At 72.3% G+C, this 48,532-nt stretch carries 38 protein-coding genes and 1 pseudogene; 18 read left to right on the top strand and 21 right to left on the bottom strand.

Going from position 1 to position 48,532, the window contains the following annotated elements; translation table 11 throughout:
- Positions 1–1,147 (bottom strand): molecular chaperone DnaK (gene dnaK / locus DQ392_RS32800; protein ID WP_114019339.1); only part of this gene is annotated, 1,147 nt, incomplete at its 3' end.
- Positions 1,148–1,213: 66 nt separating this feature from the next.
- A complete protein-coding gene (locus DQ392_RS32795; RefSeq protein WP_425470681.1) occupies positions 1,214–2,323 on the bottom strand; it encodes a ferritin-like domain-containing protein in 1,110 nt (369 codons plus the stop codon).
- Between the two features lie 216 nt (positions 2,324–2,539).
- Between DQ392_RS32795 and DQ392_RS32790 the strand changes: the two genes are divergently transcribed.
- The 6 genes from DQ392_RS32790 to DQ392_RS32765 all read left to right on the top strand — a co-directional run bounded on the left by DQ392_RS32790 (position 2,540) and on the right by DQ392_RS32765 (position 8,100).
- Complete coding sequence (locus DQ392_RS32790) at positions 2,540–3,487, top strand: AurF N-oxygenase family protein (protein ID WP_114019337.1); 948 nt, start codon at positions 2,540–2,542, stop codon at positions 3,485–3,487.
- A gap of 105 nt (positions 3,488–3,592) precedes the next feature.
- Positions 3,593–4,330, top strand: coding sequence for a TetR/AcrR family transcriptional regulator (locus tag DQ392_RS32785; protein ID WP_114019336.1), 738 nt, complete (start codon positions 3,593–3,595; stop codon positions 4,328–4,330).
- 214 nt (positions 4,331–4,544) lie between these two features.
- Positions 4,545–5,093, top strand: coding sequence for a redox-sensitive transcriptional activator SoxR (soxR, locus tag DQ392_RS32780; protein ID WP_245982272.1), 549 nt, complete (start codon positions 4,545–4,547; stop codon positions 5,091–5,093).
- A 3-nt stretch (positions 5,094–5,096) separates the two neighbouring features.
- On the top strand, positions 5,097–5,372 hold the full coding sequence (locus DQ392_RS32775) for a hypothetical protein (RefSeq protein ID WP_114019335.1): 276 nt from the start codon (positions 5,097–5,099) through the stop codon (positions 5,370–5,372).
- A 145-nt stretch (positions 5,373–5,517) separates the two neighbouring features.
- Positions 5,518–6,420 carry a serine/threonine-protein kinase gene (locus tag DQ392_RS32770; RefSeq protein WP_114019334.1) on the top strand — a complete coding sequence of 301 codons (903 nt, stop codon included), beginning with the start codon at positions 5,518–5,520 and terminating at the stop codon, positions 6,418–6,420.
- Between the two features lie 558 nt (positions 6,421–6,978).
- Positions 6,979–8,100 (top strand): C40 family peptidase, encoded by a 1,122-nt coding sequence (locus DQ392_RS32765; protein ID WP_114019333.1) that lies wholly within the window; start codon positions 6,979–6,981, stop codon positions 8,098–8,100.
- Between the two features lie 47 nt (positions 8,101–8,147).
- Here DQ392_RS32765 and DQ392_RS32760 read toward each other — a convergent pair whose 3' ends face one another.
- Positions 8,148–8,975 carry a protein phosphatase 2C domain-containing protein gene (locus tag DQ392_RS32760; RefSeq protein ID WP_114019332.1) on the bottom strand — a complete coding sequence of 276 codons (828 nt, stop codon included), beginning with the start codon at positions 8,973–8,975 and terminating at the stop codon, positions 8,148–8,150.
- Between the two features lie 302 nt (positions 8,976–9,277).
- On the opposite strand from DQ392_RS32760, the gene DQ392_RS32755 reads away from it, so the two are divergent.
- Entirely contained in the window at positions 9,278–12,625 is a 3,348-nt protein-coding gene (locus tag DQ392_RS32755) for a sensor histidine kinase (RefSeq protein ID WP_147266617.1), read from the top strand.
- Positions 12,622–13,260, top strand: coding sequence for a roadblock/LC7 domain-containing protein (locus DQ392_RS34700; protein ID WP_181856671.1), 639 nt, complete (start codon positions 12,622–12,624; stop codon positions 13,258–13,260). The genes DQ392_RS32755 and DQ392_RS34700 overlap by 4 nt, the downstream gene beginning before the upstream one ends.
- Positions 13,261–13,321: 61 nt before the next feature.
- Here the strand turns inward: DQ392_RS34700 and DQ392_RS32740 are convergent, their stop codons facing one another.
- Complete coding sequence (locus DQ392_RS32740; protein WP_245982270.1) at positions 13,322–13,858, bottom strand: MarR family winged helix-turn-helix transcriptional regulator; 537 nt, start codon at positions 13,856–13,858, stop codon at positions 13,322–13,324.
- Positions 13,859–14,096: 238 nt separating this feature from the next.
- On the opposite strand from DQ392_RS32740, the gene DQ392_RS32735 reads away from it, so the two are divergent.
- Positions 14,097–15,032 (top strand): lysozyme, encoded by a 936-nt coding sequence (locus DQ392_RS32735; RefSeq protein WP_181856670.1) that lies wholly within the window; start codon positions 14,097–14,099, stop codon positions 15,030–15,032.
- 76 nt (positions 15,033–15,108) lie between these two features.
- Here the strand turns inward: DQ392_RS32735 and lon are convergent, their stop codons facing one another.
- Entirely contained in the window at positions 15,109–17,580 is a 2,472-nt protein-coding gene (gene lon, locus DQ392_RS32730) for an endopeptidase La (RefSeq protein ID WP_114019330.1), read from the bottom strand.
- Positions 17,581–17,784: 204 nt separating this feature from the next.
- Between lon and DQ392_RS32725 the strand changes: the two genes are divergently transcribed.
- From DQ392_RS32725 to DQ392_RS32700, 5 genes are all read left to right on the top strand, one after another.
- Positions 17,785–18,540: a class I SAM-dependent methyltransferase gene (locus DQ392_RS32725; RefSeq protein WP_114019344.1), complete on the top strand. Its 756-nt coding sequence runs from the start codon at positions 17,785–17,787 to the stop codon at positions 18,538–18,540.
- Positions 18,541–18,597: 57 nt separating this feature from the next.
- Positions 18,598–19,311 carry a spermidine synthase family protein gene (locus tag DQ392_RS32720; RefSeq protein WP_114019329.1) on the top strand — a complete coding sequence of 238 codons (714 nt, stop codon included), beginning with the start codon at positions 18,598–18,600 and terminating at the stop codon, positions 19,309–19,311.
- Between the two features lie 69 nt (positions 19,312–19,380).
- Positions 19,381–20,175: a response regulator transcription factor gene (locus tag DQ392_RS32715; RefSeq protein ID WP_114019328.1), complete on the top strand. Its 795-nt coding sequence runs from the start codon at positions 19,381–19,383 to the stop codon at positions 20,173–20,175.
- 188 nt (positions 20,176–20,363) lie between these two features.
- Complete coding sequence (locus tag DQ392_RS32705) at positions 20,364–21,500, top strand: sensor histidine kinase (protein ID WP_114019343.1); 1,137 nt, start codon at positions 20,364–20,366, stop codon at positions 21,498–21,500.
- Between the two features lie 226 nt (positions 21,501–21,726).
- Complete coding sequence (locus tag DQ392_RS32700) at positions 21,727–25,611, top strand: multifunctional oxoglutarate decarboxylase/oxoglutarate dehydrogenase thiamine pyrophosphate-binding subunit/dihydrolipoyllysine-residue succinyltransferase subunit (RefSeq protein ID WP_114019327.1); 3,885 nt, start codon at positions 21,727–21,729, stop codon at positions 25,609–25,611.
- 121 nt (positions 25,612–25,732) lie between these two features.
- Here the strand turns inward: DQ392_RS32700 and fxsT are convergent, their stop codons facing one another.
- The 10 genes from fxsT to DQ392_RS32650 form a co-directional block, all read right to left on the bottom strand.
- The gene (gene fxsT / locus DQ392_RS32695; RefSeq protein WP_114019326.1) at positions 25,733–28,750 is read right to left on the bottom strand and encodes an FxSxx-COOH system tetratricopeptide repeat protein; all 3,018 of its coding nucleotides are present in this window, start codon (positions 28,748–28,750) and stop codon (positions 25,733–25,735) included.
- A 60-nt stretch (positions 28,751–28,810) separates the two neighbouring features.
- Positions 28,811–30,124, bottom strand: a complete 1,314-nt coding sequence (locus DQ392_RS32690) for an aKG-HExxH-type peptide beta-hydroxylase (protein ID WP_245982268.1) — start codon at positions 30,122–30,124, stop codon at positions 28,811–28,813.
- A 515-nt stretch (positions 30,125–30,639) separates the two neighbouring features.
- Positions 30,640–33,969 carry an SAV_2336 N-terminal domain-related protein gene (locus DQ392_RS32685; protein ID WP_245982267.1) on the bottom strand — a complete coding sequence of 1,110 codons (3,330 nt, stop codon included), beginning with the start codon at positions 33,967–33,969 and terminating at the stop codon, positions 30,640–30,642.
- Positions 33,970–33,976: 7 nt separating this feature from the next.
- The gene (locus tag DQ392_RS32680) at positions 33,977–35,035 is read right to left on the bottom strand and encodes an AAA family ATPase (protein ID WP_114019325.1); all 1,059 of its coding nucleotides are present in this window, start codon (positions 35,033–35,035) and stop codon (positions 33,977–33,979) included.
- The gene (locus DQ392_RS32675; RefSeq protein ID WP_114019341.1) at positions 35,032–37,323 is read right to left on the bottom strand and encodes a VMAP-C domain-containing protein; all 2,292 of its coding nucleotides are present in this window, start codon (positions 37,321–37,323) and stop codon (positions 35,032–35,034) included. The genes DQ392_RS32680 and DQ392_RS32675 overlap by 4 nt, the downstream gene beginning before the upstream one ends.
- A gap of 545 nt (positions 37,324–37,868) precedes the next feature.
- Positions 37,869–38,306 (bottom strand): CU044_2847 family protein, encoded by a 438-nt coding sequence (locus tag DQ392_RS32670; RefSeq protein ID WP_220182687.1) that lies wholly within the window; start codon positions 38,304–38,306, stop codon positions 37,869–37,871.
- Positions 38,307–38,404: 98 nt separating this feature from the next.
- The gene (locus DQ392_RS32665) at positions 38,405–39,541 is read right to left on the bottom strand and encodes a PadR family transcriptional regulator (protein WP_114019324.1); all 1,137 of its coding nucleotides are present in this window, start codon (positions 39,539–39,541) and stop codon (positions 38,405–38,407) included.
- A 1-nt stretch (position 39,542) separates the two neighbouring features.
- Positions 39,543–40,511, bottom strand: coding sequence for a DUF4097 family beta strand repeat-containing protein (locus DQ392_RS32660; protein WP_114019323.1), 969 nt, complete (start codon positions 40,509–40,511; stop codon positions 39,543–39,545).
- Between the two features lie 315 nt (positions 40,512–40,826).
- Positions 40,827–41,015 (bottom strand): DUF6104 family protein, encoded by a 189-nt coding sequence (locus DQ392_RS32655; protein ID WP_114019322.1) that lies wholly within the window; start codon positions 41,013–41,015, stop codon positions 40,827–40,829.
- Positions 41,016–41,110: 95 nt separating this feature from the next.
- Positions 41,111–41,320, bottom strand: coding sequence for a hypothetical protein (locus tag DQ392_RS32650; RefSeq protein ID WP_114019321.1), 210 nt, complete (start codon positions 41,318–41,320; stop codon positions 41,111–41,113).
- 201 nt (positions 41,321–41,521) lie between these two features.
- Between DQ392_RS32650 and DQ392_RS32645 the strand changes: the two genes are divergently transcribed.
- The gene (locus tag DQ392_RS32645; RefSeq protein WP_114019320.1) at positions 41,522–42,826 is read left to right on the top strand and encodes a sensor histidine kinase; all 1,305 of its coding nucleotides are present in this window, start codon (positions 41,522–41,524) and stop codon (positions 42,824–42,826) included.
- A 51-nt stretch (positions 42,827–42,877) separates the two neighbouring features.
- Here DQ392_RS32645 and DQ392_RS32640 read toward each other — a convergent pair.
- Both DQ392_RS32640 and DQ392_RS32635 read right to left on the bottom strand, forming a co-directional pair.
- Positions 42,878–43,039 (bottom strand): annotated as a pseudogene (locus DQ392_RS32640) (FAD-binding protein); the annotation flags it as partial.
- A 222-nt stretch (positions 43,040–43,261) separates the two neighbouring features.
- Positions 43,262–43,984, bottom strand: coding sequence for an AMP-binding protein (locus DQ392_RS32635; protein ID WP_425470676.1), 723 nt, complete (start codon positions 43,982–43,984; stop codon positions 43,262–43,264).
- Between DQ392_RS32635 and DQ392_RS36360 the strand changes: the two genes are divergently transcribed.
- Positions 43,944–44,066: a flavin reductase family protein gene (locus DQ392_RS36360; RefSeq protein ID WP_425470683.1), complete on the top strand. Its 123-nt coding sequence runs from the start codon at positions 43,944–43,946 to the stop codon at positions 44,064–44,066. The two genes, DQ392_RS32635 and DQ392_RS36360, sit on opposite strands and share 41 nt — an antisense overlap.
- 53 nt (positions 44,067–44,119) lie before the next feature.
- A complete protein-coding gene (locus DQ392_RS32625; protein WP_147266616.1) occupies positions 44,120–44,710 on the top strand; it encodes a hypothetical protein in 591 nt (196 codons plus the stop codon).
- 179 nt (positions 44,711–44,889) lie between these two features.
- Here the strand turns inward: DQ392_RS32625 and DQ392_RS32620 are convergent, their stop codons facing one another.
- Entirely contained in the window at positions 44,890–45,486 is a 597-nt protein-coding gene (locus tag DQ392_RS32620) for a TetR/AcrR family transcriptional regulator (protein ID WP_114019318.1), read from the bottom strand.
- A 138-nt stretch (positions 45,487–45,624) separates the two neighbouring features.
- On the opposite strand from DQ392_RS32620, the gene DQ392_RS32615 reads away from it, so the two are divergent.
- Positions 45,625–46,209: a dihydrofolate reductase family protein gene (locus DQ392_RS32615; protein ID WP_114019317.1), complete on the top strand. Its 585-nt coding sequence runs from the start codon at positions 45,625–45,627 to the stop codon at positions 46,207–46,209.
- A 57-nt stretch (positions 46,210–46,266) separates the two neighbouring features.
- Here the strand turns inward: DQ392_RS32615 and DQ392_RS32610 are convergent, their stop codons facing one another.
- The 3 genes from DQ392_RS32610 to DQ392_RS32605 all read right to left on the bottom strand — a co-directional run bounded on the left by DQ392_RS32610 (position 46,267) and on the right by DQ392_RS32605 (position 48,392).
- Positions 46,267–46,914, bottom strand: coding sequence for a PadR family transcriptional regulator (locus tag DQ392_RS32610; protein ID WP_245982266.1), 648 nt, complete (start codon positions 46,912–46,914; stop codon positions 46,267–46,269).
- 89 nt (positions 46,915–47,003) lie between these two features.
- Entirely contained in the window at positions 47,004–47,459 is a 456-nt protein-coding gene (locus DQ392_RS36355; RefSeq protein WP_425470674.1) for a hypothetical protein, read from the bottom strand.
- A gap of 12 nt (positions 47,460–47,471) precedes the next feature.
- Positions 47,472–48,392, bottom strand: a complete 921-nt coding sequence (locus DQ392_RS32605) for an MFS transporter (protein ID WP_220182685.1) — start codon at positions 48,390–48,392, stop codon at positions 47,472–47,474.
- Positions 48,393–48,532 lie beyond the last annotated feature (140 nt).

The raw sequence follows: 48,532 nt of genomic DNA, 5'->3' as shown, positions 1-48,532 counted from the left end.
TGCCGCCCTTGGTCTCGATACCGAGCGACAGCGGCGTCACGTCCAGCAGCAGGACGTCCTTGACCTCACCCTTGAGCACACCCGCCTGGAGGCTGGCACCGATGGCCACGACCTCGTCCGGATTCACACCCTTGTGCGGTTCGCGGCCGGTCAGCTCCTTGACCAGCTCCGCGACGGCCGGCATCCGGGTCGAGCCGCCGACCAGGATGACGTGCTCGACATCGGACAGCTGGATGCCCGCGTCCTCCACCGCCTGGTGGAAGGGGCCCCTGCAACGCTCCAGCAGATCCTCGGTCAGCTGCTGGAACCGCGTACGCGTCAGCTTCTCTTCCAGGTGCAGCGGCCCTTCGGCGGTCGCCGTGATGTACGGCAGGTTGATCGTGGTCTCGGTGGACGAGGACAGCTCGATCTTCGCCCGCTCCGCGGCCTCCCGCAGCCGCTGCACAGCCATCTTGTCCTTGGACAGGTCGATGCCGTGCTCGTCCTTGAACTTCTTGACCAGGTGGTCGACGAGACGCTGGTCCCAGTCGTCACCGCCCAGAGCGGTGTCGCCCGCGGTCGCCTTGACCTCCAGGACGCCTTCCCCGATCTCCAGCAGGGAGACGTCGAACGTACCGCCACCGAGGTCGAAGACGAGGACCGTGTGCTCCTCCTCCTTGTCGAGCCCGTAGGCGAGGGCGGCGGCGGTCGGCTCGTTGACGATCCGCAGCACGTCCAGACCGGCGATCTCACCGGCCTCCTTGGTGGCCTGACGCTCCGCGTCGTTGAAGTACGCCGGCACGGTGATGACCGCGTCCGTCACCTCCTGGCCCAGGTAGTTCCCCGCGTCCCTTTTGAGCTTCTGCAAGACACGGGCGGAGATCTCCTGAGGGGTGAAGGACTTGCCGTCGAGCGTTCCGGAGGACGGAAAGCGCCAGTCCGTCTCTCCGATGTGACGCTTGACGGAGCGAACGGTGCGCTCGATGTTGGTGACGGCCTGCCGTTTGGCGACCTCACCCGTCAGCACCTCGCCGCCCTTGCCGAACGCCACCACGGAGGGTGTCGTTCTGGCTCCCTCGGCGTTGGCGACCACGGTGGGCTCGCCGCCCTCCAGGACGCTGACGACCGAGTTCGTCGTACCGAGATCGATCCCGACAGCGCGTGCCATGACCGTCCTCCTTCGCCGGCTGCCGTGCGGGCCCCTGCCGGCCCGCATCCGCGGGGCACCGGCCGGCTACGGAAGAGTCTTGCCCTCCTCGATGGCTTCGGCCACCTCTGCGGTCCGTTCGGCCTCCTCCGCGGCGAACCGTTCGGCGTCCAGCTTCTCGGCGAGCTGCTCGTCCTGGGCCATCAGCAGGTCGAGGTTCTGGTTTCCCATCTCAAAGACGCCCATGTCGAGGTAGGCGCGTTGCAGGCGCTCGCCCCACAGCCCGATGTCGCGCACGCAGGGCACGATGCGGCTGAAGAGGAGCTTGCGGAAGAGCTGGAGGTACTCGGACTGCTCACTGAAGACGTCCGCCTCGGCGCGCGGTATACCGAAGTTCTCCAGCACCTCCGCGCCCTTGAGGCGGTCGCGCATCAGGTAGCAGCCCTCGATGACGAACTCCTCGCGCTCGCGCAGCTCGGCGTCGGTGAGCTGCTTGTAGTAGTCGCGCAGCGCCATCCTGCCGAAGGCGACGTGCCGGGCCTCGTCCTGCATGACGTAGGCGAGGATCTGTTTGGGCAGCGGCTTGTCGGTGGTGTCGCGGATCATGCCGAAGGCGGCCAGCGCCAGGCCCTCGATCAGCACCTGCATACCCAGGTACGGCATGTCCCAGCGGGAGTCGCGCAGGGTGTCGCCGAGGAGGGACTGGAGGTTGTCGTTGATCGGGTAGAGCATCCCGACCTTCTCGTGGAGGAACCGGCCGTAGATCTCCGCGTGCCGGGCCTCGTCCATGGTCTGCGTCGCGGAGTAGAACTTCGCGTCCATGTCGGGTACCGACTCCACGATCCGCGCCGCGCACACCATGGCGCCCTGCTCCCCGTGGAGGAACTGGCTGAACTGCCAGGAGGCGTAGTGCCGGCGCAGCTCGCCGCGCTCCGCCTCGTTCATCTTGTCCCAGTAGGGGGTGCCGTAAAGGGTCATCGCCTCGTCGGGGGTGCCCAGCGGATCGTACGGGTCGACCTCCAGCTCCCAGTCGATGCGGCGCTGTCCGTCCCACTGCTTGTCCTTGCCCTTCTGGTAGAGGGCGAGAAGGCGGTCCCGTCCGTCGTCGTACTCCCAGGAAAAGCGGGCAGAGCCGGAAGCGGGGACCTGCCAGAGAGGGGCGTCGGTTGCGTGCACATAGAGATCGTGTGTGGACACGGACATCTCCTTCGGTCACGGACTGCCCGGTACGCATGGGTTGTTGGCAGAGTCACACGCGTGTTACCGCGCGGTCAACAAGTGGTGCGCGGGGGATTGACGTCCTTACTGACAAGCAGTCTCATAAGAGTCGACAGTAGACGTGACCGCCGGTAACCCTCGCGAGTAGGCAGCCCTTCGCGAGCCGGTGACACCCCGACGAAGAGGTGCCCCAGCATGACGACAGCGCCTGACATCGCCGCGACGGAACGCGAGGCGCTCAGGGACGCCCTCGGACTGCTCAAAGACCGCGAGCAGGTCGCCGAGCGCCTCCTCGAGTCCTCCAGGAAGCACTCCTTCGACCCGGACACCGAACTGGACTGGGACGCACCGTTCGAGGACGACAAGTGGTTCTGGCCGCCGGAGCTCGTCTCCCTCTACGACACGCCCCTGTGGCGGCGCATGTCGGAGGGACAGCGCAAGGACCTGGCCAGGCACGAGGCCGCCTCGCTCGCCTCACTGGGCATCTGGTTCGAGGTCATACTGATGCAGTTGCTGGTGCGGCACATCTACGACAAGCCGCTCACCAGCAACCACGTGCGCTACGCCCTGACGGAGATCGCGGACGAGTGCCGGCACTCCATGATGTTCGCGCGCATGATCAAGCAGGGCGGAGCACCCGCCTACCCCGTCTCCCGGCTGCACCACAATCTGGCACGCGTCCTCAAGACGATCTCCACCACGCCGGGGTCGTTCACCGCGACGCTGCTGGGCGAGGAGATCCTGGACTGGATGCAGCGGCTGACGTTCCCGGACGAGCGCGTGCAGCAACTCGTGCGCGGCGTGACCCGTATCCACGTCATCGAAGAAGCCCGTCACGTGCGCTACGCGCGCGAGGAACTGCGCCGCCAGATGGTCACGTGCCCCCGCTGGGAAGCCGAACTGACGCGGATCAGCTCCGGCGAGGCCGCGCGCGTCTTCTCCATCTCCTTCGTCAACCCGCAGGTCTACGAGAACGTCGGACTCGACAAGCGGGAGGCGGTCGCCCAGGTGAAGGCCAGCGGCCACCGCAGGGAGGTCATGCAGACCGGCGCCAAGCGGCTGACCGACTTCCTGGACGAGATCGGTGTCCTGCGCGGCGCCGGCCGCAAGCTGTGGGTGAGCTCGGGGCTGCTGGCCAAGTGACACTTTGCGCGGTGAGGGACGCGTGAAGCTCTCGTGGAAGAGAGTGGAAGAGAACCGCGGAACCAGGGAACCTCCGAGCGTGCCGGGGCGGTTACGCTGCACTGCATGAGCAGCAGTGGCACCGCCCCGGCGTATCGCAGGCTCAGTGTGGACGAGCGGCGCAGCCAACTGCTCCACCACGCGCTCGGCCTGTTCGCGCACAAATCACCGGAGGACGTCTCCTTGGATGACGTCGCGGTCTCGGCCGGCGTCTCGCGGCCACTCGTCTACCGCTACTTCCCCGGCGGCAAACAACAGCTCTACGAGGCAGCGTTGCGCAGTGCGGCCAACCGGCTGGAACAGTGCTTCGCCGAGCCACCCGCTGGGCCACTCACCACCCGGCTCGCCCGGGCGCTCGACCGGTACCTGGCGTTCGTCGACGAGCACGACGCGGGGTTCATGGCCCTGCTCCAGGGCGGCAGCGTGGTGGAGACCTCCCGCACCAGCGCGATCGTCGACGAGGTACGCAGGGACGCGGCCGAACAGATCCTCACGCATCTCCAAGCGGAAGCGGGGCCCGGTTCGGCCCGGCTGCGGATGGCCGTCCGCACCTGGATAGCCGCCGTCGAGGCCGCCTCCCTCATCTGGCTGGACGAAGGCAAACGGCCGCCTGTGTCCGAGTTGCGCGACTGGCTGGTCGATCACTTCATCGCCGTACTGACGGCCACCGCAGCCTCCGATGAGGCAACCGCCGCCGTGACCCGGAGGGCGCTCGCCATGGAGAAGAGTGACGGACGGGTTGCCCATCTGGTGACCAGAGCGCTTCCTGTGGTCGCCGACGCGGGGCACCTGCTCGGTCCGTGACCCCTGTGACCGCCCTTGTTGTGCCGTTGCCTTCGCGCTGTCGGGTCGCTTGGGTCGCCCCTCGCGCCGTTGAGCCGCCCCTCCCACCGTTGGGTCGTCAGCTTTGTGTCCGCGGAGTCGTGTGACTGCGGTTCGTGTGCCAGTGCATGGCGTCACAGGGGTTCCCCGTCACACAGACTTAAAGAATGCTTGAGGGTCGGGCTAGGCTGGTCCCATGGCGACTCACCTGTCATGGAAGGCCAAGGAAGCCACCGTCGGAGAGTTGGCGGACCGGGCCGGCGTAGCCACCTCCGCACTGCGCTTCTACGAGCGCGAAGGGCTGATCCGCAGCCGCCGCACCACAGGTAACCAGCGGCGCTACAGTCGCGACACACTCCGCCGAGTCGCCTTCATCAGGGCATCCCAGCGGCTCGGCATCCCTCTCGCCGCCATCCGTGACGCCCTCGCACTGCTCCCGGAGGGACGCACACCGACCCGTGACGACTGGGCGGCCGTCTCCGAGTGCTGGCGCGAGGACCTCAACCAGCGGATCGCGCTCATGGAACAACTCCGCGACCACCTCACCGACTGCATCGGCTGCGGCTGCCTGTCCATGACCACCTGCGCGTTGGTCAACCCACGCGACCGTCTCGGGGACGAGGGTCCGGGAGCCCGCCAACTCGCTCAGCCGTGCGGGCCCGGCCCGACCCGGGCGGACGGCGCTTCCGCGTGTGCAGGCGATTCCGGATGTCAGCCCAGTGCTGCCGCCGGTGAGGCGGTCTGATCCGTGCGTAGTGAACAGACCGCCTTCCGCGGCGGACCGCTGGACGGCCGCACACTCGCGGTTCCCCTCGGCCCCACCGGCAGACCGCCGCGCAACTACGAGGTGCCCGTCCCCGCTCCGGACGGCGGCCCCACGACGGTCCACGTCTACCGGCTGGAACCCGCCGCCGTGAACCGGCTCGGACTGCCGCGCGGCTGGGCGTACGTCTACGAACCTGAGGGCACCCCCGAGAAAGGGCCGTGGGCGCGGCTGCCGTGGCGACGGGGGCGCACCGACTGAGGGAGGCGCAGCGGGGGCGCCGGGTGAGGAGGACGCCCGGGGTGCACTCCTGCCCGTGGAACATCGACGGGGCGTCCTGTTTCCGCCACCGGCCTGTCACTGCCGGACCTGGACAGACGGAGAACGGCGGGGTTTTCTGCTGGACGTGATCGACGGAATCGCACAGCTGCCCGAAACCGGCCCGCAGCGGCTCGGCCCCTTTCGACTGTTCGGCGTCCTGGGCAGCGGCCGGACGGGCACCGTGTACCTCGGCAGAGGCGCCGCGCGGCGCGGAGGCCGCAGGCGGATCGCGGCGGTACGCGCGGTGCGGCCCGGGCTCCTGCGTGACCGGCAGCTGCGGGCCCTGCTACGGCAGGAGACGAATCGGGTGGCCGACGCGGTGGACAGTCCGTTCGTCGCCGAAGCGCTCGGCTGCGAGCTGGACAGTGAGCAGCCGTGGCTCGCCGGCGCGTTCGCTCCGGGTCTGCCGCTGTCGGCGCTGGTGACGTCGTACGGACCGCTGCCCGAGATGTCCGTCCGCGCCCTCGGTGGCGGGCTCGCCCGCGCCCTGACGGCGCTGCACGCGGCGGGCACAGCCCATGGCGACCTCCACGCCGGCAACGTGGTGCTGACCCTCGACGGGCCCCGCGTGGTGGACCAGGGCGCGGCCCTCGGACCGCACGCCGCGTTCCCCGACGGCGCCGGCCACGGCGAAAGCGCCGTGGCCGGACCGCTGACACGGCGGGCCGAGGACGTCTTCTCACTGGCCACGGTGCTGGTCCTGGCGGCAAGCGCACGGCACCCGTTCTCCGGGAACGCGCTGCCCACCGTCCGTGAGAGCCCGGACCTGACGGGAGTACCCGACGCCCTCCGTGCACTGCTGCTCGCCTGCCTGCACAAGACCCCCGAGTCCCGCCCCCATCCGGAAGCCCTGGTCCGCGCGCTGGACCTGTCCGGTGCTGCGGGCCGCCCGGCGAGGGAGTGGCTTCCTGACGCCTACCTCCACGAGATCCACGGCCGCGCCGACGAGGCAAGGAAGCTGGTGGGCAGAGGGCCGTGGCGCCGATGAGCCCGGGGCCGCCTCAGCTCCGGCTCAGCCCCTGCTGTCACCCGTGCGAGTGAAGACGGCCGTGATTCACGTACTGGACTGGACGCGGTACCGGGGGTAGGGAGGCGCGTTTTCGTCGGTTCCGGGCGAGGGTGGCGCCCCGTCAGCTGTCCCCGCTTTCCTCTGCGGTGGGTCGGACCAGCACGAAGTCGTCGCGAAGGGCCGCCTGCCGTCCTCGGACCACAGTCACCTGCCGCCGTTCTTCGTGGCACCTCGCCACGGGCTGCCGTATCCGCACCGGACCCCGGAGTCATCCCGATCGGGTGAGAGACGTCCGCTCTCCCGCTCAGCTCGTCCATGGCCGACGCCCCCAGCCGTGCCACGATCGCGGCGGAGCGGCCTGAAACGGGGAAATGCCGCTCGGAAGCGAGGTGCGCGGTGTTGTTGAGGGCACGAAGGACGCGAGTGGTCCGCGGGCACGGAAGGAACCGGGCCGCCAAGCGCGACGGTACGACGCATGTCAGTACTGGGCACGACGGTACTGGGCGCGGCGGTGCGGCTCGCGGCGGTGCGACGCCGATGTCGGCGTTGGCGTCGGCGCTGGCCTCATCGGCGGTGGTGGTGCCGGTGCTGGTTGCCCTGGGGCTGGTGGCCCCGCCGGTCTTCGGAGCGGTGCCGGAGGCAGGCGTAAGGGTGCCGGGCACGCCGGCGCCCGGGCCCGAGCCGGGTCCGCCGGGGGCTGGGCGGAAATCGGTGGGCGAGCTGCTGGGCGAGTTGAGTGTGCTGTACCAGCGGACGGAAGAGGCCTCGGAGGCTTACAACCAGACGGCCGAGAAGCTCAAGAAGCAGCGCGCGTCATCCCGGAAGGCGCAGTCACGGCTGGCCCGTGCCCGGACGGCGCTGGAGCGGGAGAGGGCCCGCGCGGGCGAGCTGGCCCGTCAGCAGTACCGGGGTGAGAGCGTCGGGCTGCCGCCCGCCGTCGAGATGTTGTTGAGTTCGGATCCGGAGCGGTTGCTGGAGCACGGCCACTTCCTGCGGCGGGCGGCGGGTACGCAGGCGGAGACGGTACGCAGGGTGACCGATGGCCGGCAGCGGCACGCCGCCGCGGCGCAACGGGCTGGTGCCGCGGTGAAACGGCAGGAGGGGTTGACGGAGCGTAAGAAGAAGCAGCGCGACGAGGTGCGCAAGCGGCTGCGGAGCGTCGAGAAGCTGCTCTCCTCGCTCACCGGGGATCAGCTCACCCAGCTGCACGCGTTGGAGCGTGACCGTACGGACGCGGCACAGCAGCAGCTGGTGTCGTCCGGCGCACTCGACCCGAGCGGCGCTGTGCGGCACTCCTCGGACCAGGGGCGCAGGGCACTTGACTGGGCGATGGACCAGGTCGGCAAGCCGTACGTCTGGGGTGCCGAGGGTCCGAAGTCCTTCGACTGCTCGGGGCTCACCTCGCAGGCGTGGCGGCATGCCGGCCGGACGATCCCCCGCACCAGTCAGGAACAGTGGCGGCGGCTGCCCCGGGTGCCACTGGACGAGCTGCGCCCTGGCGATCTGGTCATCTACCACCGCGGGGCGACCCACGTGGGCATGTACGCGGGTGCCGGGCGTGTCGTGCAGGCCCCTCGTCCCGGTGCCGACGTGCAGGTGACACCCCTGGCCACGGACCCTCCGCTGGGCGCCGTGCGACCGGACAAGCGCCGGACATGAGCGGGCCGCCGGCCCACGGGAGGGTCGCGTCGGCCAAGCCCGCCGCGTCAGTCCAGTTCGGCCAGCAGGACCGTCGCGTCGTCGTGCTGCTTGCCCCGCGCGGGGACCGACTCGGCCTCCGCGGTGCGGACCCGGCCGACGAGAGCGCCGGAGCCTTCTTTGCGCACGAGGGCGAAGAGGCCCGCCCAGTCCCCGAGGTGGAAGGTCTCGGTCCAGCGTGTGGCACCGTCCGTGAGCGCCAGAAGAGCACGGACGTCGGCGCGGGGCCGGGTTCCGGTCACCGCCCGGGCAGCGACCTCGGGGTCTGCGGCGGCTGTGTAAAACCCGCTGCCATCGGGAGCGTTGCGCAGCCCTTCCACTGCGCGCACGTAGGCCGCGCGGTCCGCTTCCGCGCCGGTACGGCGGACCCGGTCACGGAGCGCGCGCACGGCCTCGGGCAGTTCGGTCAGGCGGCGGTCGAGCAGGGGCTCGACCGTGCCGTCGGCGGCCTCCACGAGCAGTGCGGAGTCGGAGAGCACCAGGTGTTCGACCTGCTCCTGGTCCCACCGGGCCACGACCACGGTTGCCTGAGGTGTACGGGGGTGAGAAAGATCACACGTTTCGCGGTGTGTGTCCGCTGTGCGGGCCAACGCGGCCGCAAGACATCCGGACAGTGTCATGTCCCGGCGAGCGCCCGCCAGTTCGACGAGAGCACCACCCAACCGGGCCACGAACCAGGGCACGCCGTGGCGGCAGCCGTCGTCCCCCTCGGGCGGGGTGACCCCGTCCAGGACCACGAGCACGCCACCCGCGCCGGCCGCCGGCACCGCGGCCGACGCGTAGTCCTCATTGGGACGTTGGGGATCTCCCGGCTCGGTGACCATGTCGATACGCATGGCAGCAGTGTGCAGGATCGGGGATCTTGGAGCGGCGGCCGGCAACCGTGGCGGCACCCTCTCTCCCGGTGTGGCGGGGAAAGGGGTGGCGGGAGCGGTGCGGCCCCACGGGAGTACCGGCCCACGGTCGGGACGCGCGAGGGATTCCCGCACGGGGATGACCGGAATGAGACCTTCCGAAAAACTGGGCCCGGCATCCTGCCAGGCGGCAGGAAGGATTTCCAACCAGGGTCCGAATCGCCGACCACGCCCGGCTCGGGCCGAGTTGTTCCGCCGCCGAGGAGTGATGTTCACTCCTTCGGGTGGCCCAGCAGGGGATCCTCACCCGCCTCAAGAGCGCACTGCAATGGTCGGTCGTCGAGTCGGGGCATCCCGGGCCTTCCGGGAGAGGCGGGACGAGATTGCGAGTGCGGGTGCGGAAGAAGCAGCGTCGGACAGCGGGCGTTCCCCAGGCCACACCGGCCGACGACGGTGACGCGGCGTCAGCGTCCCCCGCGGAGGCCCAGGATGTGGCGGCCGCCCCCCGCCGGCGGGCTCGCGTGCGCAACCGGCTGCTGGTGTCGGTCGCGGTGTGCGCCGTCGCTGTCGTCGCCGCCGGTGCACCGACCCTGGTCGCCGGTTCCAGCGACACTGCGGCCGCACAGGAACTCGTGGACCTCGCCCGGCTCAACCAGCAGGCCATCGCCCTCTCCCACTCCCTGGAGGACGAGCGGGACGGCATGGTCGAACGCGTCGCCGCAGGGCGTGGCAGCCGAAAGGACACGGGAGCAGGCGAGGCCCAGCGTGCCCGGGTGGACCGGCAGGCACGAGAGGTCCGCTCAGTCGCCTCGTCCGCGCCCACCGGCGACGCGGTGCTGTCCGGCTCCCCCACGGCGGTCGCCGAGGCCCTCCAAAAGCTGCCGGCCGTCCGACAGCAGGCCATGACGGGCAAGAACGGGGCACTGGAGTCGTACGAGGACTACTCCCGCATCATCCAGACGCTCCGTCACCTCGCTCGCGACGTGGCCGGGGGGCTGCCGGCGCGAGCACAGGACCGCACGGCCGTCGCGCTGCCCGACCTCGCGCGCGCCGTCGACCAGGCCTCGGCCACCCGGGGCCTGCTGGAGGCCGCGCTGGCGGGCCAGGGCACCCAGCGCCAGGTGATGACCGAAGCCGGGCAGGCGCGACTGCGGGAGAAGGCGGCGCTCGCCGACTTCGAGGAGACAGCCGGCACGAAGGCCTGGGAGCGGTACAGCACGACCGTCAACGGCCCCGACGTCTCCACGGCCGAGCGCTACCTGAACACCCTCACGGCGCGCCCCTACCTCACCGCCGGCGCGCGGTCCGTGAACGCGGAACGGTTCGACACCTCCGTCTCGGCGCGCCTCGCGCACATGCGTGGTGTGCAGTCCGCGTTCGCCGCGGCCGAAGTCAAGCGGTTGGAGGGCCTCCGTGACGACGACGTGACGGCGCTTCAGCTGCGGGCCGGGCTCGTGGGCTTCTGCCTGCTGCTCGCCGTCGCCCTGAGCGTGGCGACCGCGCGCTCGCTCACGCGGCCGCTCTCCGTACTCAGGCGCGGCTCCGAGCGCCTGGCGAAGGATCCGGTCGGCGAGGAGCCGATCACCTTCCGCGGCCGAAACGACGAGTTCGCCGATGTCGTCAGTGCGCTCAACGCGCTGCGGGCCACCACCGCGGAGCTGCGGCGCCGCTCGACGTGCGCCGAACGCGAACAGGATCAACTGGCCGTGGAGAAGGCCCAGCTGACCGAGAAGTACCAGTTGCTGGCCGAGGACTTCGCCGGCCTCCGGGCCGAGTTGGAAGAGAGCAGGGACCGGTCGGGCGCGTCGGTGGCGCACGGCGGGGGCCTGAGCGGTGCGGGTGGCGCCGGGTACGGGGGCGTGGCTGCTCCGTCCGCGACGGCCCCGTCGCAAACGGCCCCGTCGGGCAGGGTCTCCTCGGGCACGGTACCGCCGCAAGCGACCCCCTCGGACACTGCCCCCTCGGACACGGTCTCGTCGGCCACTGAACAGGAGGCGGTCGCGGACCTGGCGACGCGCAGTCTCACCCTGGTCGAGCGGCAGCTGGGCATCATCGAGGGGCTGGAGGAGAAGGAGGCCGACCCGGACCGGCTCGACACGCTCTTCAAGCTCGACCACCTGGCCACCCGTATGCGGCGGCACAGCGAGAATCTGCTGCTTCTCGCGGACTCCCGGCGCACGGAGCGTCAGGACGCCGCGGAGCAGGTGCCGGCACCGCTGCTGGATGTGCTGCGTGCCGCTGTCAGCGAGATAGCGCAGTACGAGCGTGTGGCCCTCGGCGACGTGCCGCAGGACGTCCACGTGGAGGGCGTCGCGGCGGACGATCTGAGCCACCTGATCGCCGAACTCCTCGACAACGCGGCTGCCTTCTCCCCCGCCGGATCCGAGGTGCGGCTCACCGCCCTGACGACCGAGGGCGGTGACGCACTGGTGTCCGTGGAGGACGAGGGCACCGGGATGGAGGAGTCCGTACTCGCCCAGGTGAACGCGCGGCTGGCCGAGCCGGGGACCGCGTCGGCGCCCCGGTCGGCGGACGCGGGGGCGCCCTCCGCCGCCTGGGGCCTGGGGCTGCACGTCGTCGCCAAACTGGCCGCGAGACACGGGGTACGCGTGCGGCTGAGCGTCCTCGAGCAGGGCGGCACGGCGGCACAGGTGACGGTGGCGAGCAGGCTCCTGCTCTCCGGGACGCCCGACGGCGCCAGTGTGACCGGTGGCAGCGCGCCGGCCGGCGAAACGACAGGCGACCTCGCAACCGGTGACAACGAGGGCGACGGCGACTTCGCTGACGGCACGCCCGCCCTCACCGACTCCGCCGACAGCGACCCCGCCGACCCTGCCGACAGTGGCCTCCGTGACCACGACGCCGCATACGGCGGCCTCCGTGACCATGAGGCGGGAGACGGTGGTCTCCGTGAAGGTGACGCGGGCGACGGTGGCGCCGGGAAGGGAAAGGCGGGTGGCAGCGACGCGCCAGCCGGCGGTGACGGGACCAGCCGCTCGGCCGAGGGGGGCGACGCCGACGAGGGCCAGCACACGAGGGCTGCCGACCAGGCGCCGACGCCGGCCGAGGACACGGCCCCGTCCGCCCAGGACGACGACGGTGTTCGAGCCGGCGGGTGGACACAGAGCGAGGACAACGACGGGGACCGGAGCGCAGGTGTGCCCGGACCTCCCGCGGTGGCCTCTGTGGAGGTGTCCCCCGCGGGTGTACCGGAGCAGAGCCTGCCGACGAGCGCGGGTGCCGGCGCTCTCGCCGACTTTGCTGGCGCCCCCGCCGACGCGGCGGAATCGGACGGGTCCGTCACGCACACAGGGCTGCCCAAGCGGGTCCGTGGTGCGACAGCAGAGGACGCGGCGGAGGAGGCGACAGTCCCGCGCCGGCGTTCGGGGGGCACCGACCCCGAGCAGCTGCGGCGCAGGCTCGACGGGTTCCAGCAGGGTGCTCGCAAGGGTCTGCGCGAAGCTGCCGCCCGCGTCGCCGCGGAGGACGCCGGCAACACGGCGCGCAGCGGGGGGCCGGAGGATGACCGAGAGCGCAGGGGGGACGGGCACGAGCGTCCCGTCGGCAGCGCGGTGACGGAGCCGGCGCGGCCGCAGGCTGACGGAGGTACCGCCGAGGAGGCCCGCAAGTGAGTGTGCCCACCACGCGTACGTCCGGCAGCGCGGAGGCACGAAACCTGCGCTGGCTGCTGGACGGCCTGGTCGCCGAGGTACCGGGCATCCGGTCCGTGGCGGTCGTCTCGTCCGACGGGCTGCTGCTGCTCGCCTCGGATCCCGCGCTGGGCCCCGAGCACGGACGGTTGGGTCGGGGCGCGGCCCCCTCCACGGAGGAGGACGCGGACAGTGGCGCGGAGAAGGAGAGCGCGGACGGGGTGGGCGTGGGAGCGGAGGCGCGGCAGGGCGGCGACTCGTCCGACGAGCCCCGTGTCCCGCCGATGCGGCGGCGGGGTGAGGCAGGCCGGCGCCGCGGACCCCGGGGCTCCAGCGGCGACCTGGCGACCATCGTGTCCGGGGTCGCCTCGCTGACGACGGCGGCGTCGAGGCTGACGGACGGTGGTGCCGTGCGGCAGACCATGGTGGCCATGGACGAGGGCGCCCTGATGGTGATGGCGATCGGGGACGGGTCGCTGCTCGGGGTGCACGCGGTGGCGGACTGCGACATGGGTGCGGTCGGCTACCAGATGGGGCTCTTCGTCGGCCGTGCGGGGCACGTGCTGACGCCTGAGCTGCGCAGTGAGCTGCGTGGGGCGATGAGCGCGCGCTGGTAGCTCGTCCGTGTGAGCGGACAGCCTCTCCGGGAGACCGGTGGGGGCTGCTCACGGGGGCTGCTCACTCCTCCTGGTCCGCCAGGGAGTTCAGGCGGTGGAGGAGGCGGGCCAGCTCGGCGATCTCGTCACGGTCCCAGGCGGCGAGCTTGCGGGCGTAGGAGAGCCGGCGCGCGTCCCGCACCTGGGTGAACCGCCTGCGCCCCTCCTCGGTGAGGAGTACCAGCGAGGCTCGGCGGTCCTTCGGGTCGGGCCGGCGCTCGACGAGGCCGAGGGCCTCCAGCGCGTGCAGTTGGCGGCTTATCGTCGCCTTGCCGACTCCGAAGTAGCCGGCCAGTTCCGTCGCCCGCTGCTCGCCGGCGTCCTCGAGGCGGACGAGGAGACCGTATGCGGCGGGTTCCAGGTCGGGGTGCACCTGGCGTGCCATCTCCCCCGAGGAGGCGCGGGCGCGCCGCAGGAAGACCGCCAATTCGCGTTCCACGTCGAGGCATTCCGGGCCGAACAGTTCGGCGGGGTCCGCGGGGGCCGTAGCGGGCGTGGCGTCCGCGGGGGTGTTTTGGGGCGTGCCAGCGGCGGGTGCGGTGTCTCCGGCGTTTTCCATGAAGAAACTTATCTCCAGCGAGCGCGATAGTCCCAGCTCCGCCAGTATTTCGCAGGATTAGACCAACGGCGGACGGTGGGGCGTCTTCCGCCCGGTCGGTCTACGCGCGTACCTTCACATATGACATGCCCATTCCAGTGGAGCGACTGTCACTCCGCGCGTCGCAGCGCAAAACCCCCCACATCGGTAAATACTACGCACGTACCAGACCCCCACCACCGAGGCTCCGGAGGCAGAGATGCCCAGCTTCAGATCCGGTACGGCCCGTCACAGACGCGGACTCGCGGCTGTCATCGGGATGTTCGTCTCCCTGCTCGCGCTCGTCTTGGCTCTTCCGGGCGCGGCGTCGGCGGCCCCCGGCGACGGGGAAGCAGACACGAAGGCGGCCAGGTCCCACCAGGCCGCCACGGACGTGGAAGGACTGCGCGGCAACCCCAAGGCACCCGCCGAGCGCGGTGACGCCTGGATGGGCGCCGGTGTGCGGATGCACGAGTCGGACAACACCGACGGCACTCCGCCGGACAGGGCGCGTGCGGGTCTGGCCGCGACGGTCCACGGCGTCGACGTCAGCAGCCACCAGGGCAACGTCGCGTGGTCGACGCTGTGGAACAGCGGTGTCCGCTTCGCCTACGTCAAGGCCACCGAGTCCACCAACTACAAGAACCCGTACTTCACGCAGCAGTACAACGGTTCCTACAACGTGGGCATGATCCGCGGGGCCTACCACTTCGCGACGCCCAACACCTCCAGCGGCGCCACCCAGGCCAACTACTTCGCCGGCAACGGCGGCGGCTGGAGCAAGGACGGCAAGACGCTGCCCGGCGTGCTCGACATCGAGTACAACCCGTACGGCGCGACCTGCTACGGCCTGAGCAACAGCGCGATGGTGAACTGGATCAAGGACTTCACCAGCACGTACAAGGCGCGCACCGGGCGGGACGCGGTCATCTACACGACCACCAACTGGTGGACGCAGTGCACCGGCAACAGCAGCGCCTTCGGCAACTCCAACCCCCTGTGGGTCGCCCGCTACGCCTCCTCCCCCGGCACCCTCCCGGCCGGCTGGGGCTTCTACACCTTCTGGCAGTACACCTCCAGCGGCCCGACCGTTGGCGATCACGACTACTTCAATGGGTCGATGGACCGGTTGAAGGTGTTGGCCAACAACGGCTGACGACCGCACCTCCCCCGGCTGGGGGCGTGTGGCCCCCGCCCGGAGGCGGGGGCCACTCTTGTGCCGGTCGCGTCCGTCACGCCGCGACCGGGGTCTGCCGGGCGGGGCTCTGTGCGGGCGTCAGGGCCAGCTCCAGAACCTGGCGGACGTCGGAGACGGGGTGGACGTCGAGGCCGTCGAGCACCTCCTCGGGCACGTCGTCCAGGTCGGGCTCGTTCCGCTTGGGGATGATCACGGTGGTCACCCCGGCGCGGTGGGCCGCCAGGAGCTTCTGCTTGACGCCGCCGATGGGCAGCACCCGGCCCGTCAGCGAGACCTCTCCCGTCATGGCGACCTCGGGCCGTACCTGGCGTCCGCTCAGCAGCGAGGCCAGGGCCGTCGTCATGGTGACGCCCGCGCTGGGTCCGTCCTTGGGCACGGCGCCGGCGGGCACGTGCAGGTGGATGCCGCGTTCCTTGAGGTCGCCGACGGGCAGCTCCAGCTCCGCGCCGCGCGAGCGCAGGTAGGAGAGGGCGATGTGCGCGGACTCCTTCATCACGTCGCCCAGCTGTCCGGTCAGGGTCAGCCCGGAGGCGCCCGTCTCGGGGTCGGCCAGGGACGCCTCGACGAAGAGCACGTCACCACCTGAGCCGGTGACGGCCAGACCGGTCGCGACGCCGGGGACGGCGGTGCGACGCTCGGCCGGGTCCTGGGCGGCCTCGGGCGTGTGCCGGGGCCGGCCGATGAGCGTACGCAGCTCGTCCACGCCGACGGTGTACGGCAGCTCGGCCCGGCCCAGCTGCTGCTTGGCCGCGACCTTGCGCAGCACCCGCTGGACGGCCCGTTCCAGGGAGCGCACGCCCGCCTCGCGGGTGTACTCGGCGGCCAGCTTGCGCAGCGCCGGCTCCTCCAGCGTGACCTCGCCCTCGGCGAGTCCGGCGCGCTCCAGTTGCCGGGGCAGCAGGTGGTCGCGGGCGATGGTGACCTTCTCATCCTCGGTGTAGCCGTCGAGCTCGACGACCTCCATGCGGTCGAGCAGGGGCTGCGGGATGGCTTCCAGCACGTTGGCCGTCGCCAGGAAGACGACGTCCGAGAGGTCGAGCTCGACCTCCAGGTAGTGGTCGCGGAAGGTGTGGTTCTGTGCCGGGTCGAGCACCTCCAGCAGCGCCGCCGCCGGGTCGCCGCGGAAGTCGGAGCCGACCTTGTCGACCTCGTCCAGCAGGACGACCGGGTTCATCGACCCCGCCTCCTTGATGGCGCGGACGACGCGTCCCGGCTGGGCGCCGACGTACGTGCGGCGGTGGCCGCGCACCTCGGCCTCGTCGCGGACGCCGCCCAGCGCCACGCGGACGAACTTCCGTCCCATCGCGCGCGCCACGGATTGGCCCAGCGAGGTCTTGCCGACACCGGGCGGGCCTGTCAGCGCCAGCACCGCTCCCCCGCGCCGCCCGCCGACGACGCCGAGGCCGCGCTCGGTGCGCCGCTTGCGTACGGCGAGGTACTCGGTGATGCGTTCCTTCACGTCTTGCAGCCCGGCGTGGTCGGCGTCGAGGACGGCCTGGGCGCCGGTGATGTCGTAGGCGTCCTCGGTGCGGACGTTCCACGGCATCTCCAGGACCGTGTCCAGCCAGGTGCGGATCCAGCTCCCCTCGGGCGACTGGTCGCTGGAGCGCTCCAGCTTGTCGACCTCCGTGAGGGCGGCCTTCCTGACCTCCTCGGGCAGGTCGGCGGCCTCGACGCGGGCACGGTAGTCCTCACCCTCGTCCTCCGGGTCACCGTTGAGTTCGGCCAGCTCCTTGCGGACGGCTTCCAGCTGGCGGCGGAGGAGGAACTCCCGCTGCTGCGCCTCGACGCCCTCCTGGACGTCCTTGGCGATGGACTCGGCCACGTCCTGTTCGGCCAGGTGGTCGCGGAGTGCGGCGGTGGCGAGCCGCAGCCGTTCGACGGGGTCGGTGGTCTCGAGCAGCTTCAGCTTCTGCTCGGTGGTCAGGAACGGGGAGTAGCCGGCGTTGTCGGCGAGCTGGCCCACGTCGTCGATCTGCTGCACCCGGTCCACGACCTGCCAGGCACCGCGCTTGCGCAGCCAGTCGGTGATGAGGGCCTTGTACTCCTTCATCTGTTCGACGACCTGTCCCGGCAGGGGGTCCGGCACCGGTTCGGCGACGGGCGTTCCCTGCACCCACAGGGCGGCGCCGGGGCCGCTCGTGCCCGTCCCCACCCGGACGCGGCGCAGGGCGCGGATGAGGGCGCCGGGGTCGCCGTCGGCGAGGCGTCCGGTCTGCTCCACGCGCCCTTCGACGCCGATGCCGGTGTACGTGCCCTCGACCCGCGGGACGAGCAGCACGCGCGGCTTGTCCGGGGCCGCGCCCTCGGACCCGGCCGACGCGCTCTCGGAAGCGGACGCCGTGGACGCCGCCGACTTCGCGGCGTCGACGGCCGCCCGCACATCGCTGTCCGAGAGCTCCAGCGGCACCACCATTCCCGGCAGTACGACGCCGTCCTCGGCGTCGATCGGCAGCACGGGCAGGGCGAGCGGTGTGGACTGGGACTCGGTGGACTCAGCAGCCATGATCTCTCCCTAGGCAGGCAAGTTGAGTAATACCCACTCAATGCTTTTGCTGCCTCAGATGTTCCCCCAGCCCCCCGAGGAGCCGTTCGCTCTCAGCGATCACTGTCCTTCGGTGCTGACCTCTTTGCCTCGCGGCGCGACTCTCCGTCCGGACCCGGCGGAAATGACCTGCCAGAGGCAGCAGTGGCCGCCTATCTTCGCCACATGGCTGACGAGGCTTTCCGGCACCCACGGCTGGCCAGGCTCTACGACCCGCTCACCCGAGAGCGCAGCGACCTGCGCGCCTACCTCGCCCTCGTGCACGAGCTCAAAGCACAACGCGTCCTGGACATCGGCTGCGGCACAGGCGCCTTCGCCCTTCTCCTGGCAGACCGCGGCATCACCGTCGTCGGCCTCGACCCCGCCCGGGCATCCATCGAGGTGGCCATATCCAAGCCGGGAAGCGCACGCGTGCAGTGGATCTGCGGAGACGCGAGCGCCCTCCCTGCGCTCCACGTCGACCTCGCGACCATGACCGCGAACGTCGCGCAGGAGATCACCGATCCCGAGGCATGGCGAGTCACCTTGCACGGCGCCTACGAAGCCCTGCGGCCGGGCGGGTACCTGGTGTTCGAGACACGGGACCCGGCGCAACGCGCTTGGGAGACCTGGAACCGTGAGGCGTCCCATCAGGTGACCGAGCTGCCCGGCATCGGCGCGGTGGAGACCTGGGTGGAGTTGCTGGAGGTGGACGGGCCACTCGTCCGCTTCCGCTCGCACTACGCATTCGCCGCGGACGGGCAGGTGCTCACCTCGGAATCGACGCTCAGGTTCCGTGAGCGGCACGAGGTCGAGCAGGACCTGGCCACGCACGGATTCAGAGTGGAGCACGTGCGCGATGCGCCCGACCGGCCTGGCAAGGAATGCGTCTTCGTGGCCTCCCGCCCCCATAACGACCCACTCCTGACACCGGCCGACTGACCTCTGCCGTAACCGGACCTCGGCGGGTCACCGGGGATTCCGGCCTACGCTGCCCCCATGTCGCATTCCGCCGCCCCCTTCACGAGCTCCCCGGCCACCGATGACCCCGTCACTCTCGAGCGGCGCGAGGGCCCGTGGGGAGAGGTCGTCCTGCGGCAGCGCGGGGCGCGCTACGAGATCATCGCCAACGGCTGTTTCCTGATGGACACCTCCGACGGCCGGTCCGAGCGGCTGCTGGTGCGCGCGGCGCTGGAGGAGCTGGACACCCGCGAGGACCCGCGGCTCCTGATCGGCGGACTCGGGGTCGGTTTCTCGCTCGCGGAGGCGGCAGCGGAGCCCCGCTGGGGCGGTATCACCGTGGTGGAGCGCGAGCCGGCGATCCTCGACTGGCACCGCACAGGACCGCTCTCCAGGCTCTCCGCCGACGCCCTGGCCGATCCGCGCACCGCGCTGGTGGAGGCCGACCTGGTGGCGTACGTGCGCGAGGCGGCGGCCGACGGCGGGCGTTTCGACGCGCTGTGTCTGGACATCGACAACGGACCCGAGTGGACCGTCACCGACGACAACTCCTCCCTCTACTCCCCTACCGGCCTGGCGGCCTGCCGGGAGGCGCTCATTCCGGGCGGCGTTCTCGCCGTCTGGTCGGCACAACCCTCGTCCGCATTCGAACGATCACTCGCGAATGCGGGGTTCTGTCGTGTTCGGACGGATGAGATCCCGGTCGTCCGAGGCGTCCCCGACGTGGTCCACTTCGCAGCCCGACCGGCGTAGCCGAGCGGTGTAGCAGGCCCTTACGCTGCTGTTCCAAGAAAGCCGGAAGAGCCACAGGGGCGGGGTCGTATGGACCAGAAGAACACCACTCAGACAGCTGGCGGAGCCGTCGCCGCGACCACCCCCGGTGCTCAGCGACGCATTCTCGTCGTGGAGGACGATCCGACCATCGTCGACGCGATAGCGCGGCGGCTGCGCGCGGAGGGCTTCCAGGTGCAGACGGCCGGTGACGGGCCCGCCGCGGTCGACACCGCCGAGGCGTGGCAGCCCGACCTGCTGGTGCTGGACGTGATGCTGCCCGGCTTCGACGGCCTGGAGGTCTGCCGCCGCGTGCAGGCGCAGCGCCCGGTTCCGGTGCTGATGCTGACCGCGCGGGACGACGAGACGGACATGCTGGTGGGTCTCGGCGTGGGCGCCGACGACTATATGACCAAGCCGTTCTCGATGCGCGAGGTCGCGGCGCGGGTGCATGTGCTGCTGCGCAGGGTCGAGCGGGCGACGCAGGCGGCGAGCACGCCGCGCAACGGCATACTCAGGCTCGGCGAACTGGAGATCGACCATGCCCAGCGGCGGGTCCGCGTCGGCGGCGAGGACGTGCACCTGACGCCGACCGAGTTCGACCTGCTGGTGTGCCTGGCGCACTCCCCGCGCGCCGTGCTCTCCCGCGAGCAGCTGCTGGCCGAGGTGTGGGACTGGGCCGACGCGTCCGGTACCCGCACCGTGGACAGCCACATCAAGGCCCTGCGGCGCAAGATCGGTGCCGAGCGCATCCGTACGGTGCACGGGGTGGGGTACGCGCTGGAGACCCCCGGCCCCGACGGTGCGCCCGCGCCGGTGACGGGTGCCGCGGCGGAGAGCTCCTGACGGGCGGCGGGACGACGCGCGTGTTCGCTTCGGTGTCCAGCCCCTCCGAGCCTTCCGGCTCCCACGGCCCCTCCGGCCCACCGGGCCCCTCCGGCTCACCGGGTCCATCAGCCCCGTCGGGCCCGTCCAGCTCGCCCGGCCCGTCCGGCTCCGGCCCTCCCGGTCCGCCGACGCTGCTGGCCCGCTCCCTGGGCCGCTGGAAGCGCTCGGCGGCGGCCCGCCTCGGTTCCCACTGGTGGGAGCGGCTGTGGGAGGGGCTGCGCCCGCTGGACCCGTACAGGTCGGTGAAGGCGGCGCTGGGCGCGCTGGTGATCGTCTCCGTGGTGATCACCACACTGCTGGCGCTCTTCGCGGTGCAGTCGGCGACCGAGCTGCGGGTCATCACCATCATCTCGATCGTGGCGTCGCTGCTGATCACCCAGTTCGTGGCGCAGTCGGTGACGGCGCCGCTGGACGAGATGACGGACGCTGCCAAGGCGATGGCGGACGGCGACTACTCCCGCCGGGTGCGCGGCGGGAGGCGGGACGAGTTCGGAGAACTGGCCGAGAACTTCAACCGGATGGCGGCCGACCTGGAGGCCGTCGACCAGCACCGCAAGGAGCTGGTCGCGAACGTGTCGCACGAGCTGCGCACCCCGATCGCCGCGCTGCGGGCGGTCCTGGAGAACGTCGTGGACGGCGTCTCGGAAGCCGATCCGGAGACGATGCGCACCGCCCTGTCGCAGACCGAGCGGCTGGGCCGGCTGGTGGCGCACCTGCTGGACCTCTCCCGGCTGGACAGCGGAGTCGTCCCGTTGCACTCGCGGCGTTTCGAGGTGTGGCCGTACCTGGCGGGCGTGCTGAAGGAGGCCAACATGAGCAAGGGCTCGGGGCACTCCCGTAAGGATGTCCACCTGCATCTGGACGTCTCGCCGCCCGAGCTGACGGCTTACGCCGACCCCGAACGGCTGCATCAGGTGGTGGCGAATCTGATCGACAACGCCGTCAAGCACAGCCCGCAGCACGGACGGGTGACGGTACGGGCCAGACCGGGCGACGCGGCGGCGGGCGGGTCGGCCGACAGCCTGGAAGTGGAGGTGCTGGACGAGGGGCCGGGTATACCCGAGTCCGAGCGGCAGCGGGTCTTCGACCGGTTCAACGGCACGCACAGCACCGAGTCCACCAGGGGTGCCCAGGGCATCAGCCCGGGCGGCGGCACGGGGCTGGGGCTGGCCATCGCGCGCTGGGCGGTGGAGTTGCACGGGGGGTCGATCCGGGTGGCCGAATCGCCCCGCGGCTGCCGGATCCAGCTCACTCTTCCGGGGAAGAACGGGCAGCCGGGTTGACGTTTTCCCGCGGTCAGAGGGCCCGGGGACGCGGCGGGTGGGGTGACCGGTTCCGTCCGCGAGGTAAAACCGTGAGTGATTCCCGCCAAGTCCTGGCCCGAAACCGGCTGCTTAATGTGACGTACGTGACCAAGGGGCCGCCCGGACTACGCCTCTCGCCAGGAGAGGCGTAGCCTTTATTTCCGCTGTCCACCACCTAAGGAAGCGGAAGAGGGCGGTTGCCGCCGTGTCGTCACAGTCCCCCAACAGCTCATCGAGCACCTCTACGGAACGGAAGGACGGACAGGGTAAAGACCCTGGTCCGGCGTTCGGGCCGAACGAGTGGCTCGTCGACGAGATCTACCAGCAGTACCTCCAGGACCCGAACTCGGTAGACCGAGCCTGGTGGGACTTCTTCGCTGACTATCAGCCGGAGTCCTCCGAAGGGGCCGCGGCGCCGGACGGCGCGGGTACCCCACGGGACGCCTCCCCGAAGGCCGCGCCCGCACAGACCGCGGCGCCGCAGGCGCAGGCCCAGCAGGCCGCCCAGCCCGCGAGCGCCCCCGCGCAGGCAGCCCAGCCGCAGCAGGCACAGGCGCAGCAGGCCGCCGCGCCGGCCGAGCCCAAGCCGAAGGCCGAGCCGCAGCAGAAGGCCGAGCCGAAGCCGGCCGCCCAGCCGGCGGCCCGGCCCGCGGGCGCGGCGAAGGCCGCGGGCGGCGACAAGGCCGCGGCGGAGGGCCAGGCCGAGGGTCCGGAGTACGTGGCGCTGCGCGGCCCGTCCGCGGCCGTGGCCAAGAACATGAACGCCTCCCTGGAGCTGCCCACGGCCACGTCCGTGCGCGCGGTCCCGGTGAAGCTGCTGTTCGACAACCGCATCGTCATCAACAACCACCTCAAGCGCGCCCGCGGTGGCAAGGTGTCGTTCACGCACCTGATCGGCTACGCCATGGTGCAGGCGCTCAAGGCGATGCCCTCGATGAACCACGCGTTCACCGAGAAGGACGGCAAGCCCACCCTGGTCAAGCCGGACCACGTGAACCTGGGTCTGGCGATCGACCTGGTGAAGCCGAACGGCGACCGCCAGCTGGTCGTGGCGGGCATCAAGAAGGCCGAGACGCTGACCTTCTTCGAGTTCTGGCAGGCCTACGAGGACATCGTCCGCCGGGCCAGGAACAACAAGCTGACGATGGAGGACTTCTCCGGCGTCACCTGCTCGCTGACCAACCCGGGCGGCATCGGCACCGTGCACTCGGTGCCGCGGCTGATGCCGGGCCAGGGCCTGATCATGGGCGTCGGCGCGATGGAGTACCCGGCCGAGTTCCAGGGCACCTCGCAGGACACCCTCAACCGGCTCGGCGTCTCGAAGGTGATGACTCTCACCAGCACCTACGACCACCGGGTCATCCAGGGTGCGGCCTCCGGCGAGTTCCTGCGCAAGGTCTCCCAGCTGCTGCTGGGCGAGGACAACTTCTACGACGAGATCTTCCGCGCGCTGCGCATCCCGTACGAGCCCGTGCGCTGGATGCAGGACATCGACGCCTCGCACGACGACGACGTCACCAAGGCCGCGCGCGTCTTCGACCTGATCCACTCCTACCGGGTCCGCGGCCACATCATGGCCGACACCGACCCGCTGGAGTACATGCAGCGCAAGCACCCCGACCTGGACATCACCGAGCACGGTCTGACCCTGTGGGACCTGGAGCGGGAGTTCGCGGTCGGCGGCTTCGCCGGCAAGTCCATGATGAAGCTGCGCGACATCCTGGGCGTGCTGCGTGACTCGTACTGCCGCACCACCGGCATCGAGTACATGCACATCCAGGACCCCAAGCAGCGCAAGTGGATCCAGGACCGTATCGAGCGGCAGCACTCCAAGCCGGAGCGCGACGAGCAGCTGCGCATCCTGCGCCGGCTGAACGCGGCCGAGGCGTTCGAGACGTTCCTGCAGACCAAGTACGTGGGTCAGAAGCGGTTCTCGCTGGAGGGCGGCGAGTCCGTCATCCCGCTGCTGGACGCGGTCATCGACGCGGCCGCCGAGTCGCGGCTGGACGAGACCGTCATCGGCATGGCGCACCGCGGCCGGCTGAACGTGCTGGCGAACATCGTGGGCAAGCCGTACGCGCAGATCTTCCGGGAGTTCGAGGGCAACCTCGACCCGAAGTCGATGCACGGCTCCGGCGACGTGAAGTACCACCTGGGCGCTGAGGGTGTCTTCACCGGCCTGGACGGTGAGCAGATCAAGGTCACGCTGACCGCCAACCCCTCGCACCTGGAGGCCGTCGACCCGGTCGTGGAGGGCGTGTCCCGCGCCAAGCAGGACATCATCGGCAAGGGCGGCACCGACTTCACGGTGCTGCCGATCGCGCTGCACGGCGACGCGGCCTTCGCGGGCCAGGGCGTGGTGGCCGAGACGCTGAACATGTCGCAGCTGCGGGGCTACCGCACCGGCGGCACGATCCACATCGTCATCAACAACCAGGTCGGGTACACGGCACCGCCCGAGTCGGCGCGCTCGTCGATGTACTCCACGGACGTGGCCCGCATGATCGAGGCCCCGGTCCTGCACGTCAACGGCGACGACCCGGAGGCCGTGGTCCGCGCGGGCCGGCTGGCCTTCGAGTACCGGCAGGCGTTCAACAAGGACGTCGTCATCGACCTGATCTGCTACCGCAGGCGCGGGCACAACGAGACGGACAACCCCTCGTTCACCCAGCCGCTGATGTACCACCTGATCGACAAGAAGCGCTCGGTGCGCAAGCTCTACACCGAGTCGCTGATCGGGCGCGGCGACATCAGCCTGGAGGAGGCCGAGCAGGCGCTCCAGGACTTCCAGGGGCAGCTGGAGAAGGTCTTCACCGAGGTCCGCGACGCGACGTCGCAGCCGGCGGCCGCCGAGGTGCCGGTCCCGCAGGCGGAGTTCCCCGTCGGTCTCGACACCGCGATCTCCCAGGAGGTCGTCAAGCGGATCGCCGAGTCGCAGGTCAACATCCCCGAGCGGATCACCGTCCACCCGCGTCTGCTGCCGCAGCTCCAGCGCCGCGCGCAGATGGTCGAGGACGGCACGATCGACTGGGCGATGGGCGAGACCCTGGCCATCGGCTCGCTGCTGATGGAGGGCACGCCGGTAAGGCTGTCGGGCCAGGACTCCCGCCGCGGCACGTTCGGGCAGCGGCACGCGGTGCTGCTCGACCAGAACTCCGGCGAGGACTACACCCCGCTGCTGTACCTGGCCGAGGACCAGGCGCGCTACAACGTCTACGACTCGCTGCTGAGCGAGTACGCGGCGATGGGCTTCGAGTACGGCTACTCGCTGGCCCGCCCGGACGCGCTGGTGATGTGGGAGGCGCAGTTCGGCGACTTCATGAACGGCGCCCAGACGGTCATCGACGAGTTCATCTCCTCGGCCGAGCAGAAGTGGGCCCAGACCTCCGGGGTCACCCTGCTCCTGCCGCACGGCTACGAGGGCCAGGGCCCTGACCACTCCTCGGCCCGCATCGAGCGGTTCCTCCAGCTGTGCGCGCAGAACAGCATGACCGTGGCCATGCCGACGCTGCCGTCGAACTACTTCCACCTGCTGCGGTGGCAGGTGCACAACCCGCACCACAAGCCGCTGGTCGTCTTCACCCCGAAGTCGATGCTGCGGATGAAGGCGGCGGCCTCCAAGGCGGAGGAGTTCACCACCGGCGGCTTCCGTCCGGTCATCGGGGACACGCTCGTCGACAGCGGCGAGCTGGACCCGGCGAACGTCCGCAAGGTCATCTTCTGCTCCGGCAAGGTCTACTACGACCTGGACGCCGAGCGGACCAAGCGGGGCGTCACGGACACCGCCATCATCCGGCTGGAGCGGCTCTACCCGCTGCCCGGCAAGGAGATCCAGACCGAGATGGCGCGCTTCACCAACGCCGAGAAGTACGTCTGGGCCCAGGAGGAGCCGGCCAACCAGGGCGCGTGGCCGTTCATCGCGCTCAACCTGGTCGACCACCTGGACCTGGTCATCGGCTCGGAGCCGGTGCCGAACGCGGACCGGCTGCGCCGCGTCTCCCGGCCGTCCTCGTCCTCGCCCGCCGTGGGCTCGGGCAAGCGGCACGCGGAGGAGCAGGCACAGATCGTCAAGGACGTCTTCGACATCTGAGACATCTGCGGCCTGCCGCAGACGCAACCGAGGGCCCCCGCCGCGACCGCGGTGGGGGCCCTCGGGCGTCCGGGAGGCACGCCGCCCGAGCCGCGTGCCTCCCGGGCCGGACCGGGCCTGCTCAGCCCAGGTACGGCTCGTAGTCCCAGTAGGGGCGGGTGCGCTGCCGGGCGGAGAGGGTCTGCTGGTGCTGGGCGCCCAGGGAGCGGGTCAGGCGCTCCAGCGCGTCGCTCTCCACCGCGCGGGCCTCGTCGCGGCGGCGCAGCGAGCGCAGGTCGATGGCCTGGGCCACCATGCACGAAAGGGTGAGGGGGTGGTCCTCGCCCAGTACGCGCCGGGAGCGCTCCAACGTGTCACGGCTGAGCTCGTGGGCGTCCTCCAGCGCCTCGGCGAGGTGACGGCCGCCGCTGGTGTTCAACGCGCACCCGAGCGTGACGGGGTGGTCGGGGCCCAGCAGCGTGGTGATGCCGGCGAGGGCCTGCTCGAACATGTTCAGGGCGCCGTCGCGTTCGCCCTCGATCTGGAGGACGAGGCCGGCGTTGGACTGCATGGCGGTCGGCACCGGGTGCGCGGGCCCGAGCAGAGCGCGGAAGCCGTCCTCGGCCTCCGTCAGCAGCTCCCGTGCGAGGGTCAGATCGCCGTGCTCGCGCAGGAAGTTGCCGTAGTCCGTCATCAGGGACAGCGTCGTGTAGTGGCCGCGGCTGTGCACCTGCTCCTGCTGGTCGAGCAGGAGCGCCATGGCGGTCGCGATGTCCTGACGGGGCGTGCCCGCGCGGCGCTGGCACAGCATCAGGTTGTGCCGGGCCATCAGCGTCTGCGGGTGCTGTGCGCCGAGCACCTGGAGCTGGAGCCGCATGGCGAGCTCCTGGCGGGCCAGCGCCTCCTGGTAGCGGCCCAGCAGGCGCAGGTCGCGGGCGCAGGAGTTGCCGCTGCCGAGCGTGTAGGGGTGGCGGGCGCGCAGCACCTGTTCGCGGGTGCGCAGGGTGTCCAGGTCGGTGTCGTAGGCCTCCTGGTAGCGGCCGAGCAGCCTGAGGCCGACGGCGAGGTTGTGCTGCGCCAGCAGGCTGGCGCCCTCGTCGGGGCCGTAGAGCCGGCGGGCGACCTCGACGACTCTCTCCTGGCGCTGCAACGCCTCGTCGTACTGTCCGAGCAGCCGCAGGTCGGCGGCCAGACAGCTGGTGGCCTCCATGAGGGCCTCCTCGTAGGGGCCCTCGGAGCGCGGCACCTCCGCGAGGCGCTCCAGCCGGTCGGCGTCGAGGATCTGTGCCTCGCGGAAGCGTCCGGCCGCGCGCAGCACGTTCCCCTGGAGGGTGGCGAGGGAGAGCATCTGCTGCGCGTCGGAGTCGAGGAACCTCTCCCACTCCGTACGGATGCTGGCCGCCAGCTCGGCTCCGAGCGAGAACTCGCCGGAGTTGTAGCAGTAGCGCAGGCAGTTGAGCAGCATCTCCTGGACGCGGCGCTCCTTGCTGGAAGGCGCGACCGAGGGCAGCAGGTGCGGCAGCAGCTCGGCGTAGCGGCCCCACTGGCGGCTGTCGTTCGGCGCGCCGGGGTCGGCCTCGACCAGCAGCCGGTGCACCGTGCCGCGGACGGCGTCGTTGTTGCGGCCCTGGGTCAGCTCGCTGATGACGCTGTGGACGACCTGGTGCATCAGCACCGAGTCGTTCTGCTCGCTCTCGCCTGCCTGGACACGCGACTCGCGTGTGATCACCGAGTAGTTGACCAGCGAGTCGAGGGCACGCGCCCAGCTGGAGCGGTCGCTGGCGATCCACCGCAGGTTGTCGGGCAGTTCGGCGGCGGGGATGCCGCGCGCGAGGCCGAGCGGGATGCGTCCCGGGGCGAAGACCGCGCACAGGGAGAGCAGGTCGACGGCGCGCGGCTCGGACTTGCGCAGCTTGTTCAGCAGCATCGACCAAGAGGTCAGCGACGAGTACGGGTAGTCGTCCGGCATGGTCCCCGACTCCAGCCGGGTCAGCCCCACGCCGCGCACCATGCGCAGGTACTCGGGGACCTCCATGCCCTCCTCGCCCAGCCAGGCCGCCGCCTGGGCGAGCTGGAGCGGCAGATCCTGGAACTCGCCGGCCACCTGGTCGGCCTGCTCGGCGGTGATGTGCGGGGCGCGGCGCATCAGGTAGCCGGTGGACTCGGCGCGGCGGAAGGCGGCGATCTGCTTGATGTCGGTGGCGGCGCGCCAGCTCTTGTTGCGCGAGGTGATCAGGACGTGGCCACTGCCGCCGTGCGGCAGGAAGGTGGCGGCTTCCTCCGGGTCCTCCCAGCCGTCGAAGATGAGCAGCCACCGCCCCGAGGGCGTGTTCTTGCGCAGCGCCTCCCGCACGGTGCGCAGCCGCTCGCCGACATCGCCCGCGCGGTCGAGCCCGAGTTCGACGGCGAGCTGACCGAACGTCTCGCGCTGGGTGTTGCGCTGGTCGCAGTTGACCCACCAGACGACGTCGTAGTCCGGACCGAAGCGGTGTGCGTACTCGGCTGCGATGTGCGTCTTGCCGATGCCCGCCATGCCGACGAGCGCGCACACGGCCGCGCCCTGCTCCGCGTCCATCAGCCGCTCCTGGAGCTCGTTCAAGATCACGTCGCGGCCCGTGAAGCGCCCGTTGCGGCGCGGCACCTCCCCCCACACGTCCGGCGGGTCGTTGGGGTAGCGGCTGGTGTAGCCGGTCTGCGCCGCGGGCGCGCGGCGGGGGCTGAGCCCCAGCCGGTTCAGCAGCCTGCGCTCGGCCTCCTCCTCGCCGACGCCCCACAGGTTGACCGGCTCCAGCACCGCGGTGGCCGGCAGCAGCTCGCGGTTGGTCAGGTTGACGGCGGCGAACCGGTCGGCGTGCTCGGCCACGTAACCGCGCAGCACCGTGTTCCAGTCGGCCTCGGTACGCGGGCCGAGTTGGAGGAACACGTCGCTGATGACCAGCAGCACGCGTCCCGAGGCCAGCTGGAGGTCGCCGAGCGCTTCCTGCAACGGCTGCTCACGGTCCGGGTCCCAGCGCTGGAGCGTGGTGCGGTGGCCGTGACTCTCCAGCCGGTGCGCGATCCAGTGGCCCCAGGCGCGGTGGTAGCCGGGGAAGACCACCACGAAGTGCTCGGACTCGCCTCCGGGCGGGGTGCCCCGAGCCGGTTCCCGCTGAGCGACCATGCCTGCGTTCTCCCTCGTCCAGCAGCCGTCGTCACCCCGGGGGCGACCTGTACGGCAAGACTACCCAAAGTGACCGTTTGTGAGCTTGTCGGCAGCGACGGCGACGCCGCGGGCGTCCCGGCCGCCTGAGGCGGTGAGCCGCGCGTGGCGGCGGCGCATCCCCTCCACGAACTCTGTTCCCTGACGCGTCAGTTGACCAGAGCCCAGAAGGAGGAAAAGAGCATGGTCGACCTGGGTGAGGAAGTCCGCGCGGCGGCCCCGCGCGGCCGCCCGCTCGGCGGGGGTCGCCGCGGCACGGCGGGCGAGCCGGTCCCACAGGTCGGCGAGAGCGAGGTGCGCGTAGGTGCCTTGCAGTACGGCGTCCAGCGGCCTGGGGTCGCTGCGCCAGCCGACCTGGAAGACCGCTTCCGTGCCCGGCCTGCTGAGCCGCACCACGCCTTCGAGAACGGCGAGTTTGCTGTGCTGCACCTCGTGGACGAGGACCTCGGCCAACTCCTCAGGCGTGTGCGGGCGCGTCGCCAGCACCGCCCAGGGGGCGGCCATCCGGGTCGCGCTCGCCCGCCCTTGGGGCTTCCACAGCACGGGGACGAGCGACCGCACCAGTCCGGTGACCTCCGCCGCGCGCTCCCGGTCGGCCTCCCGCAGCAGGCGGAGGGCTCGCTTCCACATCCGGTGCCACACGTCCGCCTCGCCCGGCGCGGTCAGGGTGACCGGCCGCAGCCCGCCGAGGCCCGCCTCACGCGTCCCGTCGCCCAGATGGGGGTCGCGGTCGTCCAGGACCGCGAAACCGCCCGGCAGGCCCCGCAGCGGGCGCCAGGGGGCCTGTTCGGCGTCGTATCCGTGGCCGAGGACGGCGGCACGCGGCAGGCGGACCGTGCGGCCGCTTTGCGGCGTGAAGGACACGTCGCCACCCGCCGCTTCGAGACGGACGCACGGGGCGTCCGTGAGGAACGTGCCCAGCCCCGGCAGCGTCAGCCGTCCGCCGGAGGTCGGCAGGTCGATCTGGAAGGCGGTCCCGGCAGCCGTGGCGACGGCGGCGGCGAGCGGTCCGGACCCTGCCAGGGCCGCGGGCAGTCCCTCAGGACCGGCCTCCAGGGTGCGCGCGAGCCAGTTGCCGACGGCGGGATAGCCGAGCGCCGACCGCGCGGCCGCCGGGTCGTTCGACTCGGCCTGCTCCAGCAGCGCCCAGTGCGCGTCCAGCGCGCGGGCGGTCCGCGCGGGCGGACGGGCGCGCTCCACCCGCGTCAACAGCGCCTTGAGCAGGACGAGGCGCCGCGAGTGCAGCCAGGCGCCCAGCGCCGCCGCCTCCCTGGGCAGCGGCCTGGTCTCTCCCATCCGGCGCAGTTGGGGGTCCGGTATGTCGAATGGCGTCATCGCGGCGGGTCACAGCGGGTTCTGGCGGCCCGCTCCGCGCCCTCCCGCGGTACCCGTCCGGCCATCGGTGCCCTGCGCAGAGCCGGAGATTGTCCGAAACACGCTCTTCCGTTCCCCCGCCCGGGACGCGCCCGACGGGGCGGCGTCCTCCGTGTGCTTGCCGTTGCCGCCGTTCGTGCCGGATCTCCACATCCGCGCCAGCCCCTCCCCATCGCGAAGGGTGCTCTCCACCACGGCCGTGACGGCAGGATCGTCGCAGGTCCTCAGCGCGCGTAGAGTCACGCCCGTCAGGTCGGGCAGAGGCGGCGGTGCCGCTTCGGTCTGAGGACCCGGGCCACGGGACGTGCCATCGGTCCGCACGGCCACGCTCTTCTCCTCCCCTAGAACCCCGCCCGGGGGGCGGTAGCCACGGATGGTTTTCCTTTCCCGTAGCAGGTATCCGGAAACACGTTCGCAGTACACGACCGTCGCATTCGGCCGGTGCTGGCGCCACGGCACACGTGCAACGCACGGTCTCAACCGGCCGATTCACGCCCCGATTCGGCCACCCGGGCCCTGGTGTCACGCACCTCGTCCCACGGAACCTCCGCCAGGTGCCCCGCTAGCAGCCGCCATTCGGCGTCCGCCGCGCGGTAGTCGGCCAGCGCGTCCACCTCGCGGCCCTGCGCACGGTGGAAGTCGCCGCGCGCGTGCAGCGCCCTGGCCACCGTGAGGGAACCGCGCTCATGGACGCCCGCCACCTCCTCCAGCGCGCTGGTCAGCTCCGCACCCGCCTGCTGTGACTGCGGCGTCCCCGCCGGGAACAGGGCGCGGGCCCTGCCCAGCCGCAGCCACGCCTGCGCCCGGCTCTCCGCGTCCGCGCCCTGCCGGGCCGCCTGCTCCAGCAGATGACACCCCTCGTACAGATCGGGCCTGAACCCCTCCGCGTCGTAGCGCAGCAGCAACACGCGGCCCAGCAGCAGTGCCGCACGGGCCACCGCTGAGCTGCCCGTCGGCGCGCGGGTGAGCGCCTCGCGCAGGATGCCCTCGGCGCGCGAGAGGTCACCCGCGTCGGTGAGCAGCATCTCCCCCCACTCGGTCAGCAGCTCGCCGCGCTGGGCGCTGTCCGGCGGGGTGAACCGCTCGGCCTCCGTGTACGCCTGGGCGGCGGCCCCCCAGTCGTGGGTCTCGCGCAGCACGCGGGCGCGTTCCCTGGCGCAGCGCAGCCGCAGCCCGGTCCGCTCCCCCGCGACCGCGTCAGCCCGCATCAGCACCTCCAGGCGTTCCCCGGGCGACGCACCGCTCAGCCGCAGCGCCGACGCCAGGTCGAGCAGAACACCGCAGCGCTGGGCCGCCACCTCCTCGCGGCGCTCCGCAGGTGTGGCAGGGCGGCCGGGCGGGCTCCCTTGCGGGACGGAGGGCGCGTCCCGCCGCGTGGCCGCGCCCCCTCCGGACGGGGACACGGCGGGCTCGGCCGCCCGCGTGGACGCCCCCGGCGGGGTGACCGGCTCGGCACCCGCGCTGTCCTTCCGACGGGCGTCCTGAGCCGGCCGGCCGGAGGACGGGGCCGCAGGGTCGGTGGGGGCGCTGGAGTGCTCGGGGGTACCGGGCGCGCGGTCAGCCAGCATGTCGCTCACTTCGCGGAGTTCGCTGACGGCCTCGAGGGCCGCCCTGTGGCGGTGTTCGGGTGCTGCGTGGGCCAGCGCGAGCAGCACCCGGCCCAGCCGGAGTTTACGGGTCAGCTCGGCGTCCGGCGGCAGCGCCGGGTCCGCCGTGTCCCCCGTGAGGCGGTCCGCCAACGAGCGCAGCAGCCGCTCCGCGCGCAGCAGATGCCGTACCCCTCCGCGCGCCTGCCACAGGTCCATCTCGACGCCGGCCCGCTCCAGCAGCGTGGCGGGGGCGTCGTCCGTCAGCAGTTCGGCGGCGTCCCGCAGCAGTGGTTCGGCGCCCTGCGGGCTGCGCCGTACGCCCGCCGTTCCCGCGAGGGCGCGCAGGACGCGGCCCAGAGCCAGCCGGGCGCGCGGGCTGTCCCGGTCGGCGGCGCGTGCGGCCTCCCCCACCGAACGGGCCCGGTGCAGCAGTTGGATGTCCCGCTGGGTCCGCCACCGGCCCAGCAGCCGTTCGGTTTCGGCCACCTGGTCGGCCGCGTGCACGTCGGGCAGGTAGAAGCGGACGACCTCGGCGGGGATGGTGGCGAAGAGCTCGTCGACCTCGTCGTCGTCCCGCGGCGAGACCAGCGGGCCTTCCTCGCTGTCCTCCCCGGTGAGCTGGGCGACGGCCAGGGCCGCGAAGTTGCGGGTGCCCTTGCCGAACCGCTGCTCCACATGATCGGACAGGTGTTTGAGCGTGAGGACGGCCGCGCTCTGGTCCAGCGACTGGAGCAGCAACTCCCGCACACCCGGCGCGAACGTGTACCGCGGCCCGTACGCGGACGTCGCCCCCTCCTGCTCGCCCTCCTCCTCCGGCAGCCGCGTCAACAACCCCGAGAGCAGGACCTCGGCCAGCTCCATCGGCCCCGTGTCCGGCAGCATCGCCTCCTGGACGAGGTAGATGACCGGCAGCAGCAGCGGGACCACGGACAGGTGCAAAGCCAGGTCCAGCGCACCGGGCGAGGCCGTGTTGCGGAACTCCCGCAGCAGCGTGCGCGACGGAACACCACCGGGCGCGGTGCGCGGCGGCGGCATCGCCGGGTGCCGGGGCAGCACCCAGGCGGCAGCCCCGGGAACCGCGCGCTCACCGTCGGTGCCCAGCAGCCGCGCCCAGTTGCCCAGCGCCTCGGGCGTGGGCAGCAGCACCGGAACGGCCACCGCGTCGGCGGGCGGCAGCGGGCCGTACCCCTCGGGCTCGAAGGTGACGCGTCCGCCGGAGCCGCGCTCCCGCAGCAGCGTCCCCGGCTCGGCCGGCAGCGCCGTACGCGGCCACAGGCGGGGCGGCAGCGGCTGGACGACGGCCAGCGGGGAGCGCCCCGACCAGTGGTGCAGCAGCCGCTGGGCGCGGCCGTCCTGCCACAGCGCCCCCACGCAGTCGCTGACGACCAGGGTGAGCCGCCGGCCCGTGGTGTCGCGGTACTGGTCCGCGGGGCGCAGCCGGGTGCTGCCGTCGGCCGGTCCTGTGCCGATGAGCGGGGAACCGTCACGGGCGCGGTAGAGGTAGCGGACCTGCACGTCACGGAAGACGCCGAGCTGTTCGAACGTCTGGCGCAGCCGCTCCAGCGTGGGCTGCCACACGGACGCGGTCGGCGAGGCGTCCATGATGAGCTGGATCTCGCTGTAGCGGCGGATCGCGGTGCCGAACACGGGCAGCACCGTGGCGGAACGGGCGCTCAGATCCGCGGTGGCGGCCTCGTCCAGCCCCCCGGTGGCCGGGGGCAGCGGCGGCCGGTAGCCGTGCAGTGGGCGCAGCGCGTGCTGTAGCTCCAACAGCCCGGACAGTGACCCCGCCGCCGGGGCGCGCACCGGGAAACCGGGGGACGGCTCGCCCCCGTGCCGACGCGGCGCGAACAGCGACACCGGCGCCGTCCGCTCGGTGGCCGCCGCCGGTGTGTCGTCCGGTTCCGTCTCCTCGTCCTCGTGCGTCGGCAGTGCGGGCGGCTGCGGATGCGGCGCTCCGCTCTCGGGGGCGGGCGAGCCCGTGGCGCCCGCGGCGGCTTCGCGGGCCTGCCCTGGGGCCGTGAACCGGGCGAGCCACAGCGCCTCGGCCACTTCCTCGGACGAGGGCTCCCAGCCGGCTGCCCGCAGCCGCGCCACCAGCTGAGCCACCTCGCCGACGGCCAGGGCATCCTGGACGGCCGTGGAGGGGTGCGGCGGGGTCGCCTCGGACCGCGCACGGCCACTGGGCCGTCGCGGCGGGGGCGGCGCCGGGCTCATCAGCGCGTCACCTCGGGCGGTCGAGGGGGCGCAGCAGCATCTCGGCGAGCCGGTCGCGGGTGACCCTCTCGACGCCCGAGGCGCGCTGTGTCAGGAACAGTGCGTTGAGCAGCTGGTCGGTGGCGATGACCTGCCCGGGCTCGCGGCGCAGGAACCGCTGAACCAGCTCGGCGCCCTCCTCAAGCGCCTCTTCTCCCAGGTGTGCGGAGACCATCGCGGCGAGCTGCTTGTCACCCGGCGGTTTGAGGTCGAGCTGGATGCAGCGGCGCAGCAGCGCGGCCGGGAAGTCGCGTTCGCCGTTGGAGGTCAGCACGATGAACGGGAACGCCGTGCACCGCACCCGCCCGCCCTCGATGGGGACCTTGTCGCCGTCCGCGGTCAGCACCTCGGTGACCGGCTCCCGGTCGGCGATGCGTTCCAGCTCCGGAATGGTGAACTCGCCGTCCTCCAGGACGTTGAGCAGGTCGCTGGGCAGGTCGATGTCGCTCTTGTCCAGCTCGTCGACGAGCAGCACCCGGGGCAGCGGCACCCCGTCGGGGCCGTCCTGCGCGGGCAGCAGCGCCGTGCCCAGCGGACCCAGCCGCAGATACGACCCGATCGGGGGACGGGCGGGCGCCGAGTCGCCCTCGCCGGCCACGGCACGGTCCAGCTGGACGTCCTGGAGTCTGCCGATCGCGTCGTAGTGGTAGAGCCCGTCCGCCAGCGACGTACGGCTGACGATCGGCCAGCGGAGCACCCGGCCGAGACCCAGCTCGTGCGCGACCGCGTGCGCGAGCGTCGACTTGCCGGTGCCCGGGTTGCCGGTGACCAGGAGGGGGCGGCGCAGATACAGCGCCGCGTTGACGGCCTCCACCTCCTCGGGACGCGGATGCAGGCTCTCCACCAGGCGTCGCCGCGCGCCCAGCCGCCGCGCGGTGTCGGCGCCCTCGGTGTCGCCCTCCGCGCCGTGCGGGCTGTCGGGGCCGGTGCCGGCACCGGTGAAGTCGCGCCACGGGGGCGGCTCGGGCAGTCCCCGCACGCCCTCGTGCGGCACACCCGCGCCGCGGTAGATGCGCCAATCGCTCACGATGTGCTCCTCAACGCTGTCGACTGCCTGGGCATGAGCGGTGGTTCGCGCAACGGTTCGTCCCCAATGGTCCTGTGGGGCGGATCGTAAAGCAGGACGATATGCCGTGCCCAGGCCGCTGGGTGGTCAATTGACGCACTGTTCACGCCAGTTGCCCCTTCCGGCTCCCAGCTCCCACCGTCGCCCAGGTCGGCGTTGGTGTTCCGCAGCGCCCTGATCTCCTGCGGAAGCTGCCGCGCCGAGTGAACCCGGCGCAGCAGCGCGGCGGCCCGCTCGTGGAACTCCTCGCAGTCGTCGTGGTCGTGCTGGTCGCCGCACGAGTGCCGCCACAGCGCCACCGCGTGCCCCGCGCCGAGCGCCGCCGCCATGGCGCGGGCCCCCGGGCCGCTGCCCGTCCGCGCGCAGTACACCGGAACGGCGCCGGGCGGAGCGGCCAGCAGCCGCCCGTAAGCGGCCTGCCCGCCCTCGGGCGCCGACGCGCCGTGCCCGGCCATGGGCACCTCGCGCCGCAGCGGCACGGCCTCCATCGGACCGCCCAGCACCGCGGCGGCCCTGGTACGGGCCTCAGGGGTGAAGCCGTGGTCCCTGCGCGACCTGTCACGCACCACGACCAGGCGACGCTGCCCCAGCGGCACGGCATGCGGGTTGAACGGATCGGCCGGATCGTAGGGACGGACCCGCCACTCGTCCACCGGCTCGTCGAAGAGCGCGCGCGGCAGCAGGAACTCCACCGCCGCCAGGTGCTCGTCCACGTCGCACTGGTCGAGCGCCTGGGACAGCGCCCCGCGCACGGCCTCCTCCAGCCGGGGGCGGGGCACCTCCTCCCGGCTCTGGTCGACGATGGACTCCTCCCGCTCCCCGTCCTCCTCGGTCTCGTCCGCGCCGTCGTCACCGGCCAGCAGCTCGTCCTTGTGGGCCGAGCGCACCAGCAGCACCCGCCAGGCGTGCCGTCCGGAACCGTAGATGTCGGGCTCCACCTCCACCAGCACGTTGGCCCTGGCCGCCGACGCGGGACGGTGGCTCTCCAGCACAGCGGGGACACGGGCCCTGATCACGTCGTTGAGCAGCGTGTGCGCCGTGCGCTCCACCCAGCCGCGCAGCTCCGCCAGCGCGCGCGCCGAACGCGGCGATCCCGCCGCCCCCGAACGGGTGAGTGCGGCGGTCACCTTGGCGGCGTACAGCACCACGGCCTCAAGCGCCAGGTCAGGCGAGGGCTCCTCCGCCGTCGCGTCGCTGTCCCGTGGCTCGTAGAGCAGGCCCGCGCCCTCCCGCCAGGAGCGGGGGTCGTGCTCGTTCAGGGTGTAGGGAAGGCGCAGCACCATGTCCCGTGCCTCGTTGGCCAGTTGCAGCACCTGCCCGGCGCCCGTCGGCGGCTCCACCTCGGCGAACAGCGCGTACAGCTCCGCCCGCCGGTCCACCGTGAACCCGTAGGCGGGCTCCCCGCCCATGGGGCCCAGCCGCGCGTGCTGGCGATACCAGCTGTGCCCGAACCCGTGGTAGCGCCGCAGGTGGTAGCGGTCGTGCGCGGACAGCACCTCGTGCAGCACCCGCGCCCCTCGCGGCCCCGCGTCGCACAGCCTGCGCAGCGCCGTGACCCGCGTGGCCACCCCGGTGCGCGGACGGGAGCCCTTGCCCTTGCTGACGCCGAGCACCGCACCGCGCCGCTCGTCCAGCACCGGGCCGCCGGAACAGCCTTCCGTCAACTCGTCGCCGCTGAGCATCAGGGGGCGGCCCCGCACCCCCGTGGCCGTCGCCAGCCCCGTGAAGAACATCTGCTCGCCGCGCTCCGGGCCCGGCACCCAGCCGTACAGCCCGATGGAGGCCGGGGTCAGGGCCGAGCGGTCACTCAGCCACAGGCAGTCCACATCCGTCGCGTCCGGCACCCGTACGAGCGCCAGGTCCGGGAACGGCCACGGCGCCGGCGGCTCTTCGGGGTCGTCGGGCAGCGGCAGCCCGAACGCGAGCTCGCCGAGGAGCACCGTGCTCTGCGCGTCGTCGCCGACCGTGATGCCGATGGCGCGATCCCCCCTCCACACGCTCGCGGCGCCCTTGCCGACGACATGGGCACACGTGAGGACCCAACCGGGCGCGACGAAGAACCCGCTCCCCCAGAACGACCGCCGCCCCGCGAGGGGGCCGGCGATCCCGCGCACTTCGTCACCGCTCGCTCCGTCACCGCGGCCGCCGTTGATGCCGCCGCCGCTGCTTCCGTCGTACCCCTCGGGCGGTGCCCCGATGCGCACGACGGAAGCGCGAACGGAGTCGGCGAGGCCCGTGGGGGCGTTCACGCGGCACAGGGCGCGCACGGCAGCACGCCGAATCGTGGCCTCCCGCACCGCGCGGCTCGCACTCCGGTCACAGCACTCCCCCCTCTACGCCCCGTTCCCCCGTCACTTCCTTCTGTGAGATGCCTGAGGTAGCAGGCTAGTCCCCGGGTCCGACAGACGGGAGGGGCGGCGCCCCGGCATCCCCCGCACATTCCGTACTCACGACGGGGGACGGCCACGCTCCCGGGTGTGCGCAGCCGGGGTTCGGGTGCGCGCCCGGACCCGCAACAAGGCCGGGCGCCGGGCCCGGCCCGGACGGCGGGCGGCCCGCACGGCGCCCGGTCCGGCCCAGCCCGTCCTGCCAGGACGGCCGCAGCGTGCCGCTGCTCATGGCGTCCGCGCGTCCACCCGCTCACGGCGTCCCACCGCCGCGCGCACAGGCCACACAAAGCAGGCCACACACACCAGGCCACGCACACCAGGTTCCGCACGTCCGCGCCGCGCGTCACCCGCCGAGTGCCGGCGGCATCTCGCGGGAGGAAGTCCCGCGCCTCCGCACCCGCGCGTCACCCGCCCTGCGGAGCGGTGCCGGGTGTGCCGGTGCCGTCCGTGGACCGCGTGGTCCCGGGTGTGCCGTCCTCGCCGTCGCCGTCCCGCCGGTGCGCCGCGTGCCACGTGAGGGTGACCGAGACCGCAGCCTTGGCCTCCCCGTCGGCGAGGACGGCGGCGAGGGCCTTACCCGACTTGACGGCCAGCTCGACGCCGAACGTGGCGCTGACCTCGTCAGGGCACGCCTGGCGTGCCGCCCGCAACACGGCCGATCCGACACCGCTGATCACTTCGTTCAGCTGCTGGGCCCGCGCGATGAGCTGGTCCCGCGTGCCGACGTCGTCGAACTGGAAGTCGTCGGCCCCCGGCGGGACCTCGTCCTCGTCCAGGATCCGGACTTGCGCCAGCAGGGTCTCACCGCCCGGCAGCGTGATCTCCCGGATCTCCCGCTTCATACGTCCCCCTCACCGCGTTCACCCCAACGGCCTTGCGCCGAGCCCCTATTGAACATCCACGGCTGCTGCCCGCGCGAGCGTGGACGTGGGCGGCGGCGTCATGTGCCGGGACAGCCCGTGTTCCCCTCCGCCCCGCTCGCCGCCCCACGGGCTGCGTCCGTCGCGTTGGTCGTGGTGGTCGTCCGGGCCGTGGCGCCGTCCGCTCCCGCCTCGGCGCCGCGCAGCAGAACGCCGATATGGGCGGCGGCAGTCGACAGGTGGCGGCGCACCTCGCGCAGCTGCCCCTCGTCGACGCCGTGATCGCGGGCGGCGTCACGCACGTCGTCCCGGAAGCGGTCCAGGAGCCGTTCGAGATCGCGCGCCGGGTCGCCCGTGGAGTCGGCCATCGGAGCCTCGGCCTCGGCGTCCGGGTCGGTACCGGCCGGGTGCGGGCGCACGTACGGCGGCCAGGGCGTGCTCGCTCCGGTCATCCGCCCCAGGCTCCCCATGCCGCGCGCGAGTTCGGACATGCCGTCGCGGACGGCACCCGACCAGTCGCCCGCCTGCACACGGGACTGCACCTGATCCTGCACCTGATGGGCGAGCCGGTGTACCTCGGCCAGCGCCTCGGTATGGGCCTCCCGCTCCTTCCTGGCCTGGCGCTTGGCGCGCTGCGCCTCCTCCTTGGCCTTGCGGGCCTGTTCCTTCCACTCGTCCTTGGCCCGGCGCATCTCCTCCTTGGCGTGCCGCCACGCCTCCTTGTCGCCCCAGACCCCCTCCCAGCCCTCGCCCCAGCCGTCGTCCCAGCCGGCGGGCTTCTCCCACCCGGAGGTGGGGTCCTTCGGGGCGCGGGCCTGCTTCGACCGGTGGCGCGTGGTCCGTGCCTGCTCGCGCATCTCCCGGCGCAGGTCGCCTGCCGTGCCGCTGACGTCCTCGCGGATGTCTCCGGCGAGTGCCGCCACGGAGTCGCGGATCTCGATCTCCAGCTCGGCCAGCTCCGCCTGCCTGCCGTCGAGTTCGGTCCGGCCCGCCTCGGTGATGGCGTACACCTTGCGGCCGCCCTCGGTGGTGTGGCTGACGAGCCCCTCGGCCTCCAGCTTGGCCAGGCGCGGGTAGACGGTGCCGGCCGAGGGCGCGTACAGGCCCTGGAAGCGCTCTTCGAGGAGACGGATCACCTCATATCCGTGGCGCGGCGCCTCGGCGAGGAGCATCAGCAGATACAGGCGCAGTCGGCCGTGCGCGAAGACGGGGGGCATGTCACAGGTCCTTCGGCGAGGTGGGGTTGCCAGGGGTCGCGGAGCCACCGGGAGGGCCGGGCGGGCGGCCGCCACGGGCAGCGCCGGCCCCCTGGGCGGCGCCGACACGGTCGCCCGGACGCGGCCCCTCCCCCAGGCCGTCCGCACCGGGCGGGCGGCGGAGAAGCGCGACGCCTCCGGAGACGCTGTTGGCCTGGAGGGCGCCGCGCCCGCCGCCCAGGGCACCGGCCACCCGGCGACAGCCCCAGCCGGTGGTCGTCAACCGCTCGAAGGCGCTGGAGACGGCGCCGCCCGCGCTCTGCGCCTCCACCGTCAGGTCCGCGTCGGCGGGGAGTCTGACGGCCAGCTCGCCGGAGACGCTGCTCAGGCGGATGGCCGCGGGGCCGTCCGCCCGGGAGGAATTCAGATCGAGGATGATCGCGCCGCTGACCGAGTCGGCGGTGATCGTGCCCAGTGCGCCGTCGACGCAGGTCAGGTCGCCGGAGACCGTGGAGAAGCGCAGCGGCCCGGACAGCCGCTGGGTCTCGACGTCCCCCGAGACGGTCTCGGCCGTCACGGGACCGCGCAGCCCGACGAGCGTCGTCGCACCCGAGACTCCGGCCACCTTCGTGCCGCCGTGGATGCCGGAGACGACGGCAGTGGCCCCCACCACTCCGACCGACAGTGCGACATCCGCCGGCACCCGCACCGACACCTCCGCCTTCCGACGTCGGCCCTTGCGGTCGAGCCACTTGAGGAAACCGCCCCAGGGCAGGTCCTCGTAGGCGACGATCAGCCGGCCGCCCTCGCGCCGCACGAGCAGGGGCGGGCCCTCGACCTCGCCCACCTCGACGCGGGTGGTCGTCTCCTGGGTGCCGACCACGTTGACCGTCCCGCCCACCACGCGCACGTCCAACTCCGTGACGGGGTCGTCGAAGTCGATCCGCCACGGCTCGGTGATCTGCCACGACCGGTCGTCGGATACGGGCACGGCGGGCCTCCCCAGGCTCGGCGCTGCCGGACGCGCGAGGCGGCGCGGGGGTGCGGCCACGGCACGTTGCGCGGCGCGCGGCGCCCCGCCGGTGCCTCCGCACACGGCAACGACATATCGCGTCTCTGGATGGACACGATATGTCGTGTGTCGCGACAGGCGCAACCCCCTCGCGAGTGAGAGCGGGCCCCGCGGCCCTCGGCCGTCGGCGCCCTCAGCCTCTCGGCGTCAGCGCCCTCGGTCCTCGTCCTCGCCGCCTGTCCTCGCCGCCTGTCCTTTCCGTCTGTCCTCGCCGGCCCGCGCTGTCGGCCCTCGTCAGCCGTCGTCCTCGTCGTCCTCGTCGTCCAGCCGCGCCAGCCAGGTGGCGAGCCGCTCCACCGGCACCTCGAAGTCCGGGTTCAGATCGACGAACGTCCGCAGCTGCTCGGACAGCCACGCGAGGCTGACCTCTTCCTCGCCGCGCCTCTTCTCCAGCTCTTCGATGCCACGGTCGGTGAAGTACACGGTTCTGCTCCTGGTCGGATGCGTGACCGCGGGGCGGTCACGGGACAACGGACGCGGCCTGAGGCCGTCGTCCCAGGGTATGCCGGGTCCGGAGGTCACTCGTGGCGCCCGGCGGCGTCCGAGGCGGCGCCGACCGCGAGGCCGAGGGTGATGAGCAGCACACAGACGTAGACCTCGTAGCCGTCGAGGAAGGCGAGGTGGTCGACGACGGCCCACTTGTCGAACCAGCCGGTGAGCTTGTGGGCGAGGCCGCCCGCTCCCTGGGCGATGAGGACGAAGGCGACGAAGCCGAGAAGATTCTTCATGCCCGCAGACTGGCGGCGGCCGGGGCTGAGGGGGATCGGGCTTCGGGGGCGGAACGGGCGGCGGAAGTCCCCGATCGGGGGCCCGGGTGCCCTACGAAAGTCGCCTTTCGGTCCTGCCGAAGTCGCCGCACGCTCCTACCGAAGTCTCCGCCTGCGGCCTGGCGGGGACAGTGACCCGGCAGCGACCGTAGATTTCACGGCATGAGGTCTGAGCACATCACCGGCGCCGGTGTCCGGCGGCCGGGGCGACGCAGCGCACGCGACTGGGCGGTGGACATCGGCGCGTTCCTGTTCGCCGGGTGTTTCCTGGTGCTGAGCACCGACGCGGTCGCCCTCGACCCGGGTACCTCCCCGACGGCGCTCTTCCTCGACCAGCTGCGGGGCGGGCTCGCCTGCGCGGCGCTCTTCCTGCGGCGCCGGTGGCCGGTGCAGCTCGCGCTCGCACTGCTGGTGGCCGAGCCGTTCTCGCACTTCGTCACGGGTCCGATCCTCGTCGCGCTGTTCACCGTCGCGGTCAGCAGGCCGCCACGGGTGACGGCGTGGGTGACGGCGCTCGCCTACGCGCCGGTGCCGTTCGTCCTCGCGAGCGGCCCCGCAGCAGGCGGCCCCGAGACGGAGTCCGCGCTCACCTATTTCGTACTCCTCGCCGGGGCGCTCGGCTGGGGGATGTACGTCCGCTCGCGGCGGCAGCTGCTCTCCTCGCTCCGCGAGCGGGCCGAGCGCGCGGCGGCCGACGCGCGGCGCGAGGCCCGCGAGGACGTGGCACGCGAGATGCACGACGTGCTGGCCCACCGGCTTTCACTGCTGAGCGTGCACGCAGGGGCGCTCGAGTTCAATCCGGGCGGCGACCGGGCACAGGTGGGACAAGCGGCGGGTGTGATCCGGGAGAGCGCGCACCAGGCGCTACAGGACCTGAGGGAGGTCATCGGGGTGCTGCGGGCGCCCGAACAGGCGGACCGTCCGCAGCCGGTGCTCGCCGACGTGGAGCGGCTCGCTGAGGAGTCCCGGCGGGCCGGCGCCCGCGTCGGTCTCGACCTCGACGTGGCGGGCGGACTCGGGAGCGCGCCCACCGTGGCGGGGCGCACCGCGTACCGCATCGTCCAGGAGGGGCTGACCAACGCGCGCAAGCACGGCGCGGGGCCCGGCGCGCCCGTCTCGGTGACCGTGCGCGGCGCCTCCGGGCGCGGCCTCACCGTCGAGGTCCGCAACCCGGTGGGGCGTGGCGGCCCGCCCGCCGAGGTCCCCGGGGCCGGGCTGGGCCTCATCGGTCTGGCCGAGCGCGCCCAGCTGGCCGGCGGCACCCTCGAACACGGCTGGGAGGGAACCGACTTCCGCCTCAGCGCGACGCTCCCCTGGGACGCCACGGCACCGGCGCACGGTCACGCCGGGAGGGAGGGCGGCTACGACCGCACGGCGCGGAAGGGGCCGGGTGGAGTCGAGGAGGAGGGCACCACCGCGTCTCGTCACGACCCGGGCGGAGCCGCGAGCGAGGGCACCGCCGCGTGAGGAGGTGAGGCGGCCCGGGACGCCCGTGGCTCATCCCGGTGTCGTGTCCGCTTAGCTCCCCGCCATGTGGCCGACCGCGGCGTAGGCGAACGTCATCGCGGGCCCGATGGTGGCTCCCGGGCCCGGGTAGGTCTCGCCCATGACGGCGGCCGAGGCGTTGCCCCTCGCGTAGAGGCCGCCGATGACGGTGCTGTCCTCGCGGAGCACCCGGGCGACCCGTGTCGGTACCGTCGCCGGTCAGGCCGCCCGCAGGGCCGCCGCTGCTCACACGGTTCGTACGGCTCATGCGGGGACGTTATGCGCGGGCAGCGGCGCACGCTCACGGCTCCTCCCGGTGGGTGGGAGGCCCCGCGGGGGCCGTCTGGGCGGCCGTTCGGCAGTCGGCCGCGTCGAGGGCGGCGGCCGTCGCCTCGGGATCGTCGCAGTAGCCGCGCATCACGTGACGCGCCCGCAGCCGGATCTCCCCCGGTTCGCCGGGAGCCGCCTCGGTGCCGTCGGCGGTGACGATCCGCACCTGCGTTCCTGGCAGCGAGGTCCGACGGTGCGCGCCGCGGTGGCCGCCTCGGCGGAGGTGGGGCAGACGGTGGCGACACCGGCGGACTCGCTGAGCCCGTACGCGGTGAACACCTCCGCCGCGCCCAGCTCCCGCCTGACCCGCGCCACCAGGTCGACGGGCACCCCGGCCGCTCCCGTCCCCGCCAGCCGCAGCGAGGACAGGTCGCTGGTGAGGCGGTCGGGGTGGTCGATGAGGGTGTGGAAGACGGTCGGCGGCCCCATCAGCACGCTGACGCGTTCCCCCGCGACGCGGCCCAGGGCGCGGCCCGCGTCGTAGACGGCCTCGGGCAGCATCGTCGTCCCGGCCAGCAGGCACGCCAGCACGCCCGCCTTGTACCCGAAGGTATGAAAGAACGGGTTGACGAGCAGATAGCGGTCGCCCTCGCGCAGTCCGACTGCCCGCGCCCACGCGGTGAACGCCTCCAGCGTCTGACCGTGCGTGATCTCGACCCCTTTGGGCCGCCCCGTGGTCCCCGAGGTGTAGAGGATGTCGCAGAGGTCGTCGGGGGTGACGGCGGCGGCGCGTGCGGCGTACTCCGTCGAATGTGCCGTCGAAACCGAGCTGCCCGGCGGCGACCACACCATCGCCGTGGGCCGCGTCACCGCCCTCCACCAGCCCCGCGAAGCGGGCCTGCTGCTCTACTTCCGGCGCACGTACGGGGTGTACGGGACGCACGCGGCGTGAGCGCGGGCAGGGGGCGCTGAATGACGCACAGGTCCTGTCGCCATACTGGCCTCGTGGAGCAACGACCTGACACAGCCGAGCCCGCCGTGCTCAGCGCAGGCACGGACCCGACGTACGTCCCCGGCCTCGACACCCTCGCCGCCGCCCCCGCGGACAAGGAGTCCCGCGAAGGCGCGGTGTCGCGGAAACCCGACGCCGGGGACGAGGACGACGAGCGGACGACGGAGCCCGCGGAGGCGGCCGAGGCCGACCACGACGATGCCGGCCCCGAAGCCGACACCGTCTCCGAAGTCGACACCGGCACCGACGCGGAGGTCGACACCGACGAGGACGAGGAGCAGGAGGAGGAGCCTTTCGAGGGGCCCTCGTTCGAGGTCTCGGACCGTCGGGCCGCCATCGTCGCGGACGGCCGCGGCGTGACGCTTCGCCTCGACGACGCGGAGGCCCGGTTCGAGTGGAGCGAGATCGGCGCCGTGGAAATCGGCGCCCCACGGTTCGGCCGCCGCTTCCGGATCTGCGTCTGCACGACAGGGCACCGCCGCTTCGACGCGGAAGTCGAGGCGACCTCCCGTAAGCAGGCCACGGCGTGGGCCGACGACCTCGACTCCGTCCTCGACACCTGGTTCGACGACAGCGCGGAGTGACGGCGGCCTGCCGCCCCGACCCCCGCTGACCGGGTCGGCGGGGGACGGCGTGGACTCGCGTGCCGGAGAAGCCGAAGAGGACCGCGCGCAGCGATACCACGCCGGGGCGGGGGACGCGGGCTATATCGGCCCCTTCGAGACCGCAGACGGCGGGCCGGGCCGCAAAGGGGCTCTGCGGGCTACTCGTCCGCGTCGGGCACGCTGTCGCCGAACACCCGGGGCACCATCGCCGCGATGAGGCGGTCCACGTCGTACGGCGCTCTCAGGATGTCCGGGAGCGTCATCTCGTCCACGAGCAGGCCCGTCATCGCCAGGTAGAGGAGGGCGACGCCCATGTCGTCGCCCGGCATGCCGATCTCGTTGTGGTAGGCGATCAGGCCGTTGAACTCGTCGCGCAGGAAGCCCGTCAGCTCCTCGTACAGCTCCGGCCGCCGGGTGGCCTCCAGGCGCAGTTCCATCATCGCCAGGTAGCTGCTGCGGTCTGCGCGCATCCTGTCCACCACGTCGTGCATCAGCTCGACTTCGAGTGCGAGGGTGCGCGGGGCGCTCATCCGTTCGGCCACCGCCGCCTCGTCGGGGGTGAGGCGTTCGCGGGTACGGCGCATGACCTGGGTGAGCATGTCGCCGCGGTGGGCGAAGTAGTTGGACGCCGTTCCGGTGGGGACGGCCGCTTCCTTGTCGACGGCGCGGAGCGTCAGCCCACGTGAGCCCTCGCGGGCCAGAACCTCGATGGCCGCGTCGAGCAGCGCCGCGCGCCGTTCGGTGTTCTGCCGCATGACCGGTCTCCTGCCTCGTCCGAAACCCTGCTCGTTTCCCCGTTGACACCACTGTAGCCGCAGTACTACGTTCAAACCACTGCAAGCGAAGTGGTGCAGTTGAAGTAGTGCAAGTGAAGTGGCAATCAGGGGGTACCTATGCGCAAGCTCGTCTACTACGCCGCCGTCACGCTCGACGGCTTCATCGCGGGGCCCGAGGGAGAGTTCGACTTCTTCCCCATCCCCGACGGGTTCGACGACCTGGCCGCCGCGATCTGGGAGGAGCTGCCCGAGACCGTCCCCACCCAGGCCCGTGCGGCGCTGGGCCTCCCGGACCGGCCCAACCGCAGGTTCGAGGTGGCGCTGATGGGGCGCGGCAGCTACGAGCCCGGCCTGAACGAGGGGGTCACCAGCCCCTACGCACACCTGCGTCAGATCGTCTTCTCCCGCACCCTGACCAGCCAGGACCCGGCCGTGGAGATCGTGGCGGACCGCGATCCGGCGGAGGTCGTGCGGGAGCTGAAGCAGCAAGAGGGCGGCGACATCTGGCTGGTCGGCGGCGGAAAGCTGGCGGCCACGCTGCTGGCGGAGATCGACGAGCTGATCCTCAAGCGCAACCCGATCGTGGCCGGCGCCGGCATCCCGCTCTTCGACGGGGCGTTCTCCCCGACGGCCTTCCGTCACGTCACCACCCGCCCCTACCCGTCCGGGGTCAGCAGGACGACCTACGAGCGGGAACGGTGACGAGCAGCGAGCGGTGACGAGCACGGAGCGGTGACGAGCGGGGGCGATGAGCCGGAATTACGCGCCGGGCTCCCCGTGGCCCGGCGCCTCCCGTTCCCGCGCCAGTTCGTCGAGGTCGGCCAGCATGTCCTCGGCGAGCCGGCGCTCGGCCTCGTAGTAGCGCTCCGCCCAGCGCAGCACCAGCCGCGGGTACGCCCACGAGGGCTCTCCCTCAGCGCCCTCGGCGTCCAGCCTGGCGCGGTGCACCATCTTGTCGGCGTTGGCCTGGTGTTCGCGCAGGATGTCGCGGGCCTGGTCCGCCTCCAGGAGGTGGCCGAGCCAGATGCGGAGCATCACGCCGTGCTTGAGCACGGGCGGTTCGACGGCCGCGCCGCGGGCCCATTCCCGTACGGCACGGCGGCCCGCTTCGGTGATCGAGTAGACCCGTTTGTCGCGGTTGCCCGTCGCCTGCGGGACGCTGCGCGAGGTGACGTAGCCTGCCCCCTCCAGGCGCTTGAGCTCGCTGTAGATCTGGCTGAAGGAGGGCGACCAGTAGAAGAAGCTCAGCGACCAGTCGGCCCACTTCTTCAGGTCGTAGCCGGACAGCTCCTGTTCGAAGGAGAGCAGGCCCAGTACCGCCCAGCTGGTCGGCGGCAGCGGACGCCGCTCGGGGGTTCGACCGCCCTTCGGCGCCCCGCCGTCCGTCCCCCTGCTCTCCTGAGCCATCGCGCCCCGCACGCCTTTCCTCCGCCGTACGCCGCCGCGCACCGCACCGTCCGTCCGGCGCCTGCCGGATTCCGTACCGGCCGCCGACTCTACGCCGTCGGGCTCCGCGGGCCAGGGGGTAGTGGGCCGGGGCACAGTGGGTCAGGGGACAGCGTTTCGGCCCCCCGCACCGCCGAACGGCCCCGCGCCCCCGAACCGGCCCGCGTCGCGCGGCGGCGAGCGCACCCGCCCCGGTGACCGGCCGGCCCGCTGGGGTGGCCGGCCGGAGCGGGCGGCCGGGGAGACGAGCGGCGGCGGCAGAGCAAGCAGCCTGTCAACGTGGCAGCGAGGCCCGCCAGCCCGGCCGCCGCGAAGCCGCCGGCCGGAACGGAGACGTCGACGGCCACCCCGACGAGCGGGGAGCCGAGCGCGAATCCCGCGCTCAGGGCCGAGGATTGCAGACCTGTCGCCTCTCCGCGCACGCCGGCCGGCGCCAGCCGGCTGACCGCGTCGGCCACGGCCGAAAGGGTCGGCGCGTCGAAGAACCCGGTGCCGACGACGGCCACACACAGCCAGGGTCAGTCGTGTGCCAGCCCCACGGGGAGCGTCACGAGCCCGAGCAGTCCGAGCAGCGACCACGTGGGCAGCGGCCGGGACAGCGCACCGTATGCCAGCCCGCCGACGACGGAGGCCACGCCGAGCACCGCCACGACCACGGCGGCAAAGGACACCTGTCCGGTTTCTTCGAGCGTGGCGACGACGGCCAGGTCGACGCCGCCCAGCAGCACCGTGATACCGAACGCCATCGTCAGTACGGCGATCAGCCGGGCGCCCGACCGCTGGCGGCGCGGGGGGCGTTCAGCCGCGCGCCCGGTACGTGCCCCCGTACCGGTACCAGCCTCGGACCCGGCATCCGACTCGGCCTCGGCGCGCAGTGGCGGGTCGAGGAGGGCGATCCCGGTTCCGCCCGCGACGATCGCGGCGCCGAGACCCCACGCCACCACACCGGGCGACAGCCGCGCGGTGCACAGGATCACCACCGCAGGGCCCACCATGTACGAGAGTTCGCCCTGCACCGCTCCCAGCGCGAACGCGGCCCGGCGCTGCCGCGGCGTGGTCATCGCGGCGATCGCCTGCCTGGTCACCGGCTGAGCCGGCACCATCAGCAGGCCCGCCACGAGGGCGGCGCCCACCAGCGCCCCGTACGGCAGTGCGGGAACGCTCAGCCAGAACGCGGCCTGCGCCGCGACGGTCACCAGCAGCACGGGGCGCGGGCCACGCCGGTCGATCATGCGGCCGAGCAGCGGCCCGCCGAGTGCCAGTCCTGCGGTCAGGGCCGCCGCGACGCCGCCGGCCGCCGCGTAGCTCGACTCCAGGCCCAGCACGGCGTACAGCGTCAGCGCCATCACGTCGGCCGTGATCGCGGTGCGGGCGAGGAAGGAGACAGCCAGCAGCGGTGCCATGCCCGGCACGGCGAGGATCTGTCGGTATCCGGTCACTCGCGTGACGCTAGGTCCCTGGGCTTGATTCGGTTTGACGGACATTCGAGATCAGGGGCGTTGCCCCGGAAGGATGTCCATCATGGAGAGCATGGGGAAGAAGAAGCCGCGTCCTCGCCGCTCGTTCACACCGGAGTTCA

It is taken from the genome of Streptomyces reniochalinae (assembly GCF_003323735.1).
In the GTDB taxonomy this organism is placed as follows: Bacteria; Actinomycetota; Actinomycetes; order Streptomycetales; family Streptomycetaceae; genus Streptomyces; species Streptomyces reniochalinae.
Note: the sequence above shows the minus strand (reverse complement) of the source record. Positions and strands in the feature narration are given on the sequence as shown.

Coding starts and splice junctions, on each gene's coding strand:
- DQ392_RS32765 (WP_114019333.1), top strand. CDS start 6,979: ATGTCGGCGTTGGCGTCGGCGCTGGCCTCATCGGCGGTGGTGGTGCCG.
- DQ392_RS32725 (WP_114019344.1), top strand. CDS start 17,785: ATGGCTGACGAGGCTTTCCGGCACCCACGGCTGGCCAGGCTCTACGAC.
- DQ392_RS32720 (WP_114019329.1), top strand. CDS start 18,598: ATGTCGCATTCCGCCGCCCCCTTCACGAGCTCCCCGGCCACCGATGAC.
- DQ392_RS32690 (WP_245982268.1), bottom strand. CDS start 30,124: ATGACGCCATTCGACATACCGGACCCCCAACTGCGCCGGATGGGAGAG.
- lon (WP_114019330.1), bottom strand. CDS start 17,580: ATGGCTGCTGAGTCCACCGAGTCCCAGTCCACACCGCTCGCCCTGCCC.
- DQ392_RS32610 (WP_245982266.1), bottom strand. CDS start 46,914: ATGGCTCAGGAGAGCAGGGGGACGGACGGCGGGGCGCCGAAGGGCGGT.
- DQ392_RS32665 (WP_114019324.1), bottom strand. CDS start 39,541: ATGCCCCCCGTCTTCGCGCACGGCCGACTGCGCCTGTATCTGCTGATG.
- DQ392_RS32715 (WP_114019328.1), top strand. CDS start 19,381: ATGGACCAGAAGAACACCACTCAGACAGCTGGCGGAGCCGTCGCCGCG.
- DQ392_RS32685 (WP_245982267.1), bottom strand. CDS start 33,969: ATGAGCCCGGCGCCGCCCCCGCCGCGACGGCCCAGTGGCCGTGCGCGG.
- DQ392_RS32740 (WP_245982270.1), bottom strand. CDS start 13,858: ATGGAAAACGCCGGAGACACCGCACCCGCCGCTGGCACGCCCCAAAAC.
- soxR (WP_245982272.1), top strand. CDS start 4,545: ATGGCGACTCACCTGTCATGGAAGGCCAAGGAAGCCACCGTCGGAGAG.
- DQ392_RS32615 (WP_114019317.1), top strand. CDS start 45,625: ATGCGCAAGCTCGTCTACTACGCCGCCGTCACGCTCGACGGCTTCATC.
- DQ392_RS32785 (WP_114019336.1), top strand. CDS start 3,593: ATGAGCAGCAGTGGCACCGCCCCGGCGTATCGCAGGCTCAGTGTGGAC.
- DQ392_RS32735 (WP_181856670.1), top strand. CDS start 14,097: ATGCCCAGCTTCAGATCCGGTACGGCCCGTCACAGACGCGGACTCGCG.
- DQ392_RS32760 (WP_114019332.1), bottom strand. CDS start 8,975: ATGCGTATCGACATGGTCACCGAGCCGGGAGATCCCCAACGTCCCAAT.
- DQ392_RS32620 (WP_114019318.1), bottom strand. CDS start 45,486: ATGCGGCAGAACACCGAACGGCGCGCGGCGCTGCTCGACGCGGCCATC.
- fxsT (WP_114019326.1), bottom strand. CDS start 28,750: ATGGTCGCTCAGCGGGAACCGGCTCGGGGCACCCCGCCCGGAGGCGAG.
- DQ392_RS32650 (WP_114019321.1), bottom strand. CDS start 41,320: ATGAAGAATCTTCTCGGCTTCGTCGCCTTCGTCCTCATCGCCCAGGGA.
- DQ392_RS32670 (WP_220182687.1), bottom strand. CDS start 38,306: ATGAAGCGGGAGATCCGGGAGATCACGCTGCCGGGCGGTGAGACCCTG.
- DQ392_RS32645 (WP_114019320.1), top strand. CDS start 41,522: ATGAGGTCTGAGCACATCACCGGCGCCGGTGTCCGGCGGCCGGGGCGA.
- DQ392_RS32790 (WP_114019337.1), top strand. CDS start 2,540: ATGACGACAGCGCCTGACATCGCCGCGACGGAACGCGAGGCGCTCAGG.